This window comes from Streptomyces sp. UG1 (assembly GCF_049974585.1).
Lineage (GTDB): Bacteria > Actinomycetota > Actinomycetes > Streptomycetales > Streptomycetaceae > Streptomyces.
In genome coordinates, this window is sequence record NZ_JBNGGG010000061.1 from 1 (window position 1) to 46598 (window position 46598).

Genomic DNA, 46598 nt, shown 5'->3' on the forward strand with positions numbered 1-46598 from the left:
CAGAGCCGGAACCGGGCACGGGAACGTCGCCGGGTGCGGACGGGCCGGACATGGCGATTCGCCTCTCAGTGCTCGTGATCGTGGTCGTGCCCCTCGACACCGACCGCCGAGGGCGGCGGCGCCTCCTCACCCATCTGCTCCCGGGCCTCCGCCAGCAGGTCTCCTGCCCTCAGGCGGGCCTCCTCGGCAGCCTCTCCGAGCCATCGTCCCGTCGTGATGCCGCCGGCGATGCCGCTGACCAGAAGCCTGCGGGCCGCGGGTTTCGCCTTGGGCGCGGCCTTGGCGGCCCCCCGCAGGACCAGCACGCCCGCGGTTCCGGACAGGGCATAGTGCGTGATGCGGCCCACGACCGCACCCGCAAGAGCGGCGGGATGCATCATGGTCTCCTTCCGCGGAACGGCTTCGACCGTCTTCCACGCGGCAAGTCCATTCTCGCTCCGCCGTGTACATCGCGCATCAGTCGTTCCGAACCACGCCTGTGCCGGCCGCGCAGGCTGCGCCGACCCCACGTCACCACCATCTCGTTCACGATCTACATCGCCTGCCGACTGGTGGGCACCTACCGGACCCGGCTGACCATCACGGACAGCGGGTCATGTCCGCTCGGGCGGGCGGTTCGGGGAGGTACTGGCAGGGCGAACGTAGCTAAAGGTCGCGCTCGGGTGAAGGAGGGTTCCCGCTGCCGCTACCACTCCGACCGCCGCGACGGACGTACGGCCAGCAGGCGGCGCGGCGGGCGGCGGCCTTGGTGCAGGCCCTCCGCCAGCCAGTCGGCCAGGGCATCGGCCTGCTCCGGATCCGTGAGCGGGCCGAAGGCCAGAGCGGGGGCGAGCGGCGTACGGTCCCGGGCGCACGGCTGGACCACCACCCGGTGGCCCACGCGCGGCACCTGGTTGCCCTCGTGGTGCGGACAATGAAGATGCCGGGCCAGGCAGCCGGTGGCGACGAGCAGCCCGAACGGCACCCGCTGGGTGGCGCCGCGCAGTGCTTCGAGGACGCGGCCGTCCGCCGCGCCGCAACCGCCCTCGGCCCGGCAGACCGCGGCCGTGAAGCCCTCGGCGGCCTGCCGGGCGGCGGCGTGATGCGGCCCCCGGGTCATGCCACGGCCGTCCCGGTCAGGATCCGGACATCGAGATCAGTCACCGACGCCGCCTCCAACGCCGCGGTGAAGTGCACACGGACGCGATCCACCGCAGCGGGCGCCAGCCCCTCGAGCAGGGCGCGCGTACCGCTGCCCACCGCCAGGTCCCAGGCGGTCGCAGGGGTCAGCGGTACGGCGAGGTCCCGGCGGACGACTCGGGGGCTGCTCAATCCGAGGCTCCCCAGCCAGGCGGCGAGCGCGTCGGCGGTGTCGATCCGGGCCAGCTGGTCCGACTGCGACGAGCCCGGCCACTCGCGCTCTGTCTCGACCGCGCTCTTGAACGCCTGCCCCCAACCGCCGAGCGCCCCCTTCTCCCATACGGTCACCGCGAGCCGCCCGCCCGGTCGCAGCAGAGCCGCGAGTTTGGCGGTGTCGCGGTCCATGTCGGGGAAGAAGAACACGCCCAGCGCGCACTGCACCAAGTCATAGCCGCCGTGCGGTGCCGCCCACGCCGTCACGTCGTGCTCGTGGAAGCGCAGGTTCGCCAGGCCCTCCTGCCGTGCGCGCCGCTCGCCGAGCGCCACGAGGGCACCGGCCAGGTCCACAGCGTCGACCAGCCCGTCGCGGTCGACCGCACGAGCCGCCGGCAGCGCAGACGCACCGGCCCCACAGCAGGCGTCGAGCACCCGCTCGCCGAGGCCCGGGACCGACGCCTCCACCGTGGCCTGCCCGACCTGGTCCCACAGCAGGGGCGACCAGCGGTGGAACTCCTCGGCGCCGGCGCTGAACACCTCGCCGATGGTGGCCTGTTGTGCGGTCACGGAACCCCCTCGCGTCTAAAACGATTGTCGTTATCGGAACGCTACTTGCCGTGGCTCCCCGTGAACACCCCCGCGTTGGTGGAGGGGGTTTAGGCCGGACGGCGCCTACACCGCGGTCGAGCCCGCCGAGGGCGCGGTCCGCGAGGACTCCGACGGACGGTGCTGTGCCCAGCGCCTGGATGAAACGGGAGCCGGGGTCGCCGACAGCGAACGGGTGCTGAACCCACGCTTGCCGACGTACCGCCTGCTGAACACCGCGCGCCGCGAGGTGGTCCAGGGTGGGCGGGGCCGGGCCGTCGGTGATGGGTTATCACCGGCCCACCGGATCTCCTTCGGCGCCGTCGTGCCGCGTGCGCAGCATCGCGTGGCCGCCGTGGTGCAAGGGGGTGCCCAGCTTCAAGTGGGCGGCTTCGCAGGCCGTTCGGGCGTCGAAGACGTGGACCTCGCCGTGGCCGCCACGGGTGACGGCGACCCAGTCCGTGCCGGGCGAGGCGGCCACCGCACGGCGTTGGACGCCCTCCCAGGGGGTGCTTCCGCGGCGGGGTGCGCCGTCCATGGCGGGGAGGGGGGTGCGGCGTACGGTCTCGTCGGCGTCCAGCAGGATCAGTTCGTCGCCGTCGGGGTGGATGCGGGTGAAGGCGGTGTGGTCCTTGGCGAGGGCGAGCCGGAAGACCAGCCCCGGGCCGAGTTCCGTCACGGTCGTGCGGTCCGTTTCCAGGTCGTGGCGCCATGCCTGGTTCGTCCACTCCGGCCATCGCAGTGGGTCTGCGGGGCCGCCCCGCAGGGTCGACCACAGTGCCCGTCGCCGTGGGTCGAGCCGCAGGTACCAGCCCCGGGCGGGCGAACCCCAGGGAATCGCCGGCTCGGGAACGAGGGCGTCGCCCTCACGGTGTGCCCGGCGCACCCCCTCACCCGTGGCCGCGAACACGTGGCCGGACTGCGGGTCTTGGGCGTCGCCGTGCCCGTCGTCCGGCAGGGGGAGGTGCGCGTGGGGCGTGACCGGCGGGCAGCCGGGCGGAGAGTCGAGCAGGTCGGCGAACCGGTGAACGGCCAGGGCGCCGGGTTCCCGGTGCCGCAGGACGGCCAGGGGGGCGCCGTCGCCCAGTACCGTCACCCCCGGCTCACCCGCGCGCGTCCGCACCCGGGCCGCGTCAGTCGTGGCCAGGTCGATGACCGTGAGCAGATCCGACCACGGTTCGCCGTTCTTGCCCAGGCCCGTCGTGACGGCCACCCACCGGCCGGACGGGTCGCAGGCCAGGTGCTCGGCCGGTACGGCGACCGGAACAGCGGCCTCCACCAGCTCGCGGCCGAACGGGTCGAGCACCAGCAGCTCACCCCTGCGGTCGTCGACGCACGCCGCCCGCCCTCCCGGCAGTGCCAGAAAGCCGGCGTGCTCGGAGAGATGACGGCCGGTGAGGCGGTGCACCTCCACGCCGTCCGGCATGGTCAGCACGTGGACGGATCCCCCGACATGGTCGGAGACGAGCAGCAGCGGGCCGTCGTTCATCGAGAGCCTCCAGGCAAAGGGGATCAGATGAAAACGATTATCATGTATGGTCGATGCGTTCCGGAACCATGAGAAGAAGCGAGGGCATTGATGCTGCGCTCACCGTCGAGATCCGTTCGCAACTGGATCACCGCGGCCGTAGTGGGGTCCGTCCTGGTGGGTTGCGGCGCGTCCACCGAACCGGCGAGCGACGAGGCCGCCGCGGCCGGTACGAAGACCGACGTGACCGTGGAACCCATCAAGTCGACCCGGGAGCTGACCGACGGGAACGGCGTCAAGGTCTCCCTGGAGAAGGAACCGCAGCGCATCGTCTGCCTGTTCGCGCTCTGCGACGACATCCTGACCGAGCTGGGTATCGTCCCCACGGCCACGACCAGCGCACTCCTCGCCCACCCCGACTTCCTGGGGGAGCAGAAGGCGAAGGAGGTCGACATCATCCCCGGCGGCTTCATCGCTCCCGAGGTGGAGGCGATCCTCTCCCACAAACCCGATCTCGTGATCGGCCTGGAGGACACGCACGGCAAGCTCGCCCCGGCCCTGAAGGACGCCACCACGTTCTGGCCGATGCAGCCGGAGACGTGGCAGGACAGCGTGGGGTACCTGCGTAATGTCGCCGCGCTCACCGGCCGTACCGCCGAGGGTGAGAAGGCCGAGAAGACCTTCCGCACCAAACTCGCCGAGGCCGAGAAGAGCAAGAGCGACAAGACCGCGCTCATCATCTACGGCAGCGACGAGAACTTCGGTGTCGCCACCCCGGGGACGGACGTGGCCGCCGGGCTGTTCCCGAAGCTGGCCGACTATCCGTGGAAGTCCCGTGGCGTCGAGGGGAGTTACAGCCTCGAAGAGATCCTCGCCCGCGACGTGGACGTGCTGTTCGTCGAGACGATCGCCTTCGGCGAGGCGGACGGCAAGCTGTCGGAGAAGCTGGCGAAGAACCCCCTGTGGGAGAAGATCCCGGCCGTGAAGAACGGGGACGTCCACGAGGTGAACTCCGAGGTGTGGGCCAAGGGGCGCGGCACCCGCTCGCTGGGCATCATTCTCGACGAGGCCACGGCCGCCCTGCGGTGAGCGCACGCACCGCGACCCAAAGCGCGGTGGGTGCGGCGGCCTCGGGCGGGCGATTGCCGCGATCCGGTGGGACGTGGCAACTCGTCGTGCTCATCGGACTGTTGGCCGCGGCATCCGCCTGTGCACTGAGTCTGGGCACGCCGTACGTCCCGCTGTACCGGCTGCCCGGTGCGCTGCTGGACGCGGACGCCACGCTCGCCGGGGTCGTCGTCACCGAACTCCGCGTGCCCCGGCTGGTGCTGGCGCTGGTCGCCGGTGCCTGCCTGGGTGCGGCAGGGCTCGTGCTGCAGGAGGCGCTGCGCAACCCCCTGGCGGTCCCCGAGATGCTGGGCGTGTCGTCCGGGGCCGCGCTCGGGGTGGCCGCGCCGCTGGTGCTGGCCGTGTCCATCCCCGCCGCCGTCCAGCCCTTGCTGGCCATCGGCGGGGCGGCGCTCGGCGGCGCGCTCACGCTGCTCGCCGCCGGGCTGGGGCGCAGCCCGTCCGCCGTGCTGCTCACCGGGGCCGCGGTCGCCGCCGCGCTGCAGGCCGCGCTGCTCGTGCTGATGGTGATGGCCGACCAGCTCGACCTCCAGCTGATCTACCGGTACCTGCTCGGCTCGCTCTCCGCCCGTACCTGGGACGACGTCACAGGGCTGTGGCCCTGGCTGCTCGTCGCCGTGCCCGCGCTCGTGCTGTGCGCGCCGGTGCTGTCGGTGCTGCGGCTGGGGGACGAGGACGCCGAGGCGCTGGGGGTGCGCGCACAGCGGGCCCGGTTCGCCGCACTGGCCATCGCCATCGTGCTGATCGCGCCCGTGACCGCCGTGTGCGGGCCCGTGGCGTGGGTCGGCTTCCTCGCCCCGCACCTGGCGCGACGGCTCAACCCCGGTGGCGACGCGGTGCGTTGGCTGCCCTGGTCGGCGGCGTGGGGCGCCGTCGTGGTGGCCGTCGCCGACCTGCCGGCCCGGCTCGCGCTGGCGCCCGTGGAGACTCCGGTCGGCGCCTGGACGGCCCTCCTTGGCGTGCCCGCCGGCGTCGCCCTGCTCCGGTCGGGCAACCGGAGGCCGAAGGCTCCCCGGCCGGCGGAGGGCTTCGAGGCCGCTCGTTCGGGGCATCGGGGGAGCGGTCCCGAAGTCGTGCAGACCGAAATGGGGGAGGCCCGGTGAGCCGGCGATTCATGGTGCTCGCCGCGCTCGTCGTCGTGTGCGCCTGCGCCGAGTCGGCGGCCGGGCGGGGCATGTCCCCGGCCGTGCTCTGGGACGTCCTCGGCGGGGGCGGCGACGCGACGGAACGGCACATCCTGTTCCAGCTCCGCCTGCCCCGGATGCTGGTGGCTCTCGGCGCGGGGGCGTGCCTGGGCGTGGCGGGTCTGGTCCTCCAGTCCGCCCTGCGCAACCCCCTGGCCGGGCCCGAGGTCACCGGCGTGACTCCGGGCGCCGTGCTCGGGGCCGTCACCGCCACCGGTCTCGGGCTCGCGGGGTGGGAATCGCCCCTCGCCGTCGTCGTCGCCGCGTGTGCGGGCGGGTTCGCCGGGGCCGGGCTGCTGTGGCTGCTCGCCGGGCGTGGCCGGGGCGATCCCGCGCAGACGGCCGTGCACGGGGTGCTCGTCTCGGCGGTGCTCGGCGGGCTCACGGCCATGGTGCTGCTGGTCGCGCCAGGTGAGCTCGGCAGTGTCGTCCAGTGGCTCGTCGGCACCACCGAGGGCCGCGTGTGGCAGCACTGGCACCTGCTGTGGCCGTGGGCGCTGGCCTGGGGCGTGGCGGCGTGGCTGCTGGCCGGACCGCTGACCCTGCTGCGCTGCGGCGATGACATCGCCAGTGCCGCCGGGCTGTCCGCCGCGCGGGCCCGGACCCTCGCCCTGGTGTGCGCCGTGGCGCTGACGGCGGGTGCGGTGGCCGCCGTGGGGGCGCTGGGTTTCGTAGGTCTGCTCGTACCGCACCTCGCCCTGGCCGTGTTCGGTGCGGATCTGCGGGTGACGCTGCCCGGTGCCGCCCTCGTGGGTGCGGCCGTGGTGTGCGGGGCGGACGCGGCGGCGCAGCTGGTGTCGCAGCTGCTGGCGGTCGCGCTGGACTCCGGGCGACTCACGCTGCCGGTCGGGGCGCTCACCGCATGTGTGGGTGCCGGGCTGCTGCTGGTCGTCGTACGCCGTACGCCGAGCCGAACGTTCTGATGTCGACGAAGGACAGAGCATGACCGAACCCGTGGGGATCCATGTCGAGGGCGTCCACTTCGGCTACCCCGGCCGACCCGTGCTGCGCGGCGTCGACGTGACGGTCGCACCGGGTGAGCTGACGGCGCTCATCGGCCTCAACGGCTGCGGCAAGTCGACCCTGTTGCGGCTGGCCGCCGGGCTGCTGCAACCGGACGAGGGGCGCGTCCTGCTCGGCGGCGACGACCTGGCCCGGCTCTCCCGCCGCGCCACCGCCCGGCGGGTCGCGCTGCTGCACCAGTCGGCCCCGGCCGTCCCCGGCATGACCGTCCGGCACCTCGTGCGGCAGGGGCGGTACGCGGCGCGCGGCCCGCTCGGCATGCTGCGCGAGGGCGACGACCCCGTCGTACGGCGTGCGTTGCGCGACGTCGGCGTGGAGCAGTGGGCCGAGCGTGACGTCGACGCGCTGTCCGGGGGTGAGCGCCAGCGGGTCCGGCTCGCGATGGCGCTCGCCCAGGACACCCGCGTCCTGCTGCTCGACGAGCCGACCACCTACCTGGACCTGCACCACCAACTCGACGTGCTGCAGACCGTGGTCCGGCTGCGCGAGGAGCGCGCCCTGACCGTGGTGATGGTGCTGCACGACCTGGCCCACGCGGCCCGGTTCGCCGAGCGGATCGTCGCGCTGCGGGACGGCCGCGTGGTGGCCGACGGGACACCGAAGGAGGTCGTCACGCCCGGGCTGCTCGCGGACGTCCTCAAGGTGGCGGGCCGGGTCGGCCGGGACCCCGAGGGCGGCTGGCCGGTGTGTTACCCGGATCACCCTCTCCCAGGGGTGGAATATGAAAATCATATTCATTAACTTGGTGACTGCGGTGCTCAACCGAACGCCGTACCTCCCTTGTGATGAAGGAGAGTTCATGGAGAACGAGCAGATCTTCGCGCCGATCGCCGACCCGGGTCAGCTGGCTCACGACTCGGCCTCGCACTCCAACGCGCTCGTCGAGAACCCCTTCGACGACACCGAGGAGTAAGCGAGAGCACGCGGGGGCCAAGACCCTCGACCGTGGGCCCGCTCGTCACCTGGCGGGCGGGCCCACCCCTTTCCCAGGCACCTTCCCGACAGGAGAACTGACGTGTCGCGCAGCCAGCTCGCATCCGGTGTCGAGGTCGTCGCCGTGCCCGGGAAGGGGCTCGCCGTACGGACGGCCGACGGGGAGTTCCTCAGCGTGCGGACGGGCGACGCGAGCGAGGGTGCTCTTCTCTCCCGGCTTTCCGGATCGGCCGCCGACGAGCCGGATGCCGAACTGGACCGGCTCCTGGGAGCCTTCGAAAGCGCCGGATACATGGCGGACGGGCCGCAGCGCGCGCAATGGCCCGTCGAGCGCCGGGATGTCTGGCTGCTGGGCGATGCCGGGCTGACCGAGCCGCTGGCCGCGCTCCTGCGGTCCTCAGGCGCCGGCCCTCGGTCCGCTGTTCCTGACGACCTGGTCGGCGCCCGGGCCGGGGAAGAGCCCGCCGCTGTCGTGTGGTGCCTCGACGGGCCCGTTCCCGAAGGGCTGTGGGATGCGGCTGACCGGCTGCCGGAGCGCGGCATCGCCTGGCTGCGCTGTCACCGCGAGGGCTGGCAGGCGTATGTGGAGCCGCTCGCGGCCGCTCCCGGGGACGTCACCTCGGCGCACGTCCGTGCCCGTCGGCTCGCCGCCACGCCCGCGCACCGTGAGCTGGCCGCCTACTGGAGCGGGCCTCGCACGTCCGGCACGCCCGTCCACCTCACGGCCCCCGCGGCCGCGTTGCTCGCCGCCCTGCTCACCGACGACCTCGCCCGGTGGGCCACCGACGCCCCCGACACCGGCGGGCTGCCCGCCCGGCGCCGGCTCCGGCGCGTCGACCTGCGCACGCTGACCGTCACCGAGCACCCCGTGCTGCCCGTACCCGACGTCGCCTCGATGCCGGTGAAGGCCGGATGACGCCGTTCACCGTGGTCGTCGAGGGGCTTGCCACCGACGTGCAACTCCCGGACGAGGACGGACCCTTCCCGGCCGTCCTCATCCGCACGCCCTACGACCGGCGTCGGCACCACGCCGAGCTGCGCGGGTGGGCCCGGCGCGGGTTCGCCGCCCTGGCCCAGGACGTACGCGGCCGGTACGCGTCGCCGGGGGAGTGGCACCCGTACGAGAACGAGGCCGCGGACGGAGCGGCGACCGTCCGCTGGATCCGTCAACAGCCCTGGAGCGACGGGCGGCTGGTGGCGGTCGGCGCCTCCTACGCCGCTCACTGCGCACTCGTCCTCGCGCTCGACGCGCCCGAGGACGCCCGCCCCGACGCCGTCATCGCCGCGGTGCCCGCGCTGGGCGCCGCCGAGACGGCCCGCGAACCCTCGGGTGTGGAACGGCTGGGGGCCCGCGCAGGGTGGTGGGCCGCCCACGGTGACCGGCACGACTCCGACGAGGACGCCCTGGAGAAGGCTCTCGCCGCGGACCCCGGCCTGCTCGGCCACCTGCCGCTGATCGACCTCCCGGCCCGGCTCGGCCGGAGCCTGCCCTCCTGGCCGGGCCTGTGGCGGCACCGCGAGCACGGTCGGCTCTGCTCCCGGGCGGAGTGTGCCGGCGTGCCCCTGCTCGTGGTGGGCGGCCACCACGACCACTTCGCCGAGGACACCGTCACGCTGTGGCGCCGCTGGGGCGGCCTTTCGGCGCGCCTGCTGATGGGCCCTTGGGGCCACGGCCTCGTCGCCATGCCCGGACGCGACGCCAGGCCCGCACACCGGATCAGCCTCGGCGAGCTGTACGCAGGCTGGGCCCGCCTCGCCCTCGCCGGGGGACTCGCACCCGGGCACCGTGGCGCGGTCGGGCTGGGCGGCAGCTCCGTGTGGGTGCCCGCCGGCACGGAGGGCGAGCCGCACACTCAGACCGTACGGCTGCTGCACGGATCCTCCTTCACGGCCGACCCCGAACGCCCCGTGTCTTCCGAGGAGTTGTCCGTTCCGACGGACGGCGCGCCCGACCGCTGCCTGCTGGTCACCCCACCGCTCCCGCGCCCGCTGGACGTCATCGGCGACGCCGAGGTGCGGTTGCGCGCCACCGCCCACGCACCCTCCGCCGACTGGGTCGCCCGGCTCGTCGCGATCAGCCCCGAAGGGACGGCCGAGCGGCTTGCCGTCGGCATCGTCCGGCGCCAGGACCCCCCGGGGCAGGCCGCAGAGTTCACCGTCGGACTCGGCCGGCTCGCACGGCGGCTGCCCGCGGGCAGCCGGCTCCGCCTGGAAATCGCCGGGCACCACTTCCCCGCCCACGCCCGCAACCCCCACACCGGCGCCGACCCGGTCACGGCCACCCGGCTGCTCGCCTCCCGGCGGGAGGTCGACCCGGGGACCGTGACCCTTCGCCTGCCCGTGCTCCGTACCCGCCCCGCCCCCACCGATCCCGTACAGGAGATCCTGCGATGACGGCGCTGCCGCTGGAAGCCCTGGTCGACCCCGTGTGCGGCATCGTCCGCAAGGTCAAGCCCGTCGAGCACCCCGTGGGCGCGCCACCCCGCTACACCGCGCTCACCGCCGAGATATCCGACGCGCGCAAGCTCGGCCTGTGGCCCGCCGACCGGGTGTCGCTCGGCACCACCTTCGGCGACCCCGAGGGCGCCCGGATCGCCGCCATAGCCGAGGGAATCGAGCGGTACTGCGGCAACCGCGTGCCGCCCCCCGGCCACCCCGAGGCGCCGGCGCGCGCCACGGCCGCCGAACTGACCGGGAAGGGCCTGCGGCTCTACGGCCCACAGGAGCTCCCGGCCTACGCCGACTGGCAGTACGCCCGCGAAAAGTTCCCCTACCGCCCCCTCACGCCCGACACCCCGTCCCTGTGGACGCGCGGCGAGGAACGGCTGCCCGGCGGGGAAAGAGCCGAGGTCTGGGCACCAGTCGCACTCACGCACCTGAACTGGCGCCAAGGAGAGTTGCGTTCGCTGCCCCGCACCCACCACCTCAACTACGCGGGGATCGCCACCGGACAGGGCCTGGACGACGCGATCGAGCGCGCACTGCTGGAGATCGTCGAACGCGACGCACTCGAACTGTGGTGGCACCTCGACGGCCCCACCCGCGGCATCGACCCGGCCAGCGTGCCCGGCCTCGCCGACGACCTCGCCGGATCCGGGCTCGACGTCCATCTCGCCGAGATGCCCTCCGAGTTCGCCCCCTGCATGGCCGCGCTCGTCCACGACCCCCGGCTCGGCCTGTACGCCGCCGGGTTCGCCTGCAAGTACGACCCGGCCGAGGCCGCCCGCAAGGCCGTGCTCGAAGCCGTCCACACCTGGGTCTTCACCCAGGGCCTCACCGATCCCGACGGCTGGGTGTTCCAGGCCGTCGAGGCCGGGCTCCTCGCCCGCGGCCTCTACCTGGACCACCGAGCCGACGGCCGCTACCTCGACGCGTGCGGAGAACAGTTCGAGCACGTAAGGGACTTGGGGGCGCACGTTCAGGTCTGGCTGGACGAGCGGATGGCGTCCGAGGCCCGGCGGTTCTCCGAGCCCGCGCACGGGACGGTGTCCATCGAGGCGGTCGAGCCCGGCAGCCGGGACCGGCTGGAGCACGCCCTGCACGAAGGGGATCACCGCATCATGACGTTCGACCTCACCACCGAGGACGTGGCAGAAACGCCGCTGCGGGTGGCCCGGGTGCTCGTCTCCGGTCTCCTCCCCAACGCACCAGCCGCTTTCGGCTACTTCGGCTGCCCGCGCCTCGCCGACGCCGCCGTCGCCCGTGGCTGGCGCACGACCGCGCCGCACACGCCGGAGGACTTCACGCTGGCTCCTCCGCCCCACATGTGAGGGCCACCGTGGATCTCGTCGCTGTCCTCGCCCGCGCCCGTTCCCCCGAGCAGCCCGGCCCGGACACGCCCGCCGGGCCGACTGTGCGCCGGTGGCCGGGCCCGGCATGCCCCCTGCCCGAGGCCCGGCCGGGCGAGCTCGACATGGGTCAGCTGCTCCGCCTCTCCCTGGCAGCCTCGGACGGTGCCGGACGGCTGCGGCCCGCTCCGTCCGCGGGCGCGCTGCACCCGGTGGACGCCCGGCTCGTCGTGGGCACCGGATGCCCGCTGCCGCCCGGGTGCTACGGCTACGACCCGCTGCGCCACCGCGTGCACCGCCTCGGCCCAGAACCGGACGGCCCGCCGGCCGGCGTGACCGTCGAGCTGTCCGTCACCGCGCAGCGCACGATCTCGCACTACGGCCACCGTGCCTGGCCGCTGATCCTGCTGGACACCGGGCACGCCGCCGGGGCGCTGTGGCTCGCGGGGCGTGCACTGGGCGTGGGGCCCGTGACGGTGCGCCTGGACGGGAGCGACGAAGACCCCCTCGCCACAGTGCACTTCGCCCCGCCCGAGGAGGCGCGACGGGCTCCCCTGGCCGAGGCGGCGCCCGAGGTTCCCCTGCCCGAGGGCACCCGCCGGGCTTCCCAACCCGAGGGAGTCCTTCGGGGCGCCCCGGCCGAAGGCGTGCTTCAGGGCGCGCCGGCTGGGCGGACAGGTCAGGGCGTCCTGCTCGGGGGGTCATATGCGGGCGTTCCGGCCGAGGGCGTGCTTCAGGGCGCGCCGGCTGGGCGGACAGGTCAGGGCGCCCGGCCCGGGGGGCCACACGCGGGCGTCCCGGCCGAGGGGGTGCATCAGGTCGCCCCACCCGATGCGGCACACCCCGTTGCGGGCGCCCCCGCGCCCCGCGACCTGCTGGCCCGCCGCAGCGCCCGACCGCCGATGCGGGGCACCCCGTCCAGGGACGCCCTGCGGGCCGTGCTCGCCACCGCCAACGCAGCGAGCACCGGTGAACTCGCCTGGTGCGCCGCCGTCGGCGGACCGCAGCCCGAACTCGTCGAGGCGGCGCCCGACGGCACACTGCGGCGTCTCGCGGCGGGAGAGGCCCGGCCGACACTCGCCGCCTGGGCCGCGGGCCAGGCATGGATCGCGGACGCGGGAGCCGTGCTGCTCGGTCACGGCTGCCCGGCGGAAGCCGACGCACCGCGGATCCGCCGGGCCCACCTGCGCGCGGGCTTCGCCGTCCACCTGGCCCACCTGACCGCTGCCCGACACGGCCTGGCCGCCCGCCCCGTCGGCTCCTGGCAGCAGGCCGACCTCGGCGCCGCGCTCGGCGCCCCGCCGGGCCGGGACTGGATCGTCCACGGCCTGGCCCTCGGCACCACCCACTCCGAAGAGGAGACCTCGTGATCGTCCACCCCGAGCTGCGCCGCGCCGCACACCACGCACGGCGCCCCCTGCTCGCGGCCACCCTCCTGCAGGGGGCCGTCACCCTCACCCACCTGACGCAGGCCGTACTGTTGGCGGTCGCCCTCGCCGACGTGGCCCGGGCCGACACGGACCGGCTCCCGCTGCTGCTCGGGGCGGTGCTCTGCGTCGTCGCCGCCCGTGCCGGACTCGGCTACTGGCAGCGGCGCACCGCCACCCACGCCGGAGCGCAAGTCAGGGTGCACCTGCGCGACGAACTCCTCGCCCACCTCGGACGGCTCGGACCCGCACACCTGACCACCGCGCGCGCCGGAGCCGTCCGCACCACTGTCGTCGACGGGGTCGAGGGCGTCGACGCCTACGTCTCCCGCTACCTGCCCCAGCTCCTCATCACCCTCACCGTCCCGCCCCTGCTGCTCGCCGCGATGGCCGCCGTCGAACCCGCCGCCCTCCTCGGCCTCGTACCGGCCCTGCTGCTCGCCCTGTTCGGACCGCGCGCCTGGGACCGGCTGCTGGCCAAGCGCGGCAAGGAACACTGGGACACCTACGAGGGACTGGGCGGCGACTACCTCGAAGCACTGCAAGGCATGCCCGCGCTGCGGGCCGCGGGCGCCGTCGGGCGCACCCGCAAGCGGCTCGAGGAACGCTCGGCGGCGCTGCACCGGGCCACCGTCGCCAAACTGCGCGTCTCGCTCGTCGACACCGGACTCACCGACCTGGCCATCCAAGGCGGCACCGCGGCCGCCGCACTGCTCGCCTGCTGGTCGGCCGTCACCGGATCCACCACCGCGACGGGCACCTATCTGGTACTGCTCCTGGCCTCCGAGTGCTTCCGCCCCGTACGCGACCTGTCCCGCGAGTGGCACGCCGGATACCTGGGCGTGTCGGCCGCCGACGGACTCAAGGCGCTGCGCACCGCCGAACCCGCCGTCCCCGACACGGGAACGGCACGAGCGCACTGGCCCGGACCGCCCCACGTGCGCTTCGAGAACGTGGAATTCAGCTACGACGGCGCCGAGACGCCCGCGCTGAGCGGCGTCACCTTCACCGCCAAGGCGGGACGCACGACCGCGATCGTCGGCCCGTCGGGCGCCGGCAAGTCCACCCTGCTCGCCCTGCTCCTGCGCCACCGCGACCCGCAGCAGGGCCGGATCACCCTCGACGGCCGCGATGTGACCGAGTACGCGCTCGACTCGTTGCGCCAGGGAATCGCCGTCGTCTCCCAGGAGACCCACCTCTTCCACGCCACCATCGCCGACAACCTGCGCCTGGCCCGGCCGGACGCCACGGACGACGACCTGATACGCGCGGCACGGACGGCCGGCATCCACGACGAGATCGCCGCCCTCCCCGACGGCTACGCCACCGTCCTCGGCGAACGCGGCTCCACCCTGTCCGGCGGGCAGCGCCAGCGCCTCGCCCTCGCCCGGGCCCTGCTGGCCGACGCCCCGGTGCTCGTGCTCGACGAGGCCACCAGCGCGGTCGACGAACGCCGCGAGGCGGACATCGTCCGCGAACTGCTGGCCGCCGCGGGCGGCCGGACCGTCCTGGTGGTCGCCCACCGGCTCGCCGCCGTCCGGCACGCCGACCGCATCGTGGTGCTCGACGGCGGACGCGTGGACGCCGTCGGCGAGCACACCGCCCTCGTCGAAGCCGGAGGCGTCTACGCCGAGCTCGTCAAGGCGGGCCACACCTACGAAGGAGGGCTCGCCGCATGAGCACCACCACCGACGCCGATGCCACCCTCGGCAGCACCGCCGACGCAACCGAGCCCGCACGGGGCTCCCTGCGCGCCCTGCTGCCCGCCCTCGCCGGGCACCGGGTCATGATGACCCGCACCTGCGCCGCCGCACTCCTCGAACAGGGCTCCCTGGTCGCGCTGTTGACGCTGGCCGCGCACACCGTCGGCACCGCGGTCATCGAGGACCGTGCCCCCTCGGCCGGCACGGTCACCGCTCTGATCGCCCTCGTCCTCGTACGCGCCCTGATGACCTGGCGCGAGATGGACCTCTCCCACGACCTGGCCTACCGGGTGCTGGCCGAACTGCGCGTACGGATCTTCGACGGACTCGCCCGCAGCGCACCCGCCCGCGTGGCAGGCCGCCGCAGCGGTGACCTGGCCGCCACCGCGATGGCCGACGTGGAGGCACTGGAGTTCTTCTACGCCCACACCACGGCCCAACTCCTCGCATCCGGCGTGGTGTTCACCGGCGGAGCCGCGGCACTGGCCACGGTGGAGCCATGGCTGCTGGCGGCGGTGCTGCCGGTCGCCGCACTCCTTGCCGTGGCCCCCTTCGCCGAGGCCCGCGGACGCGCCGCGCGCGGGGCCCGCACCCGGGCGGCCGCCGCGAAGCTCTCGGCCGACACCGTGGAGACCGTCGACGGGCTGCGCGAACTGCTCGCCTTCGGCGGGCTCACCGAGCGGCGCGGTCGTCTCGCCGAACAGGGCCGGCGGGTGGGGGAGGCCCAGCGGGCCGAGGCCACCTGGGAGGCCATGGCCGCCGCGGTCCGCGACGCCCTCATCGTGCTCGCGGTCCTCGGTGTGGTGGCGGCCGCAGCGCAGTCCGTGACCTCGGGGCGGCTGCACGGCGCATGGGCCCCGGCGGCGATGGCGCTCGCGCTGTCGGTGCTGGGCCCGGTCGCCGAGTCGGCCAGGGCACTGAGCCAGGCCGTGGGCCTGCGCGCCGCGGCCGCCCGCGTCGACGCGGCACTGAAGGCCCCCGCTCTCGCCCCGCCGCCCGCCGCACCCCGCCCGCTTCCCCCGGGCCCGCTGGGCGTCCGGCTGCACCAGGTGAGCTTCGACTACGGGGGCCGACCCGTGCTGGACGACGTCGACCTGACGGTTCCGGCAGGCCAGACCCTCGCCCTGGTCGGAGTCTCGGGGGCCGGCAAATCGACCTGCGCCCACCTGCTGGCCCGCTTCTGGGACCCGTCCGAAGGCACCGTCCACCTCATACCCGACAACGGCGACCCCCTCGACCTGCGCGACCTGGCAGACGCTGAACTGCGCCGTGCCGTGGCCGTCGTGGGCCAGGACACCCCCCTCTTCCACGGCACCCTCGCCGACAACCTGCGCCTCGCCGCACCGGACGCCGACGACGACCTCCTCACCGAAGCGGCCCGGCGGTGCGGCGTCGACCGGATCGCCCCCATGGACACCCTCGTCGGAGAGCGCGGCGCCACCCTCTCCGGCGGCCAGCGCGCCCGCATCGCCCTCGCCCGCGCCCTGCTGGCCGAACCCAGGGTCCTTGTCCTGGACGAGACCACCGCCCACCTGGACAACGCCGGAGACGCCCAACTCGCCACCGCGCTCGCCCAGGGCAGCCGCACCACCATCGTCATCGCCCACCGCCCCGCCACCATCCGCCGCGCCGACCGCATCGCCGTCCTCGAAGCCGGCCGCATCGCGGAGCAGGGCACCTGGGACGACCTCACAGCCCGCTCCGACGGCGCACTCAACCGCGTACTGGCCGTCACGCCGTCCTGACCTCGCCGACCGGGCCGTGCGAGCGGCCCTGCGACACAGGGCCGCCTCCTCAGCGCCGTGGGGGGGCGCGTCAGAGCCAATCTCGCCGCTTGAAGATGATGTGCAAACTGGCACAAACAATACCCATTAGGGCGATCGCGAAGGGGTATCCGAACACCCAGTGCAACTCCGGCATGTGCTCGAAGTTCATCCCGTAGATCGTCCCGACCAGCGTCGGGGCGAACAGAATCGCCGCCCACGACGAGATCTTCTTGAAGTTGTCTACCTGGCGGCGCTGAGCTGCAGTGATGCTGCAATCGTCGCCTCTGACCTGCGTCGTGTGTCTTTCAGGGCCTTTCAGGCTTGTGTCGCGTTACGCAGCCGGTTCTCCCCAGGCGCTCCCCAGCGCTGCCCGTTCTCCCCAGATTCTCCCCAGGGCGCGGCTCCTAGCGAAGCAAGGCGGGCGGCGTTGCGGCACCTGAGGAGGTAAGGGCACTGGTCACATTCTGTCAGTGCGAGCGTCGTAGCGGTCTGCCTGGCTATTCGAGAGGACTTCCCCGAGGACCGCTGGATCCTCGTGCCGCCCAACCCGCAGTCCTGGGCCGAGACGCAGTACGGGTGACAGCGGAGTCCCTGGTCCTGTCCTCCGGCTCCAACCCGGCGATCCTCCGCGAGGACGCCCCCGGGATCGTCATCACCAGCGGGCACCAGGACTACCCCGTCCAGGTGTGGACGAAGGGTGCTGCTGTCGCAATGCCGGTGCTGTACGTTCCGGACATCCACATCACGGCGAAGGTTCTCTGATGGCGGCAACCCGCACACTCGCAGAAACGGTCTTCGTCACCGACCCGAAGAACCACGAAACGCTGCTCCTGGCCGCAGGCACGACGGTCACTGATCCGGTGCTCGCCGCCCAGATCACCCACCCAGAGGCATGGATGCCGGAGGCCGCTCGCGTCCCTGAGGCACAGCCTCCCCGGGCGCCCCGCCGCACGAAGGCCGTGACCGAGACGGACGCGCCATGACGCTCACGGACGCCGCCTACCTCCGCTCCGAACTCGGCGAAGTCGACCGTGGCGACCTCGACGTCCGTCATGCTCGGCTCGGCTCGGTTGGGGCGGTTGCCATCGAGGTCCTCCGCGAGCGCAAGGCGTCGCTTGTCGCCGATCCCCTGGCCGTCACCGTCCAGGGGATCGCAACGGTGAACACCGCGGAGAACGTCAAAGCAATTGAACGCCAAATCACCACACTTGAGGACGCCGCAGTGCCGAGGATGCGTGTACATGACCCCCGTACCCCTGCGGCATCAGCGAACGCGCTAACTTGGCCTTCCTGCCAGCTCGTTACCTGATGGGGTTCAGCCACGCCAGAATGTGAGCGGCCAGATCGGGTATAGATCAGGTTCGCCCGTGCGAGGAATCCCCACCGGACTGGTCCCGCCACACGGGGGAGACCAGCTCACCCCCACCTGCGTGGGGGACCCGAAACCAAGGTCCCCCGGCGCGTTCGACAACCCGGCTGACCCCCACCCGCGTGGGGCCCCCGGGGGTCAATGAGATCGTTTCATCTTGAACTCGCAGGTCGCGGTACTGGTGTGAGCCCGTGATGCGGTCCTCGTGCTGGCAGGCGGAGTGATCGCCGTCGGGTGATCGGCTGTCACCGCTGGACTTCGCAGTTCGCCAGAACGAGCAGGGCCCGCAGCAACGTGGTGGCGTGATGGACGTTCATGCGCACCTTGGTCAGAATGCGCCAGGTCTTCAGGTTTGCGAAGCCGTGCTCGACGGCGGCGCGTTCGCGGCTGACCAGCCGGTTCGCCTCGTTCTCGGCGTCGGTGAGGCGGTGGGAGCGGGTCGCCTTGCGGCCGGTGATGATGATCGGAGCAACCTTGCCGCCGGCGTGGCGGACTGCCCGGTGATGGGTGTGGAGGAGGGCGAAGTCGTCGGCGGTTACCCGGCTCTTTCGGTAGGAAACGTACTGCACCGGCGGCCGGCGCCAGGGAGGCGACCTTGGCGAGCGCCCAGGCCGTGCCGCTGCTGCTTGTCGTGATGTTGCCGGTCGTGATGTTGCCGGGTGGCTGACGCGGACGTCGGTCACCCGGCAGGGGGAGGGAGTCAGCTGGTGGTGTTGCTCTGGGAGATGGCGTAGACGCGGTTGTCGGGGGCGCGGAAGAGCCGGAAGCGATAGTCGCTGCCGCCGGCTCCGGCGCCGGGGACCACCTGGACGGTGGAGACCCACTCGGCGCCGTTGTTCTGGAGCTGGGTCATGGCCTTGTCCAGATTTGTGGTGTTGAAACCGAAGGCGATGGAGGTGGGGCTGGTGCGCCAGGGGTACTGGGGGGCCTTCGGTCCGTAGAGCTCGAACAGGTTGCCGTTGGACGTGGTGAAGACGGAGAACTCCTCGGAGCTGCTCACCAGGTCCAGGTCGAGGGCTTTCTGGGCGAATTCCTTCATCGCGGGGTACTGCCGGGTGGTCAGGGCGACCGCCCCTCACTGCAGTCTGGTGATACCCGCGTCAGCGGTGGGGGCGGTCCTCTTCGTGCTGGTGGGACCGGTCTCGGCCGACGCCGGCGCGAGGTTGGTGGCCATGAGGGACGCGCCTATCACCAGCGCCCCCGCTATCGCGGTGCGGCGTGTGAATGAAGTGGTCATGAAGGTGCTCCTGAAGGGTGGGGGGATGGCGTGCGTTGTCATCGGTGGGTGTCGCCCCGTGCTGTGCCGCGGAGCCAGCAAGATCCCGAACTCCATGACGAGCCCGCTCCGGGCGACACCTCACCGAATAGTTGACATGTGAACAACGAGCTGAATTGGTATACGTGTCAACTACTCGCAGGCGGCGTCAGGTGTCCTGCCCCGATTAGTTCACGCATGAACTAATCGGAGTAGGATGGCGCGATGAGCACGGAACACTGGAATGCGCGAGAGAGTCGGGCGTGGCGAGGTCTGCTGGATGCGCAGCGCCTGGTGCGCGAGCGTGTGGAGAGGGAGCTTGCGCGCGAGACGGACCTGTCCCCGCAGGACTACACGGTGCTGGTCGCGCTGACCGAGGCGCCGGACGGGAGGCTGCGCCCCACGGACCTTGCCGCGGCCATCAGCTGGGAGAAGAGCCGGCTGTCGAACCATACGGTACGCATGGAGAAGCGGGGTCTGGTGACCCGTGAGGGATGTCGCGATGACGGGCGCGGTTCCGTGGTCGCGGTCACCGATGCCGGGCGTGCGGCGATCCGGTCGGCGGCGCCGCTGCACCGCGCGCACGTGAGGAAGTACTTCATCGACGCGTTGACCGCCGAGCAGCAGGAGGCGCTGATCGACATCTCCGCCAGCCTCATCCGGCATGTGACCGCCGCAGGTCGGGCCGAGGGGCGGGCGACCGCTGATTCCCCTTGAGCGTGTAGTTGACGCGTGTACTACCTCCGGGTTAGGTTGTACACGCATCAACTACTTGGCGGGTGCGCCCGCCCGGAAGGTCGCGTCATGGAGTTCGGAATTTTCGGCGTCGGGGACCTCTCCCCGCACCCGGTCACGGGGAAGACGGTCAGCGCGACCGAGAGGATCCGGGGCATCGTCCGCATCGCGCGGCACGCCGACGAGGTCGGCTTCGACGTCTATGCGATCGGCGAGCACCACAACCCGCCCTTCATCTCCAGCGCGGGCGCCGCGATCCTGGCCTCCATCGCCGCGCAGACAACGAACATCACTCTGTCGACGTCGACGACCCTGATCACCACGACCGACCCGGTGCGGATCGCGGAGGAGTTCGCCACCCTGCAGCACCTCGCGGGCGACCGGGTCGACATCATGCTCGGCCGCGGGAACACCCCCGAGGTCTATCCGTGGTTCGGCCAGGACATCCGCCAGGGCATCCCCCTGGCCATCGAGAACTACGCTCTGCTGCGCCGACTTTGGGACGAGGACGTAATCGACTGGGAAGGAAGGTTCCGGGCCCCGCTGCGAGGCTTCACCTCGATGCCCCGGCCGCTGAACGGCACCCCGCCGTTTGTCTGGCACGGCTCGATCCGCTCGCCCGAGATCGCCGAGCAGGCCGCGTACTACGGCGACGGCTTCTTCGTGAACAACCTGTTCATGACCATGAAGTACTTCAAGGACTTCGTCGACTACTACCGCGCCCGCTTCGAACACCACGGCCACGGCCCCGCCCACAGCGCGATCGTCGGCGCAGGAGGCGGCGCCTTCGTCCGCAGGAACAGTCAGGACGCCGTAGCCGAGTACATGCCCTACTTCCGTGGCAGCCGCTTACACTCCGGCTACTTCGACCACGTCACGACGGAGACCGGGCTCACTGTCGGCAGCCCGCAGCAGGTCATCGAGAAGGTCCTCTCCTTCCCCGACTACTTCGGCCCCTACCAGCGCCAACTGTTCGGCCTGGACTTCGGCGGCGTCCCGGAGAAGACCATCCACGAACAGCTCGACCTGTTCGGCTCCGACATTCTCCCCGTCCTGCGCCGCGAAATGCCCGCACCTCCGGCAGCCGGAAAGACGCGCACAGTCGCCTGAGCCGCGGCATTCCCGCCGCGCCACCCCCTCGCCTCCCCCTGCGCAGTCGCCGTACGCGGGTCGCCCCCTGGGGCACCCCGGTCCCCTCTCTCTGTCCGCATCCGACCTCACGGAGAACCACTACGCCATGACCATGGCCTTCTGGATAGTCGCCGGCCTCAGCACGCTCGCCTTCCTCGCCGCAGGGCGGCATGAAGCCCGCCCGAGACCCGCGCCGCCCTCAAAGAGGCCAACATGCCCTGGGCGGACGACTTCTCCGCCGGGTCCATCAAGCTCATCGGCCTGGCCGAGGTGCTCGGTGCACTCGGTCTGATCCTGCCCGCCCTGACCGACACCGCGACCGTCCTCAGCCCGATCGCCGGCATCCGCCTCGCGCTGGTCATGCTCGGTGCCGTCAAGGTCCGCACCCGCCGCAAGGAATCCCCGGCCGCGCCGACGGTACTGGCCGTGCTCACCTCACTGCCGCCGTCCTCGGCTTCGCCGCCCTGTAAGGCCGCGGGCGCGGGACCGCCCACGCATCCAAGTCGTCGGGCGGCTGCCCCACGCCACATCACACGGCACGTCTATCGCGCCCGCGATGCACCCGACCTCCCCGCGACGCCCGTCGTCCGACCTTCCAGAAAGAAGTCCGTATGTCCTCCGCTGTCTCCTCCCGCCCGCTGGCCGCTTTCGTCCGCACCGTCCTGCCGGCAGCCATCGCCGCGGCGGTCGCTGTCCTCGTGGCCTACTTCCTCTTCGACCTGGCGGGAGCCGACTACACCGTCACCACGTCCGGCAGCCAGAGCACGGTGAACGCGCCGATGGCCGGCATCATGACCCTCCTGATGACCCTGGTCGGAGGCGGTATCGCCCTGGTCATCGCCCGGCGGACCGCACGGCCCGGGCGGACCTTCGTCCTGCTCGTGGCGCTCGCCGTCGTCGTGATGGCGGCAGGGCCCCTCACCTCCGCCCAGCAGGGCCTGACCATCGCGGCCCTCGAAGTCCTTCACCTGATCGCGGCGGCGACCGTCCTGCTCATCGTCCTGCCGCGCCTCGGCAACAGCCGGACTACGCCATCCTGATACCCGCCGACCCAGGCAAACCCGTACGCCAAGTCACGTTCACCGTGCTTGGTGTACGGGTTCCTCGCTGTTCAGCTTCGAGAACGTACGAACCCGCGCGCTTCCGTCTTCGATGTTCTGGAGGTGGCGGGGGCGTGGAGCCGTTGCGCTCCCTGCCGCGAGCACCGTGCCGCCCTCGAAGACCTCATGGCCTGCGGTGCCGCAATCGGCTCGATGTCAGCCGTATCCTTCCAGCCTCGCTCCGTTCGGGACGCGTTCGGGATACAAGGAGCAGGAGCAACCGACTAGGCCCAGGAAGGATTGGCAACGGCACACCACATCCTGGAAAGACGTCATGGATTGGCAATGATCAGCAAGGGCCGCCAAGATCCTCAAAAGGACTAACGGTTTGACCTGCGGAAACGCAAGAGCGAGGGGTGCCATGTAGACGTGGCGCCCCTCTCACTCGCTCGGGCCAAGATCCAGGGACCCTGCAGGGGCCCGGAGGGAACCGGAGGATAGAACGACGTCCTCAGCCAGCCGCCAGCACTTCGTCGACACCGGCCGCTGCCCGAGGGCTCGTACGGGTGCGGGGTGACGCGGTCCCACTGATCGATTTTCATGCTGAATTCGCAGGTCGGGCCGCTGATGTGGGTGGAGACTGACGCGCTCGTACTGCTCTCGGACGTGATCGTTAGCAGGTGATCGTCTGCCATGGGCCGGTTCGCGGGTTCTTGGGTGGTCCGCCCGAGGCGTCTCGTAGGTTCCGCAACGGGAAGGAGGTGCATGATGGACGTGTTGACGTGGACGATCGAGCGGCGGATGCGACTGGCTGAGCGGGCTGAGCTGCTGCGCAAGGAGCTGGCGGAGATTGACGCCGAGCTGGGCCGGTTGGAGGCGGCCGAGGTGGTGTTCGGGCAGTGGGCCGAGGCGACGGGGGACGGCGGCCGTCGGGCATCGTGGAGCCGGAGCCGGAGCCGGAGCCGGAGCCGGTGGTGACGCCCGGGGCGGGTGGGATGCGGCTGATCCCGGACCGCGAGGAAGGCGTGGGGGTGGAGGTGCTCACGTCGGAGTACCGGCGGATCATGGAGATCGTCGCGAAGGCGTCGGGCCGGTGATGGCCAAGGACGTTGCGCTCGCGCTGGGTCGTGAGAACACTCCGGCAGAGGTCGAGCCGGTCCGCGGCCAGTTGCGCAAGCTGTCCGACCGGGGCTGGCTGACCCGGACGGGCTCGGGACGGTACCTGCCGCGCTGATCGCCCGGCTGGGGCAGAGCGGCCGGTTTGGGCCGTAACGCGAGGGCCTCCAGCGGGAGTTGGCGTTCGTGTGAAGAACAGCCGCCCGCCGAGGGCTCTCCCGGTGTTGTCTACCAGGTCCGGCTTCCTGTGTCGAAGAGGACCGTCGATCTCGTCGGCGGACTGATACGCCAGCGCCGCAAGCAGCTGGGCACGCGCTGGCGCAAGGCCGCTCCGGGCACGCAGGCGATCGTCGTACTGGCCGTCCTGCGCCACGACCAGCGCCTGGCCGACATGGCCGGCGGCAACGCCGTCTCGGCCGCCACCGTCCGCCGCTGGGTCCTGGAAGTCCTCAACCTGCTCGCCGCCCGGGCCCCGCGTCTGGACCGCGCCCTGAAGAAGATCGCCCGTCGGGGCGGTGCGGTGGTCCTGCTGGACGGCACCCTCGTGCGCACTCGCCGCCGCACCGGGGCGGCCAACCGCAAGAACTACAGCGGGAAACACAAGGCCCATGGCCTGCTCTTCCTCGCGCTGACCGACGAGAAGGGGAACCTGATCTGGATCTCCTCCGCCCGCCCTGGCCGGGCCAGCGAGATCACCGCCGCACGCCACGACCACATCACCAGGCATCTGCGCGAGGCCGGCCTCGGCGCCCTGGCCGACCTCGGCTTCGTCGGCCTCGACGACGACCCCGACGATGCTCCGGTCATCATCACCGGCCGCAAGGCGACCCGCTCCCACCGCCTCACCGACGCCGAGAACGAGGCGAACCGGCTGGTCAGCCGCGAACGCGCCGCCGTCGAGCACGGCTTCGCAAACCTGAAGACCTGGCGCATTCTGACCAAGGTGCGCATGAACGTCCATCACGCCACCACGTTGCTGCGGGCCCTGCTCGTTCTGGCGAACTGCGAAGTCCAGCGGTGACAGCCGATCACCCGACGGCGATCACTCCGCCTGCCAGCACGAGGACCGCATCACGGGCTCACACCAGTACCGCGACCTGCGAGTTCAAGATGAAACGATCTCAGTGGGCCGTTCGCCTTGTCGACGGTCATGGTTGCCGTGCGTTCCGGGTCGAGCGACCACTCGTACCCGCGTGAGTGGGTGTGCGGGGGCAGGGACGCGGCGACGCCAAGCTCAGCCGCCTCGCAGTACCCGAGCAGTACTTCGACCTCGCGCGCCAAAGGCTGCGCGGCACCCCCGCATACAACGTCGGCGCCGCCTGCGCGCAGATCCACCGTGACCTGACAGAGGGCGGTTTTGAGGTGCCCGATGCTGGGTCTGCTGTCCTTCCGGGCACCCCTGCGCGTCACCGTCCTTCGATGAACCCGGGCTGCCTGCGAGGAGTTGGGAGCGGTTGTCCAGCGACATCAGCACCATCAGAGGTGTCAGGGAATGGGAGGCGAAGGCGCTGACCGCAGTGCCATGAAGGCGATCGCCATCCATGGCAGTGACCACGGCGACCGGGCGGCGACGGCTGCCATGGCGTCGCGGAACGCCTGCGCGGTCGCGGTGCCTGACGGCTGGACGGTGATGGGCTGCGCGGTGGTCAGGACCGGGCCGGCTTCGTGAGGCGCGGGTCGAGGCCGTATTGCTCGTGGGCGCCGAGGTTCTCGCGCAGGGTGGGGCCTTCGTAGTCGAGGTGGAACAGGCCGCGTTCCTGCAGGATCGGGACGACCTGGTCGACGAAGGTGTCGAAGCCGTCGTGGTAGCTGTCGACGGCGATCGAGAAGCCGTCGCAGGCCCCTGCCTCGAACCAGTGCTGCATGTGGTCGGCCACGTCGGCGGCGGTGCCGGCGATGACCGGGTGGTAGTCGATGACGCCGTGGGCGAGCACGTCGCGCAGGGTCCAACCTTCCCGGGCCACTTCGAGGGCGCGGGCGGAGCGCGGGTCGTGCGGGCTGGGTATGGCGTCGGCGAGCTGGTCCGCGGTCAGCGGGTCGTCGAGTTGGCCGGGGCCGAGCGGGAGGCCGATCATGGCGCCGAGGTAACGCACGCGTTGGTTCAGGTCGACGACCTCGTCCAGGAAGCGGCGCCGTTCCAGGGCGGCCTGGCGGGAGGGGGCGATGGTCGGCATGAAGCCGGCGAGCATCTTCACCTCGTCCGGGTCGCGTCCGGCGCGCTTGGCGGCGTCCCGCAGGGCCTGGCGCTGGGCTCGGGCGTCCTCGATGGTGTACGGGTTGGCGTAGACGCCGCTGGCGTAACGGCCCGCGAGTTCCAGGCCGTAACTGCCGCCGCCTGCTTGGAAGATGACCGGCTGGCCCTGCTCGGACGGAGGGATGGGCAGCGGGCCGTGTGAGGCGGCGTGCTTGCCCTGCAGGTTGACCGGCTGGATCTTGTCCATGTCGGCGAACCGCTTGCCGTCGACGTCGAGCAGCCAGGCGTCCTTCTGCCAGCTGCCCCACAGCCCCTGCACGATCTGGATGACCTCGTGGGCACGCTCGTACTTCTCCGCGCGCGGCGGGATCATCGCGCCGAAGTTCGCCGCGGCGGCGGGGTCGGAGGTGGTCACCGCGTTCCAGCCGGCCCGGCCGTGGCTGATCACGTCCAGGGCCTTGAATTGGCGGGCGAGATTGTAGGGCTCGGTGAACGTGGTGGAAGCGGTGGTGACCAGGCCGATTCGCTCGGTCTCGCGCGCGAGGACGGTCAGGATCAGCAGCGGGTCGATCATGTGGTGCGGCGCATGGTGGTCGAGGTCGACGTCCAGGACCGGGGTGTCCGCGATGAACAGCAGCTGGATCTTGCCGCGCTCGGCGGCCTGCGCGTAACGCACGAACTGGTCCATGTCCGTGTAGCTGTTCAGGTTCGCACCCGGTAGTCGCCAGGCCCCGGGCGCGGCCCCGTATCCGCCGCTGAACTGCATGCCCAGGACCATCTGTCGGCTTGTCACGGTTACTTCTCCAGACCAGGCAACGAAAAACGGAGGATACCTCCGATTAGCTTTTCGAGAATGACGGAGGCATCCTCCGAATTGTCAAAGTCGGGGCCTGGGCCGGGCCGGCCGAGTGGCGACCCGGCCCAGGCGCCGGATGGTTCCTGCGGGCGGAGGAGCTACGGCGTGTCGAGGACTCCCGGGGTGTCATGCAGGACCACGCTCCGCTGCAGCGGGACCCGCTCCGTGCGGAGGGTGTTCACTGGTGCCGCCGGGTCGGCCATGCCGAAGGAGATGCCGAACAGCAGCTTGAGCTCCGCGGGGACGCCCAGGAACTCGCGGACGGTGTCGGCGTAGACGCCGAGTACGGTCTGCGGGATGCCGGCCAGCCCCCGGGCCGCCAGCGAGAGCAGGAAGTTCTGTGCGTACATGCCGATGTCGCCGGCCGTCCGTACCCCGTCGCCGAGTGCCGGCATGAACAGGAAGGCGGCGTGGGGAGCGCCGTAGAACTCCAGGTTCTCGCGGACCGCCGCCCTCCTGCCGTCCCGGTCCGAGCGCTCGACGCCCCGGGCCCGGTAGACATTCGCGCCCAGGGCCTGCGACCGCTCGAGGTAGATGCCCTCCTCGCCGTAGCCATCGGTGAAATCCGGGGAGGTCCGCCCCTCTTCCTCGGCCTGGAGCAGCTCTTTGGCCAGGGCGTCGCGCGTCGCACCCGAGACGACGTGCACCGTCCACGGCTGGGTGTTGCTGTTGGAGGGGGCGGTCTGTGCGTCTTCCAGCACGCCGCGGATGTCCGAAGGGGACAGGGCGGTGGACATGAACCGCCGGGGGGAGCGGCGGGAGCGTGCGATGTCGGTGAAGGGTGATGCGGTGCCGGGCACGGCGGTTCCTCTCCATGGCGCACAGTCACCGCCACGGCGGCCGCCGCGCAGTGCGGTACGGCAGGCCATGTGACGAGGCAGCTGACGTAAGGGCCGGGCGCGGGACGCACCGTTGCGGGTACCGGCAGGCATGCGGATGCTCGCGGGCGGCGGCGTGCCGAGACTGCAGGCTGCAGCGCGGGGGACTGTGTGCTCTTCGTGTTCGTCTCGTGTCGTGGTGCGCCGTCGTGCCGTTGCGTGCACGAGGGCGCGTCGCGAGTCTCAGCGGTGGGCGGCGCGGTTCATCTCGACGACGTCGTCGACGGTGGGGTTGGCCGGTAGGGCGGCGAAGCGTTCCGGGAGGCTGTCGCGGATGGCCGCGTCCTTGGCGCGGTCGGCCGCAGCCAGGGCCGCCGGCAGCTCGTCGAGGGTCAGCTCGGTGCAGTAGGCGGGGCTGTTCGGCTGCTGGCGCCAGGAGTCGGCCAGCGTGCCGGCGTCGTAGGGGTCGAAGCCGGTGTCGTCGACGAGCCGCATGGCCACACGCCGCGCCTCCTCGGTGTCGCCGGCGACGGGGATGGCGAGGCGGCCGGGTGTTCCGGCCGGAACACCCTTGGTCCGCTGGGTCTCGGCCAGGGCGGCGTTCCATGCCTTGACCACGGGGCGCCCCAGCTGCTTGGCGTTCCACACGCTCTCGACCTCGCCGTTGTCCACGGCCTCGATCTGCCCGCTGAGGTGCGGATAGTAGTTCGAGGTGTCGATGATCACCGTCTCGGCGGGGACCGAGGCGAACAGGTCGGCCAGCTTTCCGGCCACGCCGAAGGGGATGGCCAGGACGATGACGTCCCGGTCCTGGACGGCGACGGAGAGCTCCGCCGCGCGGGCCCCGGACTCCAGCACCTCGGCCCGGATGGCCTCGGGGCCGCGGGCGTCGGCCACCTGGACGTCGTGACCCGCTGTGCTGAGCTTGGCAGCGAGGTTCCCGCCGATGGCGCCAGCGCCTATGACAGTAATTTTCATGATTTGTTCCTCACAAGGTTGTGCTGCCCCCTAGGGCAGCGCGATGTGATGGCTGTGTGGTGGTGCCACCTGGCCATGCGGGGGCGGAGCGCGGTGTCTGGCGTCTTACGCCTGGGTGTCCTGCTGGCGGTAGCCGCTCGCGATGAGCGCGCGGAGCCGGTCGAGCGACTCCTCCTCGGTGCCGGTGCCCTTGATCCAGGCAATGGAACAGGCCGCGAGGAACAGGTCGTTCCCCCGCACCGACGCGCGCACGCGCCCCGCGAGCTGCGCGGCTCGCACGTACTGATCGGTGGCGGAGATGAGGATGTGGCAGGGGATCGTGAGCGGGTTGTCCGGCTCCTGCGCCCGGGCCGCGGCCATGAGCGGGTCCGGCAGCCCGCTGAAGGCGCTGAAGTACTCCTCCATCGCCCGCAGCCACTGCTCCAGCGCCTCGGCCGGGTCGCCGAGCTGATCGATGTCCGCCTGGCGGGCCACCAGCTCTTCGGAGCGCGTCTGTAGCACGGCCGCCAGCAGTGCTTCCCTGGTGGGGAAGTGCCGGTACAGGGTGCCGGGCCCGACGCCCGCCTCCTTGGCCACCGCCTCAAGAGAGGTGCCGACCCCGTGCTGCAAGAAGTGACGCTGCGCGGTCTCCAGGAGGGCCGTCCGGTTGCGCTGGACGTCCGCGCGAGGCTTGCGTCCCCGCAGTTCACCGGCGCTCATGCGCCCTCCTGCCTACCGTGATCGTGCGGCCGCATCAAAACGGATGCTGCCTCCGTACATTTTCGAGAGTAAAGCGGAGGCAGCATCCGGTCAAATGGACGGACTGAGCCCGGAGCCGGAACAACGCAGGGGGCCGACATATTTGGCCGTAGAGCGCGGGGCAAAAGTGGTGCGGGCTGCACCGCTCCGGGGTGCCCTTGTCCGGCCCCTCCCGTGCCACGTCGGCTCGGCCCCCGGCCGAAGACGTCAGGGGGTGAGCTGCTGGTGCCCTATGGCGGAGAGCAGTTCGAGCTTGCTGTGGCTCTCCGTGCCGGGGCGAGTGGTCAGGACCACCAGGGTCTGGGCGCGGTTCTCGGTGAACAGGAGTTGGGCGTCGACGTCGATGCGGCCTAGTTCGGGATGGAGGATGGTCTTGCAGTCGTCGTAGCTCTGTGCGACCTCCTGAAGTTCCCACATGCGGACGAACTCGGGGCTGTGTTTTTGGAGTTCGGCGAGGATCCGGGCGGCTCGGGGGGTGTCGCTGCCGGCTGTCAGCGCGGCCCGCAGGCGCGCTGCATGGGCGCGGCCGTGGTGATCGTGGACCTCCTCGGGATACACCAGACGCTCGGCCGGGTCCATGAACCAGCGGTAGTATCCGCTGCTGGCCAGACCGGTGTGGCGGGTCTGGTCGCCGAAGAGTGCGACGGCCACGGGGTTCATGGCGAGCGTGTCGAGCAGGTCGGTCTGCACCAGGGCCGGGGAGTCGTCCAGGCGGTCCAGGACCCGCAGCAGCGTCGGGCTGACGTGTTCGCAGCGGTGGAAGCGGGCCGGGGCGTTGTGGCCGATGAGGACGAAGAGATGGTCGCGTTCGTCCAGGGTCAGCCGCAGTGCCCGGGCGAGAGCCGCGGTGATCTGGACGGAGGGCTGCGGAGCGCGCTGCTGTTCCAGCCGGGCGTAGTAGTCGGTGGACATGCCGGCGAGCTGCGCGACCTCCTCGCGGCGCAGCCCCTGCGTACGCCTGCGTGGCCCCTCGATCAGCCCGACGTCGCGAGGCCGCAGCGTTTCACGCCGGTGGCGCAGGAATTCCGCCAGTTCCTTCTTGTCCATGCCACCCATCCTCGCCGCATCCCGCTCGGCTATCCAGGGACCGCCGATCCATGGCTGAGCAGTCCCCTCATGCCCGAAGCCGCCCGTGTCGGCGACGGGTGAATCAGGGTTCAGCCGCCGCCGACAGCCCGCACGGCCGACGCCGAGGGCACTCGCCGCGAGACGACCCGATGGTCCTTGACCTGCCTGCCCCGCTGGGCAATTCGCGGCTCTGTCGGCGGTATGTCGGATGCCCGTCGTGTGATGGGTGCTCGACGTGCCGCCGGTGCTGAGGACGGAGCCGGTCGTCGCCGTTGCGACGACCGGGGCGAAGCCGAAGGCGCTAACTGACCGTTGCCGCGTCTTGGGTGAGGACCTCCCCGAGGCGGGTCGAGCTCGCGTTCTTCCATGACGTGGCCCTTCAAGGCCCGCGCGCGTGCCGTTGTTCCGAGTCGGGCATAGGTCGGTCAGCTGCTGCTGATCATGGCGAGGACGTCGTCGTAGGAGCCGTTGGCCACCGCGTCGCGGAGGAACCTGGCGCGTTCGACGACCAGCTCCTTCGCGTCGGGCTTGTCGCGCAGCAGGTCGAGGGTCTGGGTGAGGAAGTCGTCCAACGGCATGGACTGTTCGTTGTCCTGCTGGCCGAGCAGGGTCGTGCGCACAGCTGGCGGGACCACCTCGATCACCTGGACGCCCGCGTCAGCGCCGGCGAGCTGGATGCGCAGGCTTTCGGAGAAGGAGTGCAGCGCGGCCTTGGTCGCGCTGTAGGTCGGCGTGATGGGAAACGGGACGAACGCCAGCGCGGAAGTGACGTTCATGACGACCGCGTGGTCCTTGCCCGCGAGCAGGGGCAGGAAGGCGTAGGTCATCCGGATCGTGCCAAGCAGATTGGTCGCGACGTGATCCTCGGCGACCTGGAGCCCGGCCGGGTCGAGGACGCTCTCCAGCTGCTGAATGCCCGCGTTGTTGACCAAAACGTTCAGCCCCGGGTGACTCGCCGCCACGGTTTCACGGGCCCGGAGGATCGAGTCGGGGTCCGCGACATCGAGGACGAGCGCGTCGATGCCCGGGTGCTCGGCGGTGATCTCGTCGAGGAGTTCCTTGCGCCGGCCGGCGACGATCACCTTGTTGCCGGCCTCCTGCAGGCGCAGGGCCAGACCGAGGCCGATGCCCGAGGTTCCGCCGGTGATCAGAATCGTATTGCCAGTGATCTTCATGGGGGTCTCGCTCCTTCGTAGCGGTGAGCGGTTGCGGCCTCGACCGTAGGAGCGCCCGCGCAGGCGCGGGAGAGGAAGGTTCATCCATGGATCGGCCGTCTCTGCCTGGTGGAGAGGACCTTGAACCGCCCAGTGGATCTGGTGTCGGCTCGGTGTGCGCAGGGAACTGAACGGCCAACCGGCCCCAGGGCCCGAGCCCCTCAGACGACCCACACAGGAGCACATCCGTCAGGCCGTTCCTGGTCGACCGTCGGTACGTCGCATTGGCCGATCAAGTGATCGCGGAGGGCTTCGCACCATGTGTGACCTGGGGTGCCTTCGGGGGATGTACAGGCCCGCGTCAATCGTCGAAGGCGGAAATCCGACGGCCCCGCACTCCGGACGAAAGCGCCCAGAGCAGGGCACCTGGCCTGCATCTTCAGACCACCAAAGGTGGCCGCCGATGGCCCCACGGCGGGAGGATCGGCGGCCCGGACGTGAGGGGATCTTTATGCGTCAGCATCACCCTCACCACCAAGAACGCGGAGCCTGTCAGAGACGATCCGCGAGGTGCGCCCCTTTCGCGGGCTTTACCTGGGCGCCTAGACCTGATTCCTGGGCCAGCGCACAGCTGCGGAAGGAGGCTCGAATGCGCCCCGCTCCGAACTGAGCCCGTCCAGCAGGAGGTCCCCGAGCTCGGAGAAGGCGTCGCCGGCGGTCAGGCCGGTCCTCTCCAGAAGGACCCCCGACTGGACCGCGTCGATGGTCACAGCCACGACCTGGGCGGCGAAATGCCCGTTGAGCGCGCGGAAAACGCCGGCCTGGACCCCCTCCTCGATCAGTTCGTGGACCCGCCGCGCCGCAGCAGCGGAGTTCTTGCGAGCCGATGCGCCCGCACGATGGGCAGCACAAGACGGCCCCGGCGAGAACCTGCTGACGGTGCGTGAGGCGCTGTTCATGCCTGCCCAGGACATCGGCCTGAGCTACGCCGCGGTGGAGAGCCGACGCTGGACCGACTCGCGGTTCCCCAATGACCGGCGCAAGGAGGGCGTCTCCTACACGGTTACACGGTCCATCGCACTCTGGCGAACATCGCGGACGAGGACGAGCGGTTCGTCGCACTGGCGTACCCGCCGCTGGACGAGGCAACCGGCCGCCGCCGGTGGACTCCGGATGCGGCCAGGCGGCGGGCCGGGCATCAAGTGGCCAAGCTGGTGTCCACCCAGGAAAAGGTCAATGCCATCCACACCCTGGCCCGTGATGAGGAGGTGGCGGGCAAGGTGACCACGGACATATTGCGCCGCCCGGACGTCGCCTTCCGCGCCATGAGCGACGACACAGCCAGGCACCAGGTCAATCACGCCCAGGTCGAGCGCAGCCGCCAGGCCCGCGAGCGCTTCGAACGCACCAACCCCCATCGCGCCCACCGTGAAGCGCATCGAGCACGCGACCGAGCTTTTGGACCTGGTCCTTGGCCTGCCACAGCTCGTCGCGAACGCCGGCCGCATCGTCCCGCGGCTGCGCGAACGGCACTTGACCGATGACGAACGCACGGTCATCCACACGAACGTGGCACGGGTGCGCGCGCCACCCTGGACTGGATCGAAACCGCGGTGGACACCGGCAGTCGATGTCGACGCGGCGCTGGGCGGCAGCCGGGGTCATCAATGTCATCCGCGACCAGCTCCGCCGCCGTATCAGTCTCGCCGTCGGCAAGAAACCTCGCGCAGCCATCGGTGATGGTGGACTCCCAGTCGGTGAAGGCACCCGAGACCGTCAGCAAGAACACGAGAGGGTACGACGTCGGGAAGCAGAACAACGGGCGCAAACGGCACCGATCTGCGACCATCGCGGCCTGGTCCTGACGGTGATGGTCACGGCCGCCAACGTCACCGACCGGGACGAGGCGCTTGACCCGCCGCACAGCCCGTCCCGCCGAGCGGCGTGACGCTGCCCGTACTCCCTCGCACAGGCAGCCTGAAAAGGCGCAACGAGTATTCAATCTGCTGATCAGAGCCATCCAGCGGATGTCCCCGGGGAAGCGGCCGGCAGACTTCGCCACCCAGATGTTCAGATCCGGACCACTGATCGTCGGTGGCCCTGCCCATGGGCAGGGCTACCTCTGTCCCACCGCGCCTCGGCCACATCCACCCTGCCACTAGGGCTGCTCAGGAGGCCGACTTCCGCACCAGGGCCTGCCTGGCTAGGGCGGCGTTTAGCGGACCCACCGAGGCGACCCCAACTGGCCCCAGTGCGAGGGGCGTTCGGGGGCACTGAGGGGTGGTGGCGAGGCGAAGTGGCCCCACCTCGGGACTTGCGGTGTCACGGTGGATGTGGTCCGCCGAGGGTGGGTGCTGCGGATGTCCTTGTCCAAGCAGGAGCTGTTTGACCGGATCCGTCGCGACAGCTGGCAGCAGCAGCTGTCGATCCGGGCGTTGTCGAGGAAGTACGGGGTGCACCGGCGTCTGGTGCGGGAGGCGTTGGCCTCGCCGGTGCCGCAGCCGCGCAAGCGGCCGGTGCGGATCTCGCCGCGGATGGAGCCGTACAAGAAGACGGTCGACGAGTGGCTCCGTGCTGATCTGGAGGCGCCGCGCAAGCAGCGACACACGGCCAAGCGGATCGGTACGCGGCTGGAGGAGGAGTTCGGGGTCACCCTGCCCTACACCACGGTGCGCGACTTCGTCACCGCCCGCCGCCAGGCGATCGCCGAAGAGGGGGTGCCGGTCGAGGGCTTCCTGACGCGACACAACGCCCCGGGTGCGGACGCCGAGGTCGACTTCGGGGAGGTCTGGGTCGATCTGGCCGGTCAGCGGGTGAAGTGCTACCTGTTCGCGTTCCGCCTGGCCTACTCGGGCCGGGCAGTGCACCGCATCTCCCGCTCCTGCGGGCAGCAGGCGTTCTTCGAGGGACACGTGCACGCGCTGACCGTTCTGGGCGGTGTTCCGGCAGGTCAGGTGCGCTACGACAACCTCACCCCGGCGGTCAGCAAGGTCATGTTCCGCAGTCGGCTGCGCGAGGAGAACCCGAAGTGGACCGTGCTGCGCGAGTTCTACGGCTTCACCCCGCTTTACTGCGAGCCAGGACTTCGCGGCGCGCACGAGAAGGGTGGAGTGGAGGGCCAGGTCGGCTATTTCCGTCGCAACTACCTCACCCCTGTCCCACGCGTGGAGACGTTGGAAGATCTCAACCGGCAGATCGCCGGATTCGAAGCACGGGAGCTGGAGCGTCGGATCGGCTCGCGGATCCGCACGATCGGCCAGGACTTCGCCCGTGAGGCCCCGCACCTGCTGCCGCTGCCGCCGGAGCCGTTCGAGACGGCCATGACCTTCCAGCCGAGGGTCGACCGCTACAGCCGGATCACCGTCAAGATGTGCTCCTATTCCGTCCCGGTCCGGTTCATCGACCGCAAGGTGACCGTCCACCTGACCGGCGACACCCTGGTCGTGTTCGACAACCGGCGGGAGATTGCCCGCCATGCCCGGCTCGCGGGCCGGGGTCTGGAGCACTTGATCCTGGACCACTACCTGGAGGTTCTGCTGCGCAAGCCCGGCGCGCTTCAGGGCTCCGAGGCACTGCACCAGGCCCGCGCCGAGGGCGCCTTCACCGCCGAACATGAGGCGTTCTGGGCTCTGGCCAAACAGCAGCTCGGCGAGAGCGAAGGAACCAAAGCCCTGGTCAGGATCCTGCTGCTGCACCGACATCAGCAGCACGCCGACGTGATCGCCGGCCTTCGTGCCGCGGTCGAACTAGGCAGTTGCAGCGAGGATGTGGTCGCCCTGGAGGCCCGCAAGGCTGCCCAGGCCGCCGGCCGGGCCCCCACCGTCACCGCCACCCCGGCACCGCCGGACCCATTCGAACCGCCCGGCCCGCAGATGCCGCAGGTCAGCCACCTCACCGCGCGTCGCCTGACCGGGCCCTTGCCCGAAGACGCCCGACCCCTGCCCCGACTGGAGCAGTGGGACGAACTGCTCCACCTGCGCCGGAAGGATTCATCATGACTGCCGCTCATCACGCGCTCACCGCCCAGGCGTCCGACGCCGCGATCGACACCGCCTGCCGCATGCTCCGGCTGCCCACCATGCGGGCCCAGGCCGCCGACACCATCGCCCGCGCCGAACGTGAGGGCCTCTCCTACGCCGGCTTTCTCGCCGAGCTGCTGATGGCCGAGTGCGAGGACCGCGACCGCCGCCGGGCCGAGCGCCGCATCCGGGCAGCCCACTTCCCCCGCGAAAAGTCCCTGCGCGACTTCGACTACACCGCCAACGCCAACGTCGACCCGGCTACCATCCACAACCTCGCCACCTGCGACTGGATCACCAAGGGCTACCCCCTGTGTCTGATCGGGGACTCCGGCACCGGCAAGTCCCACCTGCTCATCGCGCTGGGCACCCAGGCCGCCATGGCCGGTTACCGCGTCCGCTCCACCACTGCGGCCAGCCTGGTGAACGAGCTGGTCGAAGCCGCCGACGACAAACAGCTCGGCAAGACCATCGCCCGCTACGGACGCGTCGACCTTCTGGAAATCGACGAGCTCGGCTACCTCGAACTCGACCGCCGCGGCGCCGAGATGCTCTTCCAGGTGCTGACCGAGCGGGAGGAGAAGAACAGCATCGCCATCGCCTCCAACGAGGCGTTCACAGGCTGGTCCAAGACGTTCACAGATCCGCGGCTCTGCGCGGCGATCGTGGACCGGCTCACCTTCAACGCCACCCTGATCGAGACCGGCACCGAGTCCTACCGTCTTGCCCGCACCAAAGCGAACAAGACCAGACAGCGAAATAGACCGGTTCATGCGGCAGTACGGGCATCTGCTGGTGCCAGGACGGCCCAAGCCTCCCGGCTCAAAGTGCCGAGCCCGATCACGGCCTCGGCCGCCTCGGATCCCATCTCCAGCTGGCGCCACAGCTCCTGCAATGCCCCGGAGATGTCCCCGCTGCCCGTGAACCGACGCTGCGCGATGTCCAGGTCGCGCAGCCAGCCGTCCAGATAGGGGTCGGCCGTCAGCCGGGATACGTACTCGTCGATCTGGGCGGCCAGATGCGCGCTCAGCCAGGCCCCGCCGGTCTCCAGCAGCCTGCTGCGCACGGTCGTGTTCAAAAACGACCAGTGCGCCGCCACTTCCGCCACCGCCGGCACAGCCGCACTGCCCGGACGCACCGCGGCACGAAACTCCTCGAGGGCGTGTTCCAGCGTCCCGTCCGTGAGCTGCTGCCGGAGCTCAGCGAGAGCGCCGTCGTCCCGGTTCGGCTCCCAGCCCCTGAGGGCTGCCTGCGCAGTCCGCTCCACCGCGAGCAGCCCGGCGGCCGCGTCTTCAAGACGAGCCGCAGGCCCGGGGACCAGCCGGGGCACGGACGCGGCAAAATCACCGGCCACCCGCATGGCCAGACGCCGCCCGGCACGCGCTTCCACCGCCTCGGCCTGCACCAGGGCGACCCGGTTGAGGATCACCAGGGCCAGCGGGACGCCGAACGCCGCGGCCGTCACAGACGAGAAGACATTGGTGAAGAACGCCTTGTCCGCCCAGAATCCCGCGTGATCTCCCCACCAGCCCAGGCCGAGCAGCACCGCGCCGACCGCCCACAGCGCCACGCACCCGGCACGCAGCCCGCGCGGCGTCTCTTCCCAGATCCCCCGCACCTGCCCCGCCCCTCCCCGAACGGCTTGATCACCAGCTCCCAGACGCTACACCGCCCACCTCGGCGTCAAACCAGTGGTCCCAAACCAAGCCGCTCTCCGGAGCCATCTAACAACGCCTGATCTTCACGAATCATCCTAGAACTGGGGCCAGTTGGGGTCGCCTCGGTGGGTCCGCTGAACGCCGCCCTAGCCAGCCTGCCTGACTTCCGGCCTGCACACCTCGCCAGCACCAACGAATCAGTCGAGCGTACGCAGCACCAGCCGGACAACTCCCGTGACTCCTCGCCTGATCCACCCAAGCAGCCCTGACGCCACGGCCACGTCGGCGGCGGCCGCGGGCGCGGCCGCCCGGTCCGACTCCGAACGGCACCGAGAGCAGGAACGGGGCCAACTGCGCTTTCGCACACCGCATTTCTTACACGTCGTCATGACCCCATTCTCCCCTGCCGCCGCCCCTCTGCGGATCGCCTCGTACACGATGCGGGCGGTGTTGGCCGTGGAGACGTCCACGCGGCTCAGAGCTGGCTAGTGAGTGCGGTGTGCTGGTCGATGCGCCAGCTACGATCGCCCGCGCCGCCTTGTCCAGGCGACGGGTAGTGCGCGTCTGGGCGCGTCCCTAGTCACGGTCTCTGCGAGAGACTGCACCGGCAGGAGGATCAGCCCGCTCAGGGTGACGAGCGAGAAGCACGCGATGTAGGCCGTCGCCGGGGCGATCAAGGGCCGGACCGCTGACGGAACGCGGCCTTGCAGCAGGTTCACGACGGCGCGGCGATGGCGGCCAGGGGCCACGGCCACCCCCGGCCCAGGCGGCGGAGGCGGGGGAACGCTCCGACGTCTCGAATGGGCCGGCTTCTGCAGGCGTCCGACCGGACAGCCTCTGAATGTCACGTCTCCTTCCCTAGACGAGGACTTCGTCATCCAGACGGCCACCACCCGCCGTACCATGCTCGGCCAGCCCTTCACCCGCTGGTCGATCCGTAAACTCGCCGCCTATCTGCGCCGTGTGCACGGCCGCGTCATCCGCATTGGCCGTGAGGCCTTACGGTGCCTGCTGCGCCGCGGCATCACCTTCCAGCGCACCAAGACCTGGGAAGAGTCACCCGACCCCGACCGCGACGCCAAGCTCGGCCGCATCGAACAGGTGCTGGAACGCCTCCCAGACCGGGTCTTCGCCTTCGACGAGTTCGGGCCGCTGGGGATCCGGCCGACTGCGGGCTCCTGCTGGGCGAAACTGGGTAAGCCCAATCGTCTGCCCACGACCTACCGCCGCACCCACGGCGTCACCTACTTTCACGGCTGCTACTCGGTCGGCGTCGATCGGCTGTGGGGCGCGAACCGCAGTCGTAAGGGCACCGTGAACAGCAGCCTGGCCGCGCTGAAGTCGATCCGCGCCGCCCGACCCGACGGCGCCCCGATCTGCATCATTCTGGACAACCTCTCCGCCCATGCCAGTGCGGACATCCGCCGCTGGGCGAAGAAGAACAAGGTCGAACGGTGCTTCACCCCGACCTATGCCTCCTGGGCCAACCCGATCGAGGCGCAACGGGACTGCTGCAGGGTTGGGTGACACCTGACCTGGCTTGCTGAGAGGCGGCCTGGAAGGATGTCGCAGTGCCCAAGCCGTATCCGAAGGAGTTCCGCGAGGACGTCGTGCGAGTCGCGCGCAACCGCGAGCCCGGCGTCACGCTGGAACAGATCGCCGCCGACTTCGGCGTCCACCCGATCACGCTGTCGAAGTGGCTGCGCCGCGCCGAGACCGACGAGGGCGCCAGGCCCGCAACGGCATCGGGTGAGTCGGCCGAGCTGCGCGAGGCGCGGAAGCGGATCCGGCTGCTGGAGCAGGAGAACGAGGTGCTCAGGAGGGCGGCGGCGTATCTGTCGCAGGCGAACCTGCCGGCAAAATGATGTACCCGCTCGTCCGCGAGCTGGCCGCCGCCGCTGCGCCTTGCCGGGTGCCGGTGGCGGTGACGTGCCGGGTGCTCGGGCTGGCCCGCCAGCCCTACTACCGGTGGCTGGACCGGCCGGTCACCAACGCCGAATTGGCCGAGGCATACCGGGCCAACGCCTTGTTCGACGCGCACCGCGACGATCCCGAGTTCGGCCACCGATTCCTTCTCGACGAAGCGCGCGTCGCCGGTGAGGCGATGGCCGAGCGGACCGCCTGGCGGATCTGCCGGGACAACGGCTGGTGGAGTGTCTTCGGCAAGCGCAGGGGCCGCGGGAAGAAAGCCAAGGCCGGGCCGCCGGTCCACGATGACCTGGTGCGGCGGGACTTCACCGCGGACGGGCCGAACCGGCTGTGGTTCACGGACATCACCGAGCACGCAACCGGCGAGGGCAAGCTGTACCTGTGCGCCGTCTCGGCAAGTCGTCTCCTGCCCGTATGTCGGCGCGTCGGCAAGGGCACTGCCCGACCTCGGTATCTGGCAAGACCGTCCGGCTCTTGCGAAGGTTGCTTGAGCCGGACGAGCACGGCGCCAAGCGATCCGCGACTGCCTCCCTTCTTCGCCCTCCAGACTTCCACGCCTCCATCGGTCGGATCGGACATCACCGCACATCCTTAGGGCCGCTGCACGCCGCTCTCCGCGCCGCAGATGAAACGCCGGCCGTCAGATGGATCACGACGCTCGGCCCACTGAGCGGCTGATCCTTCAGCCTGCGCCGGTAGGAGTCGTGCACCCGGTCCAGAAGCGGCCGCAGTCCGGACATGCTGCACCGGCCGCCCGGCCTCTCGCTGTCACGTCGATCGTGCCGAAGGCGGCGGTCACTGCCTCGACGTCCACGTCGTCGATCTCATCGAACACGAGAGAGTCCCAGAATGATGCGTCGGCGCCTGTATGACTAGCACCGTCACCGGCCACAGCCCAGGACGGCGGGGACAGGCCGACACCTGACGGGACGTCAATCTCGTCGGCATGGCGGTGGGGTGTGCGGGTCACGCGAGCCCGAACACTCGCAATCCGCCCTGGGGGTGTATCGGAAGCGCCTGCACAGCCGTCGCCTCTTTCTTCTGCGCCATGGAACAAATCCTCTCCCTGTGTCGGCGTTGAGGGGGAGGGGGCCGGGTCAGATCACGCGGAAGAGGTCGGCGGCGGCGTGGACGTCGGTGAGGTCCTCGACGGAGCGGAGGTTGTCGCACAGGGCCTCAAGAACCGAGTCGTCTTCGGCGGCGCGCGGGGTGCCGACGGCGACGCCGAAGACCCGGAAGCCCAACCGGTGCTTGGCGTCGTTCCAGTCGCGCATCCATTCCTCGGTGACGCCGCAGTCGTCGTCGGTGAGCATCACGATGTCGCCGCGCGAGCGGGCGGTGTCGTTGAACTCCTCCTCCAGCAGTTCGGCGGCCGCTGACAGCGGCCTCTGGTAGCTGGTGCCGCCGCCGAGGAAGGTCTCCGCAAAGTCGAGGGTCTGAGTGATGTCGGCGGGCTGGTCGGCCGGGAAGCGGAAGATCTGGAGTTTGTCGGCGGCGGAGAACAGGATGCCGACGAAGTCGCGGCCCGAGGCGCGGGCCTGGTCCAGCAGGGCCAGGGCGCACGCCTTGGCCCACGCCTCCCGGGTGACTCCGCCGGGCCCTGCCTCGTACATGGAGTGCGAGGTGTCCACGCACGCGATGATGGCGCCCTGGCCGGTGGCCTGCTCGCCCTGGCTGTCGTAGAGCATCAGCTCCCCGGCGGCGTAGCGCGCGGCGAACACCGCTCGCAGCTCAGGCAGGCCGAGGCTGGCCAGCTCGGAGGGGATGACGCGGGTGAGGTCGTTGCCGAGCGTGACGCCGACCAGTTCCCCGGCGGCGTTCTCCACCTTGCGGGCGCGTTCACCGCCGGCCATCCGCCGGAAGCGGCCGATCAGCTCGGCCCACTCTGCGAGACGGCCGGTGCGCAGCCGCTCGGCGAGCCGGGCGCGCTGCTCGAACGGCATCCGCTCCAGCTCGCCGGGACCAACGCCCCAGGCCCGCATCAGCGTCGCCTCGCCCCGCACGGCCTCGACGGCCCGCGCCGCGGCGTTCCGCGCGCCGACACGGACACCGGGGACCGCCGCCGCAAGGACCTGCGCGGCGTCCCGGGCGGCCTGCCGCGCAGCGGCCTCCGCGGTCTCGACCGCCTGTTGTACGGCGTCGGCGGCCAGGGGCGGCACGGTGCCGTCTTCGGCGGCCTCGTCGGCAGCCTGCCGGAGCGCCTCGCCCACGGCGCTCGCCGCGTCTTCGGCGTCCTGCTCGGCCTTCTTCGCCCGCTCGGTCTTTGCCTGAGCCCCCCGGGAGTGCTCCAGCAGCCCGCGCAGCGCGGCGGCCTGGGCGAGAACGGCCATGGCAGCGGCGTAGGGGTCGCCGACCGTCTCCCGGCGCAGCCCGGCGAACTCGAGTGAGTCCACTAGTGAGGTGATGACCTGGTGGTTGACCAGCCGGGAGGGGTCCATTTCCTCGCGCTCGCGCAACCGCGGTCTGACCTTGTAGGCGGCCAGGAACGCGTCGGTCAGGAGGTCGGTGGTGTAGTCGTAGCGACTGTTCAGCTCCTCGGCAAGATCGCGCAGTCCGGCCGACTGCTCATAGGTGTCGCGCCATGCGATCCGGTCGAACCGGTCCGCGACGACGGCCGTGGTGTGCCGCTCGGGAGCGGCGGCGGACAGGCCCAGCCACTGCCCGGCCGGGCTCGCCAGCTCGCCCAGCTTGCGCGGTGTCCTTTCTGTCCTGCCCATGGTCCTGATCACCCCGGTGTTCAGAGGTGGGCCTGCACCATGCACGCGTCCACGCCGAGGGCCTCGGTGAGAACGCGGGCGCGGACGGCGCGCTGGCGGCCGGTGACCCGGTCGATGGCGGCGGTGGAGCGGCCGGCGCTCGCCGCCTCCTGGCGCAGCTTCTCCAGCCGCTTCCCCGCCATGGCGAGTTGGTTGTGGGCCTTCTTGATGACCCATTCGCTCAGCGCCTCGCGAGACTGTCCGGCCATGGCGTCGAGCTGGGCCTCCAGTTCCTCTATGGTGTCGGCGACGTCGAGCGCCTCCTTGGCGTCGGGGTTGACAAGTTGCAGCACCTCGCGCTCGACGGTCGGGCGTTCGGTGGGGGAGTCCCACAGCACGTGGGTCAGCACCGACAGGTCGGACTCCTCGACCGCCGGGCGGCCGTCGAGGTATGCGGACGCCTGGAGCAGGCCCACCGCCTGCCGCCAGCGGCGGTCGGAGGCGACGAGTTCCCTGCGGCGCAGGGCGGCCCGCAGCGTGCACACCGCGTCCACGATCACGTCGGGGACGTCCACGGCCGGGACGGCTTCGGTCACGGCGTGCTGCAACGCGGCCAGCTCGATGGTGGTGCGTGACGGTGCCGCCGGATGGCTGACGGCGGAGCGGACCAGCGCGGCGAAGTTCGAGGGGTCTTCGAGGTATCCGACCTCGATCCGGACCAGCAGGCGGTCGTAGATCGCGGCGGCGTCCTCTTCGCCGGGTAGTTCGTTGCTCGCCGTGATGGCTCCGATCAGGGGGCAGCGGATCGGCTCGCCGCCGTTCTCGGGGTGGTAGATCCGCTCGTTGAGGTAGCCCAGCGTCTCGTTCAGCGCCGCGGTGGAGCACTTGAAGATCTCGTCGATGAACGCGACATGGGCGGTCGTGGCGCGGCCGTCGTAGACCTGGCGGTACTCGCCCCGGGCCAGCGCGGCGACGTCGATGGGGCCGAACATCCTCGTCGGCGCGGTGAACTTCGACAGGAGGATCTCCCAGTAGGCCGCCCCCTGGATCCTGCCCGTGAGTTCCCGGGCCATCTCGGACTTCGCCGTTCCGGGCGGGCCGAGCACCAACGAGTGCTGTCCGGCCAGCAGCGTCACCACCAGCGTCCGCACCACGTCGGCCCGCTCGTAGAAACGGTCCGACAGCTCGTCGCTGATCGCCCGCAGTCTCTTGGCCGTGTCCTGCGCGTCCTGTAAGTCCAAATTCAACTCCTTGCCTGCGACGCCCTGTTGGGCTGACGGGACGGCCCTTCGGACCCAAACTACGACGACGTGACAAAGCAGCTCCCCGAGGGCCCGATCGAACACCGCGGTAACCCTCCGCGACCGCTCCCCAGGATCTACGCCAGAACCGAGTTCTGACGTCACTCCGGCGGGGTTCTTGGCGCTGATGGTGCTTCCTCGAAACGGGCACCCGTCTTCTGGTGGGTGGCCAAGCGCCACCCCACACACCGCTCGGATACTTCAGCGACCAGCCCTGTTGCCGCACTGTCGCCCTCTGCCGCACAGCCTGTAGACGACTGGTCTACTCGGATGCTATGGTGCACACATGTCGGTAACCACGCGCACCACAGACACTCGTCGGGTCATCCTCGACACTGCCCAGCGGATCATGGCCCGCAAGGGTTACTCAGCTGTCGGCATCAATGAGGTGCTCGCGGAGGCCGGCGTGCCGAAAGGGTCCTTCTATCACTACTTCGCATCGAAGGACGCATTCGGTGAAGCGATCCTGAAGAGCTACTTCGCGGACTACCTCACGGACATGGACCGCGTTCTCGCCCACTCCGGTCAGACGGCGGGCGAGCGGCTGATGGCCTACTGGCGGCAGTGGCGGGAGACGCAGGGCCTCGAGGAGTGCCAGGGCAAGTGCCTGGCCGTTAAACTCGGCGCCGAGGTCGCGGACCTGTCCGAGTCGATGCGCCTGGCTCTGAAGGAAGGCACGAGTGCCATCGTCGACCGCATCGAGCGCACGATCGCCGACGGCCTGGAGGACGGTTCCCTCTCGGTCGACGGTGAGCCCGGCGACGTCGCACAGGCCCTGTACGACATGTGGCTCGGCGCCAGCGTCATGGCCAAGATCCACCGCAGTCTGACCCCGCTCGACACCGTCACGGCGGCAACCCGCAGGCTTCTGCACCTGTAGAAGTCCCGCTCCCCGTGCCCGATCCGGTCACGGGGAGCTGTTCACTCGTCAATAGTAGACTGGTCTACTCGATCAAGGAGTGTGTCATGAAGGTTCTGATCGTTCTCACCTCGCACGACGAGCTGGGGGACACCGGCCGTAAGACCGGGTTCTGGCTGGAGGAGCTGGCGGCGCCGTACTACCGCTTCAAGGAGGCCGGCTGGGAGATCACGCTGGCCTCGCCGAAGGGCGGTCAGCCGCCGTTGGACCCCAAGAGCAACGAGCCCGCCTTCCAGACCGACGACACCCGGCGCTTCGAGGCCGACGCGGAGGCGACCGGGGCACTGGCGAACACCGAGCGCCTCGATGCGGTCTCGGCCGGCGACTTCGACACGGTGTTCTACCCCGGCGGGCACGGACCGCTGTGGGACCTGGCCGAGGACGCCGACTCCGCGCGGCTGATCGAGACAACGCTGCGCTCGGGCAAGCCGGTGGGGCTGGTGTGCCACGCTCCCGGTGTGCTGCGGCACACCGTCAACGAGGACGGCACTCCGCTGGTCGCGGGCAAGCAGGTCACCGGGTTCGCCAACTCCGAGGAGGAGGCCGTCCAGCTCACCAAGGTCGTCCCCTTCCTGGTCGAGGACGAACTCATCAAGCTCGGCGGCGTCTACTCCAAGGGCGGCGACTGGCAGCCCTACGTCCTCAAGGACGGTCTGCTGATCACCGGGCAGAACCCGGCCTCCTCGGCTCCCGCAGCCGACGCCCTGATCGAGCTGGTCACCAAGGCCGGCTGATGAGCGCCTACGTCGTCATGCTCCGCGAGCGTGTGACCGACCCGGCCGAGCTGGCCCTCTACGCCAGCTCGGCCCGGGCGGCCCGGGCAGGCCACGAGATCACACCGGTCGTCGGATACGGGGAGATCGACACCCTGGAAGGCACCGCGTTCGACGGTGTGCTCATCCACCGCTTCCCCAGCGCCCAGGACGCGCGGGCCTGGTACGAGAGCCCGGCCTACCAGGCAGCACTGCCCCACCGCCAAGCCGGCTCCGACTACCGCGTCTTCATCGTCGAAGGAGTCGACGACACCCACGACCGCTGAGGCTGCTCGGCCGACGGCCATCCGAAGGTATGCCAGGCCGGAGCCGGCGAAGCGGTCGGTCGCTGGCTCGCCCAGCACCCCGCTGCCCGCATCGACAAGTGCCCGCGGCGACAAGGTGACCGGTCTGCACCGCAGTGCGGCGCAGACCGGCATTGTCGAGCCGCAGACGCCACGCCGGTCAGCGGCGACCTGATCGCCGCCTCCCGCACCGGCCTCACCCCGCTGATCGTGCGGCACAGCACGCTTCTCGACACGCCCGACCCGGCCTCATCACCGCTGGGTCGGCGGTCGAGTACGGCGACGTGCCCGGTGACGACGGCGCACGCGTTCATCGCAGCCGTGCCGCACCAGCCCTCCCGCAACCGCGTGTTGGTCGAAGCTCACCGACGGCGACACCTCATCGCCGGAGCCGTCACCGCGCAGGCGACGCCGTGACCCGAACGTCAGACATCCAGCTTTCACCCCCCGCTGAGGCCACCCATGGGCCCGAAGGGTCTTCGTGGCGATGCCGCCGCGGACCTGGCGCCGAAGACGCCGCCGCCCGATCAGGCCGCATCGTGCCAGGACTTCCAGAAAGGCAGGACCCTGTCGTGACTCTCACCCTCGAACGAGCTTCGGCCGAACGCCGGCTTCAACGCCGACTTCTCGGAACCCCTCCCTGGGTCACAGCGGCCCAGGGAGCCGCCGCACTGGCCGCCAGCACCGGGGTCGGCCGCTTCGTCTACACCCCCATCCTGCCGCTGATGCACGACCAGGCCGGCCTCTCGGCCACGAGCGGGGCGAACCTGGCGACAGCCAACTATGTCGGCTACCTGGCCGGCGCGCTGGCCGGCAGTTTCGCGCCCCAGCTGGTCCGCTCGCGCCTGGTGATGCGTGCCTCGATGATCGTGATGGCTGCTTCTCTCGCCCTGATGCCGCTCACGACGGACGTCACGCTCTGGTCGGGGTTGCGCCTCATCGCCGGGTTCACCAGCGCGCTGGCCTTCGTCTATGCGGTCGGGGCGCTTCTGTCCGGACTGCGCCGGCCCGCCCCGCACCTGATCGGTTGGGGATTCGGCGGTATCGGTGCGGGGATCGTGCTCTCGGGAGTGCTGGTCCTGGCCGTCCGCGAGGTGGCGACCTGGCATACGGCGTGGTGGATCGCGACCGTCCTGACGCTGCTGCTGACCGCAGCCTCATGGAAACTCGACCCGCCGGCCCCGCAGGCGGCAAGCGCGGCGAAGACCCGCGCCCGTACACACCGTTGGTTCACCGCACTGGCGCTCAGCTACACCCTCGAAGGCATCGGCTACATCATCGCCGGCACCTTCCTCGTCGCCTCGATCACCCAGGACGCCCCCGGCTGGGTCGGCGCAGGGGCATGGGTCGTCGTCGGACTGGCCGCGATCCCCGGTTCGGCACTGTGGACGGCCCTGGCCCGGTGGTTCAGCCGCCCCACCCTCCTGGCGTCGGCCCTGATGCTCCAGGCCGCCGGTATCGCCCTGACCGGGCTGGTTCCCGGCAGCGTCAGCGCGCTCGTCGCGGCGGCTGCCTTCGGCGGCACGTTCGTGGGGATCGCCTCCCTGGCACTGGCCCTCGGCGAGCACCTCCAAGTCCCGCGAGCCGTCGCACTGTTGACCGCCGGGTATGGCATCGGGCAGATCATCGGCCCTGTGATCTCCCGGCCCCTGCTGACAACCGGCTACTCGGCACCCCTGCTGCTGGCAAGCGTCATCCTGGCAGTCGCGACCGTGGCGGCCGCAGCACTCAGGGTCCGCTATCCGCACCGGCTGGGCCACATGATCGAACCCTCCCGCCTGACACACAAGCTGCCCACGCCGCGCCCCTCACACACTCATGCTCCCCAACCTCCCCGCACCCCTCACAACCGGATCAGCTGAGGAGGAAGAGCAGCTCTGGCCGAATCCAGGAAGTCCCACCGACGCGGCGAGGGTTGCCCACGGCGGGCAGCCCGACCTGCTCGGGGGCGATCTGCGCCCGCTGCTCCTTGAGGAAGTCTCCGAGCTCACTCACGCCCTTGAGTGGCACATCCGGCCAGTGCGGCGTTCCTGGGGCTGCCACCCCCAGGGAGGTTGTGGCCAGCCACCGCATGCAACGACTCACCCCAACGAAAGGCTCCACTGTGTCTACTGTCACCCTGGATTGGGCTTGATCCGCTTTGACGGACATCGAAGATCAGGGGCTTCGGCCCCAGAAGGATGATGTCCATCATGGAGAGTATGGGGAAGAAGAAGCCGCGTCCTCG

The 46598-nt window shown here is 70.8% G+C and carries 48 protein-coding genes and 4 pseudogenes; 32 read left to right on the forward strand and 20 right to left on the reverse strand.

Going from position 1 to position 46598, the window contains the following annotated elements:
- Positions 1-65: 65 nt before the first annotated feature.
- The 4 genes from ACP4J3_RS45485 to ACP4J3_RS45500 form a co-directional block, all read right to left on the reverse strand.
- The gene (locus ACP4J3_RS45485) at positions 66-380 is read right to left on the reverse strand and encodes a DUF1490 family protein (RefSeq protein WP_426543207.1); all 315 of its coding nucleotides are present in this window, start codon (positions 378-380) and stop codon (positions 66-68) included.
- Between the two features lie 305 nt (positions 381-685).
- Positions 686-1099 carry a hypothetical protein gene (locus ACP4J3_RS45490; RefSeq protein WP_426543209.1) on the reverse strand — a complete coding sequence of 138 codons (414 nt, stop codon included), beginning with the start codon at positions 1097-1099 and terminating at the stop codon, positions 686-688.
- A complete protein-coding gene (locus ACP4J3_RS45495) occupies positions 1096-1902 on the reverse strand; it encodes a class I SAM-dependent methyltransferase (protein ID WP_426543211.1) in 807 nt (268 codons plus the stop codon). The genes ACP4J3_RS45490 and ACP4J3_RS45495 overlap by 4 nt, the downstream gene beginning before the upstream one ends.
- Positions 1903-2212: 310 nt before the next feature.
- A complete protein-coding gene (locus ACP4J3_RS45500) occupies positions 2213-3409 on the reverse strand; it encodes a hypothetical protein (RefSeq protein WP_426543213.1) in 1197 nt (398 codons plus the stop codon).
- A 90-nt stretch (positions 3410-3499) separates the two neighbouring features.
- Between ACP4J3_RS45500 and ACP4J3_RS45505 the strand changes: the two genes are divergently transcribed.
- From ACP4J3_RS45505 to ACP4J3_RS45555, 11 genes are all read left to right on the forward strand, one after another.
- Entirely contained in the window at positions 3500-4477 is a 978-nt protein-coding gene (locus ACP4J3_RS45505) for an ABC transporter substrate-binding protein (RefSeq protein WP_426543215.1), read from the forward strand.
- Between the two features lie 86 nt (positions 4478-4563).
- Positions 4564-5619: a FecCD family ABC transporter permease gene (locus tag ACP4J3_RS45510; protein WP_426543217.1), complete on the forward strand. Its 1056-nt coding sequence runs from the start codon at positions 4564-4566 to the stop codon at positions 5617-5619.
- A gap of 11 nt (positions 5620-5630) precedes the next feature.
- On the forward strand, positions 5631-6623 hold the full coding sequence (locus ACP4J3_RS45515) for a FecCD family ABC transporter permease (protein WP_426543294.1): 993 nt from the start codon (positions 5631-5633) through the stop codon (positions 6621-6623).
- 19 nt (positions 6624-6642) lie between these two features.
- On the forward strand, positions 6643-7464 hold the full coding sequence (locus tag ACP4J3_RS45520; protein ID WP_426543219.1) for an ABC transporter ATP-binding protein: 822 nt from the start codon (positions 6643-6645) through the stop codon (positions 7462-7464).
- 58 nt (positions 7465-7522) lie between these two features.
- On the forward strand, positions 7523-7636 hold the full coding sequence (gene amiA / locus ACP4J3_RS45525; RefSeq protein ID WP_426543221.1) for a streptamidine family RiPP: 114 nt from the start codon (positions 7523-7525) through the stop codon (positions 7634-7636).
- A 102-nt stretch (positions 7637-7738) separates the two neighbouring features.
- Positions 7739-8572 (forward strand): hypothetical protein, encoded by an 834-nt coding sequence (locus ACP4J3_RS45530; protein WP_426543223.1) that lies wholly within the window; start codon positions 7739-7741, stop codon positions 8570-8572.
- On the forward strand, positions 8569-10050 hold the full coding sequence (locus tag ACP4J3_RS45535; protein ID WP_426543225.1) for a CocE/NonD family hydrolase: 1482 nt from the start codon (positions 8569-8571) through the stop codon (positions 10048-10050). Before ACP4J3_RS45530 ends, ACP4J3_RS45535 begins: the two co-directional genes overlap by 4 nt.
- Positions 10047-11426, forward strand: coding sequence for a YcaO-like family protein (locus tag ACP4J3_RS45540; RefSeq protein ID WP_426543227.1), 1380 nt, complete (start codon positions 10047-10049; stop codon positions 11424-11426). Before ACP4J3_RS45535 ends, ACP4J3_RS45540 begins: the two co-directional genes overlap by 4 nt.
- A gap of 8 nt (positions 11427-11434) precedes the next feature.
- Positions 11435-12814: a nitroreductase gene (locus ACP4J3_RS45545; RefSeq protein ID WP_426543229.1), complete on the forward strand. Its 1380-nt coding sequence runs from the start codon at positions 11435-11437 to the stop codon at positions 12812-12814.
- Positions 12811-14550 (forward strand): ABC transporter ATP-binding protein/permease, encoded by a 1740-nt coding sequence (locus ACP4J3_RS45550; RefSeq protein ID WP_426543231.1) that lies wholly within the window; start codon positions 12811-12813, stop codon positions 14548-14550. Before ACP4J3_RS45545 ends, ACP4J3_RS45550 begins: the two co-directional genes overlap by 4 nt.
- Positions 14547-16319, forward strand: a complete 1773-nt coding sequence (locus ACP4J3_RS45555) for an ABC transporter ATP-binding protein (protein WP_426543233.1) — start codon at positions 14547-14549, stop codon at positions 16317-16319. Before ACP4J3_RS45550 ends, ACP4J3_RS45555 begins: the two co-directional genes overlap by 4 nt.
- A 70-nt stretch (positions 16320-16389) precedes the next feature.
- On the opposite strand, the gene ACP4J3_RS45560 is transcribed toward ACP4J3_RS45555, so the two are convergent.
- On the reverse strand, positions 16390-16659 hold the full coding sequence (locus ACP4J3_RS45560) for a CorA family divalent cation transporter (protein WP_426543296.1): 270 nt from the start codon (positions 16657-16659) through the stop codon (positions 16390-16392).
- Between the two features lie 257 nt (positions 16660-16916).
- Here ACP4J3_RS45560 and ACP4J3_RS45565 point away from each other — a divergent pair, with 257 nt between their 5' ends.
- Genes ACP4J3_RS45565 through ACP4J3_RS45575 form a run of 3 tightly spaced genes read left to right on the forward strand, consistent with a single transcriptional unit; the run spans position 16917 to position 17649 of the window.
- Positions 16917-17102, forward strand: a complete 186-nt coding sequence (locus tag ACP4J3_RS45565) for a hypothetical protein (RefSeq protein ID WP_426543235.1) — start codon at positions 16917-16919, stop codon at positions 17100-17102.
- Positions 17102-17323 carry a hypothetical protein gene (locus ACP4J3_RS45570; RefSeq protein ID WP_426543237.1) on the forward strand — a complete coding sequence of 74 codons (222 nt, stop codon included), beginning with the start codon at positions 17102-17104 and terminating at the stop codon, positions 17321-17323. Before ACP4J3_RS45565 ends, ACP4J3_RS45570 begins: the two co-directional genes overlap by 1 nt.
- Positions 17320-17649, forward strand: a complete 330-nt coding sequence (locus ACP4J3_RS45575; RefSeq protein ID WP_426543238.1) for a hypothetical protein — start codon at positions 17320-17322, stop codon at positions 17647-17649. Before ACP4J3_RS45570 ends, ACP4J3_RS45575 begins: the two co-directional genes overlap by 4 nt.
- Positions 17650-17954: 305 nt before the next feature.
- On the opposite strand, the gene ACP4J3_RS45580 is transcribed toward ACP4J3_RS45575, so the two are convergent.
- The 3 genes from ACP4J3_RS45580 to ACP4J3_RS45590 all read right to left on the reverse strand — a co-directional run bounded on the left by ACP4J3_RS45580 (position 17955) and on the right by ACP4J3_RS45590 (position 18946).
- Complete coding sequence (locus ACP4J3_RS45580) at positions 17955-18278, reverse strand: transposase family protein (protein WP_426543240.1); 324 nt, start codon at positions 18276-18278, stop codon at positions 17955-17957.
- 131 nt (positions 18279-18409) lie between these two features.
- Complete coding sequence (locus ACP4J3_RS45585) at positions 18410-18772, reverse strand: VOC family protein (protein ID WP_426543298.1); 363 nt, start codon at positions 18770-18772, stop codon at positions 18410-18412.
- Between the two features lie 12 nt (positions 18773-18784).
- Positions 18785-18946 carry a hypothetical protein gene (locus tag ACP4J3_RS45590; RefSeq protein WP_426543242.1) on the reverse strand — a complete coding sequence of 54 codons (162 nt, stop codon included), beginning with the start codon at positions 18944-18946 and terminating at the stop codon, positions 18785-18787.
- Between the two features lie 243 nt (positions 18947-19189).
- Here ACP4J3_RS45590 and ACP4J3_RS45595 point away from each other — a divergent pair, with 243 nt between their 5' ends.
- The 8 genes and pseudogenes from ACP4J3_RS45595 (at position 19190) to ACP4J3_RS45630 (ending at position 24007) form a co-directional block, all read left to right on the forward strand.
- Complete coding sequence (locus ACP4J3_RS45595) at positions 19190-19681, forward strand: MarR family winged helix-turn-helix transcriptional regulator (RefSeq protein WP_426543244.1); 492 nt, start codon at positions 19190-19192, stop codon at positions 19679-19681.
- 87 nt (positions 19682-19768) lie between these two features.
- Entirely contained in the window at positions 19769-20809 is a 1041-nt protein-coding gene (locus ACP4J3_RS45600; protein WP_426543246.1) for a CE1758 family FMN-dependent luciferase-like monooxygenase, read from the forward strand.
- A 231-nt stretch (positions 20810-21040) separates the two neighbouring features.
- Positions 21041-21250 (forward strand): annotated as a pseudogene (locus ACP4J3_RS45605) (DoxX family protein); the annotation flags it as partial.
- 191 nt (positions 21251-21441) lie between these two features.
- A complete protein-coding gene (locus ACP4J3_RS45610; RefSeq protein WP_426543248.1) occupies positions 21442-21870 on the forward strand; it encodes a DUF6069 family protein in 429 nt (142 codons plus the stop codon).
- A 768-nt stretch (positions 21871-22638) separates the two neighbouring features.
- Positions 22639-22848, forward strand: coding sequence for a hypothetical protein (locus tag ACP4J3_RS45615; protein ID WP_426543250.1), 210 nt, complete (start codon positions 22639-22641; stop codon positions 22846-22848).
- The gene (locus ACP4J3_RS45620; RefSeq protein ID WP_426543252.1) at positions 22845-22967 is read left to right on the forward strand and encodes a hypothetical protein; all 123 of its coding nucleotides are present in this window, start codon (positions 22845-22847) and stop codon (positions 22965-22967) included. The genes ACP4J3_RS45615 and ACP4J3_RS45620 overlap by 4 nt, the downstream gene beginning before the upstream one ends.
- Complete coding sequence (locus tag ACP4J3_RS45625) at positions 22967-23104, forward strand: hypothetical protein (protein WP_426543254.1); 138 nt, start codon at positions 22967-22969, stop codon at positions 23102-23104. Before ACP4J3_RS45620 ends, ACP4J3_RS45625 begins: the two co-directional genes overlap by 1 nt.
- Positions 23105-23233: 129 nt before the next feature.
- Positions 23234-24007 carry a transposase family protein gene (locus ACP4J3_RS45630; protein ID WP_426543256.1) on the forward strand — a complete coding sequence of 258 codons (774 nt, stop codon included), beginning with the start codon at positions 23234-23236 and terminating at the stop codon, positions 24005-24007.
- Positions 24008-24220: 213 nt separating this feature from the next.
- Here the strand turns inward: ACP4J3_RS45630 and ACP4J3_RS45635 are convergent, their stop codons facing one another.
- From ACP4J3_RS45635 to ACP4J3_RS45670, 8 genes are all read right to left on the reverse strand, one after another.
- Entirely contained in the window at positions 24221-24529 is a 309-nt protein-coding gene (locus tag ACP4J3_RS45635; RefSeq protein WP_426543258.1) for a hypothetical protein, read from the reverse strand.
- Positions 24530-24632: 103 nt separating this feature from the next.
- Complete coding sequence (locus ACP4J3_RS45640; protein ID WP_426543260.1) at positions 24633-25973, reverse strand: NtaA/DmoA family FMN-dependent monooxygenase; 1341 nt, start codon at positions 25971-25973, stop codon at positions 24633-24635.
- A 161-nt stretch (positions 25974-26134) separates the two neighbouring features.
- Positions 26135-26836, reverse strand: a complete 702-nt coding sequence (locus ACP4J3_RS45645; RefSeq protein ID WP_426543262.1) for a nitroreductase — start codon at positions 26834-26836, stop codon at positions 26135-26137.
- Between the two features lie 261 nt (positions 26837-27097).
- Entirely contained in the window at positions 27098-27832 is a 735-nt protein-coding gene (locus tag ACP4J3_RS45650) for an NADPH-dependent F420 reductase (protein WP_426543264.1), read from the reverse strand.
- A 105-nt stretch (positions 27833-27937) separates the two neighbouring features.
- Positions 27938-28531 (reverse strand): TetR/AcrR family transcriptional regulator, encoded by a 594-nt coding sequence (locus ACP4J3_RS45655; RefSeq protein WP_426543266.1) that lies wholly within the window; start codon positions 28529-28531, stop codon positions 27938-27940.
- Between the two features lie 246 nt (positions 28532-28777).
- Positions 28778-29617, reverse strand: a complete 840-nt coding sequence (locus ACP4J3_RS45660) for a helix-turn-helix transcriptional regulator (protein ID WP_426543268.1) — start codon at positions 29615-29617, stop codon at positions 28778-28780.
- A 446-nt stretch (positions 29618-30063) separates the two neighbouring features.
- Positions 30064-30813, reverse strand: coding sequence for an SDR family oxidoreductase (locus tag ACP4J3_RS45665; RefSeq protein WP_426543270.1), 750 nt, complete (start codon positions 30811-30813; stop codon positions 30064-30066).
- A 581-nt stretch (positions 30814-31394) separates the two neighbouring features.
- A complete protein-coding gene (locus ACP4J3_RS45670; protein WP_426543272.1) occupies positions 31395-31751 on the reverse strand; it encodes a hypothetical protein in 357 nt (118 codons plus the stop codon).
- Between the two features lie 162 nt (positions 31752-31913).
- Between ACP4J3_RS45670 and ACP4J3_RS45675 the strand changes: the two genes are divergently transcribed.
- The 4 genes and pseudogenes from ACP4J3_RS45675 to istB form a co-directional block, all read left to right on the forward strand.
- Positions 31914-32336, forward strand: a complete 423-nt coding sequence (locus ACP4J3_RS45675) for a DUF6192 family protein (RefSeq protein WP_426543300.1) — start codon at positions 31914-31916, stop codon at positions 32334-32336.
- On the forward strand, positions 32221-32532 hold the full coding sequence (locus ACP4J3_RS45680) for a DUF6192 family protein (protein ID WP_426543274.1): 312 nt from the start codon (positions 32221-32223) through the stop codon (positions 32530-32532). Before ACP4J3_RS45675 ends, ACP4J3_RS45680 begins: the two co-directional genes overlap by 116 nt.
- Positions 32533-33152: 620 nt before the next feature.
- Positions 33153-34790, forward strand: coding sequence for an IS21 family transposase (gene istA, locus ACP4J3_RS45685; protein WP_426543276.1), 1638 nt, complete (start codon positions 33153-33155; stop codon positions 34788-34790).
- Positions 34787-35551 (forward strand): annotated as a pseudogene (istB, locus tag ACP4J3_RS45690) (IS21-like element helper ATPase IstB); the annotation flags it as partial. The gene istA and the pseudogene istB, both read left to right, overlap by 4 nt.
- A 29-nt stretch (positions 35552-35580) precedes the next feature.
- Here the strand turns inward: istB and ACP4J3_RS45695 are convergent.
- On the reverse strand, positions 35581-36429 hold the full coding sequence (locus tag ACP4J3_RS45695; RefSeq protein ID WP_426543278.1) for a hypothetical protein: 849 nt from the start codon (positions 36427-36429) through the stop codon (positions 35581-35583).
- A 901-nt stretch (positions 36430-37330) separates the two neighbouring features.
- Between ACP4J3_RS45695 and ACP4J3_RS45700 the strand changes: the two are divergent.
- Positions 37331-37969, forward strand: a pseudogene (locus ACP4J3_RS45700) (IS630 family transposase); the annotation flags it as partial.
- 71 nt (positions 37970-38040) lie between these two features.
- Positions 38041-38789: pseudogene (locus ACP4J3_RS45705) on the forward strand (transposase); the annotation flags it as partial.
- Between the two features lie 706 nt (positions 38790-39495).
- Here the strand turns inward: ACP4J3_RS45705 and ACP4J3_RS45710 are convergent.
- Together ACP4J3_RS45710 and ACP4J3_RS45715 are read right to left on the reverse strand one after the other, a co-directional pair.
- On the reverse strand, positions 39496-41115 hold the full coding sequence (locus ACP4J3_RS45710) for a VWA domain-containing protein (protein WP_426543280.1): 1620 nt from the start codon (positions 41113-41115) through the stop codon (positions 39496-39498).
- Positions 41116-41135: 20 nt separating this feature from the next.
- Positions 41136-42335, reverse strand: a complete 1200-nt coding sequence (locus ACP4J3_RS45715; protein WP_426543282.1) for an AAA family ATPase — start codon at positions 42333-42335, stop codon at positions 41136-41138.
- 346 nt (positions 42336-42681) lie between these two features.
- Between ACP4J3_RS45715 and ACP4J3_RS45720 the strand changes: the two genes are divergently transcribed.
- The 4 genes from ACP4J3_RS45720 (at position 42682) to ACP4J3_RS45735 (ending at position 46233) form a co-directional block, all read left to right on the forward strand.
- Entirely contained in the window at positions 42682-43275 is a 594-nt protein-coding gene (locus ACP4J3_RS45720; protein ID WP_426543284.1) for a TetR/AcrR family transcriptional regulator, read from the forward strand.
- A gap of 86 nt (positions 43276-43361) precedes the next feature.
- The gene (locus ACP4J3_RS45725; protein ID WP_426543286.1) at positions 43362-44048 is read left to right on the forward strand and encodes a type 1 glutamine amidotransferase domain-containing protein; all 687 of its coding nucleotides are present in this window, start codon (positions 43362-43364) and stop codon (positions 44046-44048) included.
- The gene (locus ACP4J3_RS45730) at positions 44048-44353 is read left to right on the forward strand and encodes a DUF1330 domain-containing protein (protein ID WP_426543288.1); all 306 of its coding nucleotides are present in this window, start codon (positions 44048-44050) and stop codon (positions 44351-44353) included. The genes ACP4J3_RS45725 and ACP4J3_RS45730 overlap by 1 nt, the downstream gene beginning before the upstream one ends.
- Positions 44354-44943: 590 nt before the next feature.
- Entirely contained in the window at positions 44944-46233 is a 1290-nt protein-coding gene (locus tag ACP4J3_RS45735) for a YbfB/YjiJ family MFS transporter (RefSeq protein ID WP_426543290.1), read from the forward strand.
- On the opposite strand, the gene ACP4J3_RS45740 is transcribed toward ACP4J3_RS45735, so the two are convergent.
- Positions 46226-46366 carry a hypothetical protein gene (locus tag ACP4J3_RS45740; protein WP_426543292.1) on the reverse strand — a complete coding sequence of 47 codons (141 nt, stop codon included), beginning with the start codon at positions 46364-46366 and terminating at the stop codon, positions 46226-46228. The two genes, ACP4J3_RS45735 and ACP4J3_RS45740, sit on opposite strands and share 8 nt — an antisense overlap.
- Positions 46367-46598: the final 232 nt, after the last annotated feature.

Coding starts and splice junctions, on each gene's coding strand:
- ACP4J3_RS45720 (WP_426543284.1), top strand. CDS start 42,682: ATGTCGGTAACCACGCGCACCACAGACACTCGTCGGGTCATCCTCGAC.
- ACP4J3_RS45600 (WP_426543246.1), top strand. CDS start 19,769: ATGGAGTTCGGAATTTTCGGCGTCGGGGACCTCTCCCCGCACCCGGTC.
- istA (WP_426543276.1), top strand. CDS start 33,153: ATGTCCTTGTCCAAGCAGGAGCTGTTTGACCGGATCCGTCGCGACAGC.
- ACP4J3_RS45595 (WP_426543244.1), top strand. CDS start 19,190: ATGAGCACGGAACACTGGAATGCGCGAGAGAGTCGGGCGTGGCGAGGT.
- ACP4J3_RS45710 (WP_426543280.1), bottom strand. CDS start 41,115: ATGGGCAGGACAGAAAGGACACCGCGCAAGCTGGGCGAGCTGGCGAGC.
- ACP4J3_RS45520 (WP_426543219.1), top strand. CDS start 6,643: ATGACCGAACCCGTGGGGATCCATGTCGAGGGCGTCCACTTCGGCTAC.
- ACP4J3_RS45725 (WP_426543286.1), top strand. CDS start 43,362: ATGAAGGTTCTGATCGTTCTCACCTCGCACGACGAGCTGGGGGACACC.
- ACP4J3_RS45650 (WP_426543264.1), bottom strand. CDS start 27,832: ATGAAAATTACTGTCATAGGCGCTGGCGCCATCGGCGGGAACCTCGCT.
- ACP4J3_RS45730 (WP_426543288.1), top strand. CDS start 44,048: ATGAGCGCCTACGTCGTCATGCTCCGCGAGCGTGTGACCGACCCGGCC.
- ACP4J3_RS45610 (WP_426543248.1), top strand. CDS start 21,442: ATGTCCTCCGCTGTCTCCTCCCGCCCGCTGGCCGCTTTCGTCCGCACC.
- ACP4J3_RS45655 (WP_426543266.1), bottom strand. CDS start 28,531: ATGAGCGCCGGTGAACTGCGGGGACGCAAGCCTCGCGCGGACGTCCAG.
- ACP4J3_RS45540 (WP_426543227.1), top strand. CDS start 10,047: ATGACGGCGCTGCCGCTGGAAGCCCTGGTCGACCCCGTGTGCGGCATC.
- ACP4J3_RS45665 (WP_426543270.1), bottom strand. CDS start 30,813: ATGAAGATCACTGGCAATACGATTCTGATCACCGGCGGAACCTCGGGC.
- ACP4J3_RS45615 (WP_426543250.1), top strand. CDS start 22,639: ATGGACGTGTTGACGTGGACGATCGAGCGGCGGATGCGACTGGCTGAG.
- ACP4J3_RS45485 (WP_426543207.1), bottom strand. CDS start 380: ATGATGCATCCCGCCGCTCTTGCGGGTGCGGTCGTGGGCCGCATCACG.
- ACP4J3_RS45635 (WP_426543258.1), bottom strand. CDS start 24,529: ATGGATGGCGATCGCCTTCATGGCACTGCGGTCAGCGCCTTCGCCTCC.
- amiA (WP_426543221.1), top strand. CDS start 7,523: ATGGAGAACGAGCAGATCTTCGCGCCGATCGCCGACCCGGGTCAGCTG.
- ACP4J3_RS45500 (WP_426543213.1), bottom strand. CDS start 3,409: ATGAACGACGGCCCGCTGCTGCTCGTCTCCGACCATGTCGGGGGATCC.
- ACP4J3_RS45570 (WP_426543237.1), top strand. CDS start 17,102: ATGGCGGCAACCCGCACACTCGCAGAAACGGTCTTCGTCACCGACCCG.
- ACP4J3_RS45535 (WP_426543225.1), top strand. CDS start 8,569: ATGACGCCGTTCACCGTGGTCGTCGAGGGGCTTGCCACCGACGTGCAA.
- ACP4J3_RS45490 (WP_426543209.1), bottom strand. CDS start 1,099: ATGACCCGGGGGCCGCATCACGCCGCCGCCCGGCAGGCCGCCGAGGGC.
- ACP4J3_RS45575 (WP_426543238.1), top strand. CDS start 17,320: ATGACGCTCACGGACGCCGCCTACCTCCGCTCCGAACTCGGCGAAGTC.
- ACP4J3_RS45660 (WP_426543268.1), bottom strand. CDS start 29,617: ATGGACAAGAAGGAACTGGCGGAATTCCTGCGCCACCGGCGTGAAACG.
- ACP4J3_RS45670 (WP_426543272.1), bottom strand. CDS start 31,751: ATGAACAGCGCCTCACGCACCGTCAGCAGGTTCTCGCCGGGGCCGTCT.
- ACP4J3_RS45505 (WP_426543215.1), top strand. CDS start 3,500: ATGCTGCGCTCACCGTCGAGATCCGTTCGCAACTGGATCACCGCGGCC.
- ACP4J3_RS45555 (WP_426543233.1), top strand. CDS start 14,547: ATGAGCACCACCACCGACGCCGATGCCACCCTCGGCAGCACCGCCGAC.
- ACP4J3_RS45515 (WP_426543294.1), top strand. CDS start 5,631: ATGGTGCTCGCCGCGCTCGTCGTCGTGTGCGCCTGCGCCGAGTCGGCG.
- ACP4J3_RS45590 (WP_426543242.1), bottom strand. CDS start 18,946: ATGACCACTTCATTCACACGCCGCACCGCGATAGCGGGGGCGCTGGTG.
- ACP4J3_RS45625 (WP_426543254.1), top strand. CDS start 22,967: ATGGCCAAGGACGTTGCGCTCGCGCTGGGTCGTGAGAACACTCCGGCA.